The organism is Desulfotomaculum sp. 1211_IL3151 (assembly GCF_036763075.1).
GTDB lineage: Bacteria > Bacillota > Desulfotomaculia > Desulfotomaculales > Desulfotomaculaceae > Desulfotomaculum.
Genome location: NZ_JBAIYV010000024.1, coordinates 1 through 55,510 on the forward strand (window position 1 = coordinate 1; position 55,510 = coordinate 55,510).

Consider the following 55,510-nt stretch of genomic DNA (forward strand, 5'->3'; position numbering starts at 1 on the left):
CTAACCATGAAGGCGTCCCCTTTGCATTGTTTCCGTACCTTCTTTTCAAACCATAGGTCAATGACGTAGTGCAAATATATGTTCGACAAGATTGGGGAGGCTAGGCCACCTTGCGGAGTGCCTTCTGTTGTCTCGTATCGTTTTCCCTCTTCCATAATCCCTGCTTTGAGAAATCGTTTGACTAACCGGATAATGTTAGGGTCACTGATACGATGTTCTAGAAATTTGATTAGCCATTCGTGGTTTACGTGGTCAAAAAATCCTTTAATATCTACATCGACAATGTAGTTAATGTTTCTTTTGATGACAATTTCATTGAGAACTCTGAGGGCATCGTGACATCCTCTGTTAGGTCTGAAGCCAAAGGAGCTGTTTAAGAATTCTTGCTCGTAGATAGCAGACAGAATTTCAGCAAGTGCAGCCTGTACTAGTTTATCTTCGTATGCAGGGATACCCAGTGGCCTCTTTTTATCCGAACCCGGTTTGGGTATATAGGTTCGCCGTGTTGGCTGAGGCCGATATGCTTGCCTTTTCATTCGAGAAACTAAATCTTGCAGATTTTCGTCCAGATTACTTTCGTATTCCTCTTTTGTAACTTGGTCAACGCCGCTGGCTTTGTTACCTTTCATTTCAAAGTGGCACTGCATCAGCGTTTCTACGTTGATCAGGTGGGCTAAGGACGTGAACTTTTCATGGGGTCTTTCCTTGGCTACTTTTGCTATTCCAGCCAGTTTTGTTTCCACAATTCTTTCTACCTCCGTTTGTGTAGATTGTGTGTCCTTGGTAGGAACGATAGTATGTGACAGCCTTTCCTCCACGGGAATTACTCCGCTTCATGGGTACTATACCGTCATCCGACTACTCATCTGCCATTTGGCTTCCTTGCTTTATTATCGCTTGTGGACCATACTCCCCGGTTAGGGAAGGACAGGTGAGTTCTCCCAAGTTGACGTATCATAACAATATCTAGCATGCCAGGTTCTACGACCCCGGGGAAGCCTACCTGCTCTTGCCGTGACGATCAGGTAGATGTTGCCTTCCGCACAGTCCACCGCGTCGGCCTTCCCGGATTAAGGATATCGGGGCTCAATCACTTCAGCTTTCGCTTCCGGCCTACTAGTTAGCTGTCTACGCTTGAAGACGCACGTCACCGTGCGCCAACCAAGACTCGCTATAGAATGGTTTGGCTAAACCTTTTCCAGTGGGAATCCCACCCACTATATGACACGCCCTTTGCTTGGCGCACGGACTGTCCCCACATGTCCCTACATGCGTTACCAACTTAATGAATTAAAGTATTCTGTCGCCTATTGCATTAGCTGGGAAGTTGAATTATAAAAAACCGCCTAGTGTTGGCGGTTCTCATTCATAAAAGGCGATGTTTCAAGGCTAACGCCACTACACCTGCTTCAGCATTATCCTGCGCTTTAAAGGCTTCCCCAATAATACTTTACGCCTATTCCAGTTTTTCCCCCAAGAGGCGTTTAGGTAATCTATCAAATTTCCAGGTTGGTAAACCATTTACTTTCTCATGCAGCCCCTGGGAATCAAAACCCAACCTTGCTTCTAAAGTAATCTTGATTACATACCTTGCCTTTTGAATATAAAAAGAAAAAGGAATCACCTCAATTGAACGTTTCGGTCAATCTATCCGGTAATGGAGAAAGAGGTATCCCTTAATGATGATGTATATTAGTAGCAAGGTCTATCAGGACGACGGAAACAATCTCTTCATGTCTCATTCGTACAGTTTGATTAACTGATACGGGCTGTTATTATTCAGTACCCAAAGCTCTAAAGTCATAAGGCACCACAATTTTCAAGTCCTTATGTGGAACAAATTTGAAGTCGGCAGGATTCCTGGTGTAGAGCGGGAGCTTATAGTGAATATCAAGAATAACTTGTTTCATTCTCTTACCTGTCAAAGAAAGATGTATCTTTATTTTCCCACATTCCCAGTAGGCCCATGGCTGCCTTCATGCGTCGCTTCATCCTAGCGGCCTTAATGGGTGATTTCACCCAAAGTTGGATACTTGGTCCCGCAGCTACTTTTACTTTATCCGAAGCATCAGCGATTTCTGATGCATTATTATCCCGTATTCTAAATTTCTTAGCTATTAACACCAACCTCCTTATTTAGTTACCTTCCGCTAGATTTAAAGATGATATCGTAGTTGTAATGGCAAATAACTAAATCTTCCTTTGTCAAGGTTTTTTCTTCTAGATCTATTATATCATACTGTGTTTCTTCGGTTATCTTTCTTTTCTGAAAGACATTTCACTCTAAATTGATTAAATATTGCGCATACACCAACCTACGCATACCCATCCACCTGAACCCCTCTGGCATCTTCCAGTTGTGCGGCCAGTTTGTCCAATTCCTCATATTCAATCTCCCGCTCCTGACCTGTCCGCTTATCCTTCAATACCACCTTAAGCCTCGGCGGTGGTTCTTTAATTACTATTTGAACAGGGTAGTTCAATGCATGGGCTAAGTGGTTGAGACGTTCTACGGCTCGGTTTAGTTCTTTTCTTAGTTGGTTTTGATCCCGTCCCTGGGCTTGCAGGAGGGTTTCTGCTATTCCAGCCTTGGGCCTTACGGATGGATCAAGGGAACGCATCATGTCGCTCATGATGATGGATTGGAGGCCACCGGCACCTATTCTCATTTGGATCACCTCTATTCGACAGGTTTGTCGGTGCCAGACACACAAGGAAACGCTTCTCCTGTGTGTCACTTGCTGCACCCGGAATAAAACAACGTTCAGGACGCTTTTTTGATGCAGTGCCTGAACGTTGTGGTTGGTTTATTTTAAGTAATTTAACAGTGAAGTCTTGAGCAGATCCGTGGCTGTCATTAGGGAAGCATTATGGACGAGCTGGTTCTGGGCTATTTCAACGGTTAATTTGGCTATGTCAACCCCTTGAAGCTCTACCAGAATGCCTTTCAATTTAATCTCTTGGTCGTCCAATTGATCCTGTACCGACTGAAGGTGGCGGGTACGAGCACCTACGCCCACCCGGTGCTTGAGTACATCATCATGGGCAATTTCCAGGTTCTTGATCGCGTCATCAAGTTGTTGCATGGGATTTGAGGTGCCGGACGACTTTTCAAAGACTCCCGTACGTTCCCCACCAAATAAAGCGTTATGTCCATTACCAGGCGGCGTACCGCTGGCTAATACTTTAAAATTAGTGACATTATTATTGGCTGTTAACCTGAGATGACCTTCACCATCATCGTCAACCGTGATCGCTAAATTATCAGGCTGCAAGGCATCATTCACGGCCTTCCGCAGGGCAACTTTAACCTCCTCCATTGTCTTAAACCCAGGGGAAAATGAACCCGCGAAAAGATCGTCTGTCAAATCAATTGTCTTTCTCACTTCCTTAGGAGGGTCATTCAAGACTACGTCAAAGATCAAATCATCCGCGGTTTTGAATTCTACTTTATTATCCGGATGATACTTACTGCCGGTAATGTAATTATACGCTACTCCTGCGGCACTCGGATTGGGCAACTTGCCAGGGATTCCCTTATGTACCCCGCCAGATACCCCGCCAAATAAAACGTTATATCCGGTATTCGTACCATCGGCTGACACCGTAAAATTAGTGACATTCCCATTGGCTATTAACAGGATATTCCCTTTGCCATCATCGTCAACACTGATGCTAGACCCAAATTTATCCGTTAAGGCCTGCTGCATGACAGATTTGATATCATCAAATGACATAGTCACCGGTAGAGTGCCAGTGGGAAGATAGCCCTTCAAATCAATTTTCACAGGAGATCCATCCAAGGCCACTTCAAACTTCAATTCATCATCCGTGTTAAAGGTTTTGCCTCCACTCATATCCGCACTGCCGGTAAGGTAACTACACGGCACTCCTGCAGCGCTATCCTGGACTTCACCATTTCTTAAAGCAGCTACTAAGTCTCCAAGCACCTTAAAGGGACCACCTAGGACCCTGGTCATTGGGTGCCCGGGGTTCAGTGGATCACTGATTTGGTTGGAAGGATTTGAGGGACTGGCCAATTTGCCAAAGACCCCGTCAACAACAGTCCGTTCACCGCCAAATAAAGTGGTATGCCCGGTACTACCGGCGCTGGCTAACACTTTAAAGTCGGCGGCATCATTATTGGCTTTTAAGATGATATGACCTTTCGCATCATCATCAACGGCAATTGTTCCAGCCCCAAAAGCAGTATCTAATGCCTGCTGCATGGCCTTTTTAATATCTTCAAACTTATTTAAACCCGGATGTAGGGGTGGCGTACAGGAACCTAAATCAATCTCCTGAACGTTATTCTCATCCAAGGCTACCCTAAACTTCAAATCCTTATCTGTGAGCAGTACGCCCTGACTCAGATCCACCGTGCTGGTAATGTAATTATCCGCTACCCCTGCAGCGACCACCTCGTAGCTATAGCCAAAGATAATTTCCCGGCTGACCAAATTGGTATCGCCTCGGTAGTAGACCTCACCACTGGCAGGATCACGGTAAAAGGGTGGCTGAGCATTTTTGCGACCAGAGAATAAATATTTCCCCCCCAGTGAACTATTGGCTAAGTCCACTAAGGCATCGATTTGCTTATCTATCTGTAAGGCAATCGCTTCCCTATCTTGCTGTGACTTCGTTCCGTTGGCAGCATCCAGGGCCAGTATTTTGGCATCCTGCAAGGCCTTGCCCAATGTATTCAGAGCAGAGTCACTTTGGTTGAGGTAGGCCAAACCATCCTCAATGTTGCGGCTATATTGTTCGTTTCTGGTCAGGGTGCCATTTACAGACATCAGATAGCTAATTTGAGCGGGGTCGTCCGAGGGTCTGTTGATGGTCTTGCCAGTGGCAGCTTGCTCTTGATATTTAGCGGCCCTCTGTAAATTGTTTTGAATATAATTGCGTAGGTTGTTACCCAAAAGGCTGGTGGAAATTCGCAGCATTTCATCTCACCTCTCTAGCGGATACGATTGATCAAGTAATCCAGCATTTCATCCTGCATGGAGAGCATCCGGGCGCAGGCTTGGTAGCCGTACTGGTACTGAATTACTTTGGTTAATTCTTCGTCAAGGTTAACACCGGAGACAGACTGCCTCAGGGCCTCGATCTGTTGGCCAATGGCCTGCTGGTTTTCCAGCATATGGTCATGGTGCTTCGAACTGGCACCTACCTGGGCTACGAGTCCCTGAAAATAGTTTTCAAAGGTATCCCCCAGAACCGTTATGCTCTTTGGCTCACCAAAGAGAAATGCCAGCCCCTCTTTATCCGAACCAACACCATCTACTTTCAGGATACCATCCCCTTTATTGAGAGTGAAAGCAAGATGCCCTAAGCCGTCATCGCCAACACTCACTTCACCCTTGCCAAATTTATGATCCAAGGCTTTTTGGATGGCTGCTTTTATTTCACCAAAGGTCCTCTCTCCCAGGGCCAATCCCCCATCAAGATACAGGTCAATTTCCTGCTTATTGCCGTTGGGCAACTCTACAGTAAACCTGGTTTGGGACAACTCATCAAATTTTCTGCCATTTCTTAGATCTGCACTTCCTGTCAGGGTTCGAATAGGGGTATTGCCCAGTTGAGCCACGGACAGTGCATTTTCACCGATGATTACTTGAGGATTATTTTTTACCTCTTCACCAAGAGAAATATCGGCAGCTCCATTTCCTGTAAAAAAGCTGAATGGTTTGGTGAGTTCTGCCGGTCCGGGCAACCCGGACCTCTCATTCACTCTCTCAATAATAGACTTGGCTAACAAGTCCAACTGATTAATCACAGCAAGGTTCTCTAACCTTGCTGATTCCTGCGCCAAAATACTTCCTTTGCCGGCTCCTTCCGGGGCTTTGTTGAAGTATTCCGCCATGACGGTAAGGTTGGTAACGGCTTTGCCATTCACGGCCAGGTAGTTCTCATTACCATCCTTTCCGGCGTTGGTAATTAAGGATAGCTTGGAAGTGATCGCTTTGCCATTGGCATCACTTTTGACCAGCAAGCAAGGGGACTCAATAAATCGGACTTCGATCCCGCCATTGTCCTGCAGGTTCACCGTAATCTGTCCGAATGTTGCCAGTTCGTCAAGGAGCAGATCCCGTTGATCCATGAGATCGTTTGGTTGGCCTCCGTTACCCTTGACGTTAATGATTGTATTCGACAAATCTGCTATGCGGGAAGTAATAAGGTTAACCTGATCCACTTGATACTGCAGTGAACCGGGAACGGATTTGTCAATATTAGACAGTTGCGCGTACATCTGTCTGAAGATGGTGGCCAACTCATCACCGGTCTCCTTGACGGCTTTCTTAACGCCGGGGTCCTGGGGCGAATTATTTAAGTTTTGCCAATCGTTAAAGAACTCCAGCAGGGTTTTCTGCAGTCCTCTGCCGTCCGGCTCTAGAAAAACGGCTTCTGTCTGTTTAGCCAGCTCTAGTTTTTTTGCCCAGTAGCCTCCAAAGCTATTTGAATCACGCATCTGTACATCCAGATAGTAATCACGGATACGTCTAACTTCTTTGACATCCGAACCGGTACCCAATTGGCCCGGTGTCATACTGGTTAGATAATCCGGGCGTGTAAAGGGGTCGGAGGGAGAAATTACTGCTTCCTGTCTGGAGTAGCCCGGAGTATTGGTGTTGCTAATATTGTGGCCGGTGACATCCATGGCTTTGCGGTAGACCTGGGTGCCACGTTTTGCAATTTCTAAGCCGAACCATGTGCTGGTCATTGTAAAACCACCTTTTTAACTCATTCGACGGTGCCAGACACCTGGCTAGTCTTTTTAGATCGTTTTATTTAAAATCGACGTTGCGGGAGTATTATCGGTAGTTTGACCGGTCGGGTTGTAGGTCGATTTTATTGGTTTTATTGTTTTTAACAGTACTTCGTTAAAATTCATAGCTTGTTTCGTAAGTATTGCATTTATTTCTACCAAATTCTGAATGGTTGCTGTTATTTCCCTTAGGCTTTCGGCAGCTCTATTTAAATCCTGCACCAGGTGTTGCGGTGCATGGGCTATGGTCCTCGTTAAAGTCGTTCCCTTGGGAAGTTTTAACCCTTCTTCCAGGGCAGTTTGGACTGTCTCCCTTTGAGCATCCAGGATCTTGATCTGACGGGAAACCAACGCCAGTTCCTTGAGAATCTCCTTAATGGCATCCAGATCATTGGCCCGGAGGGCTTGGTTGTGTTGCTCCGTTGCTTGGAGCATTTTATTGAGTTCATTATTTAGTTCTCTAAGAAGGTCTTTTAGGTTAAAAAATAAAGACTCCATCTGCACCATCCTTTAAATCTCTTTGTCCAGGAGCCTCTCTCGTAATATTCCATCTGCAATTTTATGGGCATCGGGCTTATAGGTCCCGGCCTGAATTTCATTTTTAAATTTATCAACCAAATCTTGCCGTACTTCTGGCAGCTCTTTGAGGGCATTTTCAATTTCTTTTTTGAATTTGGCCTCTTGGGAAAGCTGCACGGAATCACCTGCAGACGGATTTGCTTTATTGGTCTTGCTTTTATCCACTTTATTTTGCTGATAGGCCTTGAATATTTCACCAGTCGGTTTGAAACCGTTGATTTTCATAGCAATCACCCTGTTTCTTCCTCTAACTTATCTATTCTATATATTCGGCAGTTCAAGGCCTTAACTTTATATTAAATTTTAAAATTGTGCTTGAATTTCTTGGGCAATTTGTGGTAATGGAATCATTTTGCGGGCTGCCCCTAAATCCGCGGCGGCTTTGGGCATACCGTAGACCACGCAGGTGCTTTGATGTTCGGCAAGGGTGGGACCACCCTTTTCTTTGATGGCCAGCATACCCTGGGCACCGTCCCGGCCCATGCCTGTGAGCAATACACCCAGGGCGCGACAGCCATAAACCTCGGCGGCAGATTTCATGACCCAGTCCACCGAGGGGCGAAAACCACCTGGTTTGAGGCCGGCACCAAAATTACTAAGGCTAATGGAAGCACCATTGCCCCTAGCGATAAAGTTTAAATCGTAGCCCGCCGGTGCCACCAGTACCTGACCGGCTTTTATTACATCGCCTTCTTCGGCATGGCGTACGGTAATTTGACTTTTCCTGTCCAAATGCTCCGCCATGGACTTGGAGAAACCCACGGGAATATGCTGCACGATGACTACCCCGGCAGGCAGCTGGGCGGGCAAGTAAGGGATGATCTGCTGCAGGGCTGCCGGTCCGCCGGTGGAGCAGCCAATGACCACCAGGTCGATCTGACCGCAGCGTAATTTACTGGGCGCCGGGGCAGCGGATCGCTGGGTAGGGGATGCAGTGGGCTTAGGCTTTGCCAGAGGAGTGGTTAAATTGGGCCGCACCCGGCGCAGGGATACTCTGGCGGCTACCTTTATTTTGGCTTTTAACTCCTCCACCATCTTAGGCAATTCCGTTGAGGTAGTAGGCTTAGCAACAAAGTCCACCGCTCCGGCGGACAAGGCATCCATGGTGGCCCTGGCCCCTTCGTGGGTGTGGGCACTGAGCATGACCGTCGGTGTGGGACGCTCCAGCATCATGCGCCGCAGGGTGGCTATGCCGTCCAGCTTGGGCATTTCGACATCCAGGGTTACCACATCGGGCCGTAGGGATTTGATTTGCTGCAGGGCCTCCAGGCCATCGGCAGCACTGCCAATGACTTGGATTTCCTTGTCTTCCCCCAGCAAGCGGCTGATCAGCCGCCTCATTAAAGAGGAATCATCTACTACCAGGACTTTAACCGGCAGCATAGGCTACCTCCTCAGTTCCCAATGTTTTTACCAGACCCCGAACATCAACAATGAGGGCTACTTTGCCATCTCCCAGGATGCAGGCACCGGAAAGTCCTTGGATCTGACCCAGGTAGTCTCCCATGGACTTAATAACGATTTCCTGTTCTCCCAGAAGTTTATCCACCACCATAGCCACTCGCCGATCACCGGAACCTAGAATAACCACATACATCTTGTTGGATTCTTCGTAGTCGGCGGCATTAAAGAGCCTTCCCATCCGGGCCAGAGGCAGAATTTTATCCCGCACCACAATGACTTCGTTGTTGCCGATGCAACGAATTTCTTCTTCGTTGATACGCATGGTTTCTGACACATTGGTTAAAGGAAAAGCATAAACCTGCTGCCCCAGGGTTACCATCAGGGCACGAATAATCGCTAAAGTCAAGGGTAAGCGAATGGTGGTGGTGGTACCGGCACCTAGCTTGGTATCCAACTCCACGATGCCGTTAATTTGCTCAATGGCCGTGTTGACCACATCCATACCCACGCCACGGCCGGACAGGTCGCTAACTTCGTTATTTTTAGTGGAAAGGCCCGCTCTAAAGATTAACTGCAAGGCCTCCCGGTCACTCATGCGCTCGGCGGTTTCCTCATCCACAAAGCCCATCTCCACTGCCTTGTTACGAATTTTGTTTACATCCATGCCCCGGCCATCGTCCTTGACCGTGATCACGATATGACTTTCTGCATAGGAAGCCTTTAGCAATAGGGTACCCATGGCTGGTTTCCCCGCAGCCTGCCTCTCTGCCGGGGATTCAATACCATGGTCAATGGAGTTGCGAATCAAGTGAATCAGAGGATCGCCAATGACCTCGATAACATTACGATCCAGTTCGGTTTCTTTGCCTTCCATGACAAAGTTGATTTCTTTGCCTAGCTTTTGGGCAGTATCCCTGACCATGCGGGGGAAGCGGTTGAATAACTGTTCCACCGGCAGCATGCGGGCCTTCATGATTTGTTCCTGTAAATCTCCGGTAACCTGGCCTAGATGATTGGAAATTTCGTTAATGACCTCCACCATTTCGTCAGAGCCAAAGCGTGACTCGAAAATCTCGGCAAAACGATTGAGGCGGGTACGATCAATAACCAGCTCACCCACCAGGTTCATTAAATTATCTAATTTGGTTACATCTACCCGAACTGTTTTTATGGCTTTAATGTGTTCCGGTTTTACCGCATTACTTTCCGGACTAGCCGGGTGGTTTGAAGTCAGTTTTTCCTTAATTTCTGCTTGTTCCACCTGGACTTCGACTTCGTTACTATTTAATACTACTGACTGAATCTCCACTTGGCTTACTTCAGAAATGGTCATAACCAAATTTTTAATATGGTCTGCTTCTTCCTTGGCCACCAACAATACCTGGAAGCCAAGGTCATACTTACCCTCTTGAATATCTTCCGCAGAGGGTTCGCTTTTAATGATTTCCCCTTCTTGCTGTAGGGTCTCAAAGACAAGAAAGGCCCGGACGTTTTTCATTTGACAATCCCGGTCAATGTCTACGGCAACCCGATAGCATTGAAAACCCCGAAGCTCTGCTTCACGAATTACATTCTCTTCCACATCCGTGATGGCCAGCCATTGTCTGTCTATGGCCGCAGGATCAGCGGTGACAGGCTGTACAGGTGCAGCTTCGGAGGTAGTATTGGGTACCGCAGCTTTGGCTGTGGTGCTGCTTACTTCAACAAAGACCTTTATTTTCTCAACCACGGCTGTGATATCTGCCCCAGAACCATCCCCTGTGACCTCATCTCGCAAGACCTTGAGGGTATCCAGGGCTTCAAAGAGTACATTGACCATTTCAGAGGTAACATGAATTTCTCCATGGCGAATTTTATCAAAAAGATTTTCCATCTCGTGGGTTAGGCTGGTCATATTCTGATAGCCCATAATTCCTGATGAGCCCTTGATGGTGTGGGCAGCCCGAAAAATCTCTTGGATGATGTCTTGGTTGCTTTCATCTCGCTCCAGTGCCAGCAAACCATCATTGATAACTTGTATTTTTTCTTCCAGTTCATCGATAAATACACCGATCTCCAGATCTGAAAACACACCTACCCCCCCTATACCTAGCTTGCAGTAATATTTGCCTGCAGCAGCTGATCTTTTTCTTCCTCCATGAGGATTTTATTTTGATCTAACAGAATAACCAATCTCTCTTCTAAAATGGCAATACCCCTAATATATGCTGCTTCAATGCCATTCACCACTGGCGGCGGGGGTTCGATGCCGTTAATCGGTATGCGGAGTACCTCTTGTACTAAATCAACGATAACCCCGATGGTTTGGCCGGAAACTTCAACAATAATAATTCGACTGTTTTGGGTTTGCTCATTTTGACCCAACCCAAAGCGTTTGGCCAAATCAATCACTGGTATAATATGACCTCGTAGGTTGATCACTCCTTCAACAAAGTGAGGAGCCCGGGGGATTTTGGTGATGCTTTCCATGCGAATAATTTCAAAGACGGCATTAATATCCACACCGTACACCTGGCCCATCAATTGAAAAACAACGGTCTGCTCTTCCTGGCTGATTTGGTTAAAATTAGTCATCTGGGATCACTCCTTATTTTGGCTGCTAGGAAGGATATTTTCCTCCTTGTTAGCCTCTGGTTCCACTTCCTGATACTTGGACCGAATCACAATAATATCTACTCGGCGGTTCTCTTGGCGGTGAACGTCTGAATCATTGGGTTTCCTTGGCCTGTATTCACCATAGCCACTGGCTGAAAGTCGTCCCGGCGGGATTTTACTATCATTAATCAAGCGATGCACTACACTGGCGGAGCGGGCTAGGGAAAGTTCCCAGTTGGATGGAAATTTACTGGTTCTAATGGGCAAATTATCCGTATGGCCCTCTACCCGAATGTAGTTTGTAGTTTGGTTGAGAATACCTCCCACCTTATCTACAATTTCTCTGGAGTTGTTGGTTATCTCCGCACTGCCTAAGGGAAACAACACAACGTCCTGAAAGCTAATGACCACTCCTCTTTCTTCAATGTCCACAGAAACTTTGCCAGCCAGGCCGTTTTCTTTAACATATTGGTCAATCTGCTGGCGAATTTTTTCCAATTGTTGTTGTTCTATTTCTTCAATGGCAGTGGACAATTCTTTATTTTCACTTACACCTGGCACCATGGACGGACCAGCGCTTTCCATAATACTGGAGCTGCCCCCCATGGTCTTGGCCAGGGAAGAGGCAATGGCATGGTACTTGTTGGCATCAATCTTACTGAGGGTGTACATAACTACAAAAAAGATTAACAGCAGGGTAATTAAATCTGCGTAAGTAATTAGCCATCTTTCACTCGTTTCCTTCTCCGATTCTTGTCGTCTTCTTTTCATTACTTATCACCTTCATCATCCTGGGCTCGCTTGCTTTCTCCTGGTTTGATAAAGGCATTGAGCCTTTCGCGGATAATGGTGGGGTTGTAGCCGGCCTGAAGGGCTAGGATGCCCTCAATCACCATTTCCCGTAAAACCAGTTCCTTTTTGCTCAGGTTCTTTAGCTTGCCGCCAATGGGCAGCCAAAAGACGTTGGCCGCTCCAACCCCATAAAGGGTGGCAATGAAGGCCATGGCAATGGCCGGACCCAAACTGTCGGGATCCGACAGGTTTCCTAAGACGTGGACCAAACCCATAACTGTACCAATAATACCCATGGTAGGGGAATAGCCACCGGCCGCTTCAAAGATATGAACACCTACTTGATCTCTATCGTAGGATGAATAAATCTCTGTTTCTAAAATGCTGCGTACCATTTCCGGGTCTGTGCCGTCCACCACCAATTGCATCGCTTTACGAAGGAACGGGTCGTCAATGGTATCCAACTGGCTATCGAGGTACAGAAGTCCTTCTCGGCGAGCCTTTTCTGATAGCTCTATAATTAGGTTAATGGTTTCGGAAAAGTCCGGTACTTTTTTAGTCATGGCTGTTTTAATTAATGTGGGCACTGAAAATACTTCTTTGGTTGAAAAGGCAACCACCGTTGCACCAATGGTTCCACCCACCACAATAATAAAAGCGGCGGGGGCTAACAAAGCACCAACATGCCCCCCTTCTAAAAGGAAGCCTGAAATCAGGCAGACGGTGGCAAATATTATCCCCGCAGGGGCCATTATTTCCAACAAATTCACATCCCTATGTAATTATCTAAATTTACGACTAAACCATGGTAAAATCCTGCATTAAATAGTTAGTTAAGAAATTTGTAGTATATTTTTAGTGAAAAAGCAAATCGCTAATCGGCTCCCAGGCCGTTAACGGCACCATCAAAGAATAAAATCTGCGTGCTTCATACACAACCATTGCTCATGGCCCATGACCGTTGTTTTCAGGGTATAAAACTTGAATTCCTCCTTTGTTAGTATAATATAATAATATAAAACTCCGGACACAATTGACAAGGAAAGAGATGGTATAATGAGAATTTATCTGGTACCCACCGTAAGGAATCTAGAAAAGGATCTCCTCCTTAATAAATCGGTTGTTATGTTTGATATCTTAAGAGCTAGCAGCACAATTTCGACAGCCTTAGCCAATGGCTGCCGAAAAGTCATTCCTGTGGCAGAGGTGGCAGAGGCCTTTGAAGCAGCCCGCCAATTACCTGAGAATACTTTTGTTCTAGGTGGCGAAAGGGGTGCCGTAAAGCTACCTGGTTTTCACCTGGGCAATTCACCCCTGGAGTATCAGACGGAAGTTGTCAAGCAGAAAACGGTTATCTTAACCACCACCAACGGCACCCAAACAATTTGCAGGTCTGCCGAGGGCAGTGGTACCGTGCTTATTGGCAGTTTGCTCAATGCTTCGGCTGTGGCTCACAGTCTGTTAGCCCGGCAACAGGATGTGGTATTGGTCTGTGCCGGCACCAGGGGGAAATTTTCTTTAGAGGATACCTTGGCAGCCGGCCTGGTGATACGGGAAATTGCCAAGGTGGTAGGGACAGAAAAGTCCTTTAATAACAGCAAAGCGGCCTCTCACGAGGAAGTATATTTAGATGAGGTTCCCCTGCTGAACAAGGACTCACTGGTGCTGGAAGACGCTGCCGTGGCCGCCCTACGGCTGGCAGAGTACTATGGTAATCAGACACTGCATGCTCTATATGATTCCTTACACGGGCAAAAACTGGCTCAAATGGGTCTGGCGGCGGACCTTGCTTACTGCGCCCAGATTGATTTATTTGATGTGGTACCGGAGTATAACGAAGGGGAGATTCGATTATCGAAAGCCTTTTGCCCTTAGCTCTATCTACTCTGAAAAAATTACCAGCCATTCGACGGTGCCAGACACTTAGGTTATTGGAAGGCGAATCGCTAAAGACGAATGGCTACACGGCATTGAATATTCTTCAATAATTCGCTATTATATAAACAAGGCTCAGTATTTTGGGGCAGGCTTCGGTACAACCGTAAGCCTGTTTTTATTGGCAAACTCGGGCTGACACCATACCCTAAAGGGCACTTAAAGACTCTCGGGCCCTTTAAGGTATGGCGCCAGCCAAGTTTTCCTAAGCTATGAATGAGGTGATTACCTTGAAAACTTGGTATGTTGAAGATGCTGGCGGGGGCTGCCAGGCCTTTGGTGAAGTGGTTGTATTGGTATGTGAGGAAACGGGGGAAATTTTTTCCGCCAGGGTTCCTGTTACCTGGACCAATAAGATGGGCTGGGAGGAACTGGTCTGCAATCTCATGCGGGAATTGATGGAACAGGCTGGGGCCACGAAAGAGGATGAATACTTGGTCTGCTCCGGCAATATTTTCCACACCTATCACAAGTGGTTAACCGAGCAGGAATATAACTGGCAAACTCACAAAATGGATGGACTGGCCCACCATGCTGCGGAAAATGAATTTCACCGGATGGTGGTTGAAACTGGTTTTCCGATGGATATTAAGCTGGAAGACCGGGACTACCGTACTTATTATAGTGCCATCGAAAAATGGGTTTCCAGTAGCCCTGAGAGGAAAAAAAAGTACTGGAAGGATCGGGAAGTTCGTAAAAAACCCGCCGTACCCAGGTATGTATTAAAGAGCACCATGAACCGGGCACGTACCTGTCAGCACTGCAATAAGACCATCCCTCCCTTTAGCCCAACGGTTGAATTAAAGCATCGGATAGATGGACGCAAAATACGCTACTTCTACCATCCGGACTGTAGTCCCGTGGAACCGCTGAAATCTCAACTGAATCAATTGGAGGTATCTTGGCGAGGTGGCAAACTAACCGGCGTGATGGTTCCCTGTCCAGAAGCTGTTCACTGCAGCATCTGTGGAAAACCGGTGGAACCAGGTCAACGCACCTTTTATGCCTATGAGAATGAACAGTTAGTCTGCTGTCACCCTGCCTGTTTTGACACACCTTGTTCGAATGGCGAGGGCTGTTAAAAAGGCCGTGGACCATAAGCTATTCGTCATTAGCAGTTAGCCATTGGCAAAAAGCTAACGACGAATAGCTAAAAGCACGAAACGACACTGCCTCCGGTGTCGTTTCGTGCTTTTAATGGTAGGTTATATTTTGGGCTTTGGTTCCCTCTAAGATTAACTTTAATCTTGCTAATTCCTCGATGTCCTGGTTGACCTCCACCAACTCTTTTACATGGTTGTAAAGCTTTACCAGCCCACCGGAAACGTTCCGAACCAGTAAAGCGAAGGGCTTGTATTCTTCGCTAAAAATTATAGAGGCCCCTTCTGCCAGTTCGTTAACATCCCCTAAAATAACCAGGTTGCCCTTTTCGGCAATGAGGTTGATAAACTCCCACATCTCCGTTGTAAAGGCAAGGATCAGGCCTTCACCCTGATCCCAGTTAATTTCCAGGACCACTAGGTATTCCGCGGTGTTGGTCACCATCAGGTCCCAGGAGAACCAATAATCAATTTCTTCTCCGCCGTGAAACCTCTCAAACAATTCTGCCATATCCTCCTTTAATGAAGGGACGATGACAACCACCGCTATTTCAGATTCCCCGATAAACTCGGGGAATATCACTTGTTTCAGCAAACCGATCTCCCCTTTTAGGCATAGCTACTTTTATCAACATACAAGACAAACACACAAGACATATATACCACAATCCTATTGTATTGTATAGGAAATATAACAAAAAAATTGGCCATCAGACGTTAGCTCAAGATTCAACGGTGCCAGGCACCTGGGTTACCGTTCTACAAGGGGGTCAGACCCCTTAGCAGCATAAGGCTGATGGCTATCGATTCTTTCTTTGCAGCTTTTTTACCACCGGCACATCGGCTGCGGTAAAGGGGTAGTTGTCCATTTCCTCCGGGGTGACCCAGTGAAAATCCTGACAGTCCTTGGTGGTTGGCTTTTGTCCAAGGTAGCGGCAAAGGTAACATAATAGCAAAATATGTCTTTCCCCATAGCAGTGGGAAATCACTTCAAAAATATCCCCAACCTCTATTTCCATATCGAGTTCTTCTATAATCTCCCTGCGAAGGCCTTCCTTAGGATCTTCAGCATAGTTTAGTTTACCGCCGGGAAATTCCCATTGCAGCCCATGATCGGCATTGCTTTTTCGTTGGGTAATTAAGATTTTATCTTCTCGCTGAATAATGGCGGCTGTGACAACAAGGGTATGCATGACTTCTCCTCTGATTCATTTTACTTTCTATCTTATTTTATCACTTTTGATTTATCTTACCCCAATCCATTATTATTGGTACCAGTGTTTTGCTATGGCAGAGGCTAAAATTGCTAAAGCACCTGGATCATTGAAATAGGCTAAGTGCCCCTTTACCGGGTTGTATTTCTCCAGTTCCCATTGAACATTGCTGTCAGCCCCACAGGTGCAATAACCTACCAAATGGGGACAGGCCACATCCATTCGGCCAGCTAGGTTGGTCCAATGGGCTTCCGTGGGGCGTTGGGACAAAACAGCCCTACTGGCCAGCCACTTGTGGAACCAAAAGATCGGGCTTCCCAGGGTTATAAAGTGCTTTACCTGGTAAACTAGCTCGGGTCTTTGTTGTAAAGCACAGAAGGAAACCATGGACCCTAAACTATAAGCAACCAAAGTAACCGGCGCACTCACCTTTTGCAATGTATGATAAAAGCGACTATTTACCCTCTGATAGGTCTGGTCATCCAACATATAGGAAAAAATATCACCAAAATTATCTGCCACTAGATTGACTATCGTCTCCAGTGGCCCTCGCCCCAGGAACGGATCGATGTAATCTACTCGAAGCAACTTCTCATGTAGATTCTGTTGTAACTGCTCCATTACGCCCCTTTTAAAAATGGCAGAAAACTTCTGCCAACCCTCTCTAGGCTGCGGCACTAAATCGTAATAATATATACCATTAAAACTTAACTGGTCTGGGTCAAGGCCTTTTTTGAATAAGTATGGTTGCAGGTTTTTTTCCCAGGACCGCCAATACTCCCGGTTGTGGTTATGGCCCATGCCGTGGATAAAAAGAATAGTACCCATGCTTCACACCTACTTTCTGTGCTAATCATAGGTTATGTTTTTTCTTTCTATAAGTGACCTTTTGTTGGATCTCTATGATCCATGGGCTTCCCCGGGATTTACATGTTTCGTTTTTAGCAGGCTAATTCTTCTGATAAACCAATCTTGTTTAGCACAAAAAGTAAACAGCTTGAGAAACACTTCCGACGACCAACCAATGGTCAAACAAAAGGCCAGGGTCCCTGCCCCCACCGGGCCACCCAGAAAATAACCGATCGTAACAGCAGCTATTTCTATAATGGTACGAACCACACCAATTCGCCAGCCTGTTAATTTGTAAAGACCCATCATTAAACTATCCCTGGGTCCTGTGCCCATGTTTGCGGTCATATAGACTCCCGTCCCCAAGCCACAGCCCAAAATCCCTATAAGCAAATAAAGGGAGCGAACCAAATAAGCATCCTGGGGCGGCACCCAGCCTGCAGCCATAATCAGGTCAGTAAAAATACCGACAAATATCATATTTAAGATGGTAGCTTGACTTGGTTTAACACCCAGGGGTATGGAACCCACAACGCAAACCAAACCAGTACCAATCATGATCTGCCCAAAGGTAAAGGGCAGGTAATTCGTTAGTCCAAGATGAAGTACATCCCAGGGACTTACGCCCAGTCTTGCCTCTACCAAAAAGTTAATGGCAAAGCCAAAAATAAAAAGGCCTAGCATTAACCAGGACAATCGTAGTAAGTGGAATATAACTCTTTTCATTTTATGATTCCTCACTTAACAGTTAGCTGTTCGTTTTTGGCGACCTTGAAAAATGGCCATCAGCCTTCCGCCTTAAGATTTTTTTGCTGTCCTCAGGATGACACAGGTTTTTTATCTTCTGCTGGTGCCTCTGGCGGAATGGAAGTCTTTTAGCTTATTGCCTTTAATATCGAATGGTTTAATTAAATTCTAGTACCTAGGTGACAAAAAGTAAATAGAAAACGGCCTGTCCCAAGGCCGTTTTCTATTTATCCTCTAAAACACCGATTAAATCCTCCCATTGATGCAGCAAGTGATCCGGTTCAAACCGCAGGAGTTTAGATGCCTCTGCCATCCCCCAACTGACACCGATGGCAGTTACCCCGGCAGCTTTGGCGGACATAAGGTCAAAGGGACTGTCTCCGATGTAGGCAGCACCTGCCTGGGGGACTTGCATTTGCTGCAGAGCCGTTAGGATGGGGTCTGGTTGTGGTTTATGTCGGGTCACATCATCCGCACCTATCAATACTTCTATATATCGGTCAAAACCTAAAAAACGGGTACTGCGCAGAGCCACATGATTGGATTTGGAGGTGACAACGCCCATTCTCACACCCCTTTGACGCAGGTTTTCCAGCATGGACAAAGTACCAGGGTAGGCTTTGGTCTTGGCATCATGTTCAATGGCATAATGCTGCTGGTATAAACGAAAGAAATCTCTGTGCCTTTCCTCCCCGGCAAACTTCTTGCCAATTTCAACCAGCGGTAAACCAATACATTTCATAACTTCGCCGTTGTACCAGGGTATCTCCATTTCCTGAAAAACCTTTTCATAGGTGCTTTGAATCAAAGGCAGTGAGTCAATTAATGTACCGTCTAAATCGAATAGTATTGTTTTGATTTTCATTTGTGACGCCTCCCTTTCGTATCATGTGTATTGTACTACGAATAAGAGACAAAAAGAAAGCTGTCAGCCTTCCGTCATCAGCAGCTTTAAAGGCCCTGGAAGATAGGCACAATATTTTTTCTAAAGTTATCATTACACCGATAAGCTCATGTATGATCTTCCCTTTTCTGGATATAATAACTCCGGATAGGGGGTGAGCTAAATGCCAAGTATCAAATGCAATGTAACCGAGTGTGCCTATAACTCCAATGTTATGTGTGATGCTCCAATGATTCAAGTAAACCATAGCGGTAGCGAGCAGCCCAGCACCTCTGAAGAAACACAATGTGATACCTTCAAACCTAGATAGTAAATTGGTAAATTTTTATACCGCACAAAGCCAGTCAATTTTTTGACTGGCTTTAATTTTTTGGAACCATTTAACATTTGATGCAATACTATATAGCAAGCTTAATATAGGAGGTTTGATATACAATGGCTGACAATTTAGAGGTCCAAGAGATGCAGATGCTGAGTCATCATATGCCTACGCCGATGGCTCCAACTTTTATGCAGCGTCTTTGCCAGTTGCTTAATCAGCGTGTTAATGTTTTCCTGAATTGCGAAGGAGCCTCTGCTCCTTTAACCGGCACTTTGCATGCCGTGGGTCAGGATTACATTGAGCTAACTAGCGGTACCAACGCTCAAACCCAAGTAACCCTGGTTCCCTTATGGAATATTTGCTCTGTCAATGCTGCCGGCGCAATGAATGATGTATGCCCACCACCCACAACCCCCTGGCCTACACAACCACCTATCTGTCCACCTACCTGTCCACCCGGACCAAAGCCTGGTTGCCCGATGCCGCCCGGTCCGGGACATTGCCCCTCTGGCATGGTCGGTGGTATGCCCGGCATGATGCCTGGAATGCCCGGAATGCCTGGAATGCCTGGAATGCCTGGTTTTATGGATGTTAAGAAGGAAGAAGAAGAAGAAAAATAAGTACCCATATGAAAACCAGCCGTCTAGGAACGGCTGGTTTTTGAGTTTATTCTACTTTTTCAAATTCTTCCCTGCCCACACCACAAACGGGGCAGGCCTCTGGAGGTTCACTACCTTCATGGGTATATTCACAAACCTTGCATCGCCAGGTAGTAACATTCTTTACTCTATCGCCCTTAGACGGTTGATTTTTTAATTGATGATATTGGGCATAGGTCATGGGTTCCCCGTTATCTCTTGCACGGCCACAAAGAACTTCTCCCACAAACAAAGTATGGGTGCCTAAATCGATACTCCCCACCACTTTACATTCCAAACTGGCCAGGCAATCATTTATCCGAGGTAACCCTTCACTGCCCAGCTCATAGTCCACTTCCGCAAACTTGTCCACTTCCCTCCCTGAGCGAAAGCCAAAGTTTTTGACTAAGGGCATCCCATCCTGTCTTAAAATGTTTACAGAAAAGACGCCGCTTTCTGAAATGTATTCATGTGTAAGGTTATTTTTGTTAATACCCACAGCTATTTGCACCGGGTCAGAGGTAATCTGAAACACCGTGTTGGCGCATTGGCCGTTTAGTTTATCTCCCTTGCGGGATGAAACAATGTAAAGTCCGTAAGAAATAGCCCTCAGTGCTTTATTAACATCAGCCAGACAGTCATTAGCCGACTCTTTTTCCTCTGTTTTTTCAAAAAGAGATGCATCTACCCCGCAAATGGGACATGACTCAGGTGGTTCTTTTCCTTCACTGATATAGCCGCATACTGTACAACGCCATTTGCTCATTTGTTCACCCTCCATTCTTATTTATTCCCATCCTACCATGAACTATGAACAAATCTATGGCAGCAGTATTAAAAAAACCTTACAAAAAGGAACCCCCTAAAAAACATTACTATGAAAACCTTTTCTTTTTCCAGCGGCGTACAGAATGAAAGGCAGAGCAATGGCCAAAACCAGAATTTTCCAGAGAGCATCCTACCATTGCTTTTAATATCTGCCAACATCATGGTATAATTTACTTTATCCTATGGTAAATAGTGGAACTAACAAAAGATCCAGGCTCATGGCCGCTATCTTTTAGGATAGTATTGTTAACAACATAAAGTCTATTAGAAATGAGGACACCAAATGAATCAAGCTGCTAATTTAAAGGAAATTACCATGTACACGGACGGTGCCTGTTCGGGCAACCCAGGTCCCGGTGGCTATGGTGTGGTCATGCTTTACAAAGGGCATCGCAAGGAATTGTCCGCCGGTTATCGGAATACCACCAACAACCGCATGGAAATGTTGGCTGTTATCATTGGCTTGGAAACACTAAAGGAAAAATGTAACGTCACCCTTTATACCGACTCACAGTATGTTGTCAATGCCATTGAAAAGGGTTGGGCTAAAAAGTGGCGGGCCAACGGTTGGATGCGCAATAAAAAAGAACCCGCCCTCAATGCGGATTTATGGGAAAGAATGCTGGGGCTCTGCAATTTCCATCAAGTTAAATTCATCTGGGTCAAGGGACATGCGGGGAATCCCGAAAATGAGCGCTGCGATCAATTGGCTGTGGAAGCTTCTAAACAGCCAAACCTCCCTGAGGACGTAAGATAAGACCATAAAAAATACGGTTGAAAATATAAGTAACCGGCATAAAATAATACAAACTCTTAGTGAGCATGGAATGGAGGATTCGTAATGAATAGCAATATTAAAAACCGGGATGAAATAGAAGAACAGTTTAAATGGGACTTACGTGTCATGTACAAAAGTACAGAGGAAGTTAAACAAGATCTGCTTAAAATCAAAACGCAGCTCGAACAGTTTAAACAGTATCAAGGCAAGCTTACTAACAAGGAAACCATTTGGGAGGCATTGGTATTACTGGATCAGCTGGATCAAGTAATGGAAAAAAGCTATTCCTACTCCCATATGAAATTGGACGAGGATAATGCCAACACCCAGTCCCTGGCCCTTTTTGATCAGGTAAAAAGCCTCTATGTACTCTATCGTGAAACCACCAGCTTCTTTGTGCCAGAACTGATGAAACTTGATTTGCAACAGCTCAATCGTTTTGCCGAAGATGACCGTTTTACCGATTACCGTCATTTCATTAAAGAAATTGGCAGAAACAAAGAACATATTCTATCCGATACCGAGGAAAAACTGCTTTCCTCCTTTGGCGAAATCGCCGGAGCACCGAAAAGTATTTTTCAGACCTTAAACAATGCCGATCTTAAATTTGGTCAGGTGAAAAATGAAAATAATGAGTCGGTTGAGCTAACCCATGGCCGTTATTTAAGTTTAATCCAAAGCAATAATCGAGATGTGCGTAAATCGGCTTACAACGAATTGTATCGGGTTTACAGATCCTTTAAAAATACCATTGCCCAAACCTTTATTAATTCTGTCAAGAAGGATTGCCTCTATGCCCGTCTGCGTAAATACAATAGTGCCCTGGAAGCCAGCACCTTCGCAGATAATGTTGATGTTTCGGTTTGCAACAACCTGATTGACTCTATTCGCAATAATGTCTCGCTGCTCCATCAATATATTGAATTCCGTAAAGAGGTAATGCAGCTCCCGGAACTAGCCATGTACGATCTATATGTGCCCCTGGTAACAGAACATAATAAAAAATACTCTTACGAAGAAGCAGTCGACATGATCCTCAAGGGTATGCATAAGTTAGGGCAGCAATATGTCTCCGACCTAAGTCAAGGTCTAGCGGAGGGATGGGTGGATGTTTATGAAAACAAAGGGAAAACTTCAGGGGCCTACTCCACCGGAGCCTATGGTTACCATCCTTATATTCTTTTAAATTATAACGGCACCATCAATGATGTGTTCACCTTGGCCCATGAGGCTGGTCACGCCATGCATACCTTCTATTCCCATAAAAACCAGCCCTATCGCAACGCCAGCTACACCATTTTCGTAGCTGAAGTGGCTTCGACCCTGAATGAAAACCTGTTAATGAAATATCTTCTGGGTGAAACCAAGGATAAAAAGGAAAAGCTATTCCTTCTCAATTATAATTTAGAGCAGGTACGCACCACGGTATTCCGCCAAACCATGTTTGCCGAATTTGAAAAGATTACCCACGACAAGGTGGAGCAAGGGGAAAGTCTAACCCCGGAAAGTCTGTGCGAAATCTACTATGATTTAAACAAATTCTACTATCAAGGTGTGCAAATGGATGACGAAATAGCCATGGAATGGGCACGTATCCCTCATTTTTACAATGCCTTTTATGTCTATAAGTACGCCACTGGTTTCAGCGCGGCTGTAGCCCTGGCCAACGGCATCCTACAGGGCGGCCAGGTCGAATTGCAAAAATACCTTGATTTCCTGGCCAGCGGCGGCAAGGATTATCCCATTGCGTTACTTAAAAGGGCCGGTGTAGATATGGCCACCCCTGAACCAGTGGAAGCTTGCTTGCAATCCTTTGCCGAAAATATCAAACTGGCTTCTGCGTTAATCTAGTGCAGCTATTCCAGGATAATAGGATCCCAAAATAAGAGTCGGCCGCAATGGCTGCAGTTAATTACGTCCCTTTCATATTTTAGCTCCTTGATTTTCTCGATGGAAATACCCAAATGGCAACCGGAGCAAGCACTCCTGGTTACTCGTCCCACTGGATCAGGATATTTTGTTTTTAACTGCTGGTATTGTTGATATAAATCTTTATCCAAACTGACAATTAATTCTTCCATTTTGCGGGCCGTCGCAGCGGCCTGCTCTTTTATTTCTTCTTTTTCCTTGACATACTGCCCATGCAATTCCCTATATTTTGCTGTTAACACATCTAAGGCGGCCTTTTCCTTTTGCCATTCCTGTTTTATATCTTCCTTCAGCTGCATTTTTTCCAGTTCCAAATCCTCCAATTGCTGAATATCCTGCTGCAGCCTTCGCACCATTTGTTGACTGCCTTCTATTTCCTTGAGATGCAGGGAACCATCATAGATTTTGGCACTGATTTGCTCACTTTTTGCTTGAAGTACTTGGTTCCTTTGAGACAATTCAAGATTTTGTTCCTTGGCCTTCTGGTGGTTGACCTTTAATTTTTTAAGGGTGTCTTGGCCTAATTCAATTTCTTTTTTTAACTGCCTCAGCTGCTGCACCCTTTGATCACCCGATTGTTTAGCAGCAATACCTTTCTGGTATTTTTCCAGCAGTTGTAACTCCCATAGTTTACTAAGTTGTGTCATAAAAGATCCCCCTTTAACGATTATAAGAAAAATAAAAGGATAAGGGACATAAGCCCCCTACCCTATAACACCATAAACGGGTCAGATTGACGTTTGGTAAGCATAACTTCGACGGCCAGATTTTTCTCGCCTGTTACTTGAACCAGTTTTTTTTGCAGTTCGGGCAAAATAATATGTTCGGTGGCAAAATGACCCGCATCAATAAAGCTCAGCCCCGCTGCCAGCATATCCTGGGCAGTATGATACTTGATATCGCCCGTAATATAGACCTCTGCCCCCTTGGCAGCAGCTAAGGGCCATAATTCTGCTCCGGAGCCACCACAGACAGCTACTTTATTCACGTTCTGCCACAGGCTGCCCCCCACCTTAACCGAAGCCAAGCCCAGGGCTTCTTTTACTGTAATAATAAAATCAGCAAAGACTTTAGCCTCCATTAATTGGCCCATTCTGCCTAAGCCAACGGTGGTGGGCTGATTTTCCAGGGGATACAGGTCATAGGCCACCTCCTCATAGGGGTGTGCCTGTAGCATGGACTTGACCACCTTTTTAACCTTACTATTGGCTACAATGGTTTCTAAACGTATTTCTTCCACCTGTTCCAATTGTCCCTGCTCTCCAATAAAGGGGTTGCTCCCTGTCAGCGGTCGGAAGGTGCCGGTGCCCCGGACACCAAAGGTACAGTCACTGTAGTTGCCGATCCAGCCGGCACCAGCCTGGGAAATGGCCTGGTGCACAGCCGTTATCTCTTGTATCGGTACAAAAACGACTAATTTATAATATTTTTCTCCCTTGGCAGGATGTAATATTTCAATATTTTGCAGCCCCAACTGCCGGGCCAACTGCTGGTTGACACCACCTGCAGCACTATCCAGATTGGTATGGGCAGCATAAACTCCAATATTATTAGTAATTAACTGGGAAATCATTGCCCCCCTGGGTTGATCCAGGCGAATGCTTTTGATGCCTTTCATAAACAGCGGATGGTGAGAGATAATCAGGTCTACTTCTTTTTCCACCGCTTCCTGTACAACAACAGCATCCACATCCAGGGCCAGCAGTACTTTGCTTACCTCCGCCCTCGGGTCACCCACCTGCCAACCACTATTATCCCATTCCTCGGCCAGGTGGCCAGGGGCGATGTTCTCTATGATGGATACGATATCTTTGGCTGTTGCCACTGTAAACACCTCCGATTAGCTGTTAGCTTTCCAACTTTCCAACTAATTCCCTAAGCTGCTCAATCTTTTTCTCAATGAATACGGCCTTGGTTTGGGCTGTGGGACGGGAGCTTTTTTGTAGGCCGTCTAAGACTCGCTGGTATTTTTCTTCTAATTTATGTATATATCGCTTTAAAAGTGGGTGTTTCTTTTCTACCAGCCTTGGACCCACCTCTAAAAGGATCGGGTCACCTACATCCTCCTGACCCCTTTCTGCCACAAGTACCGGATATAGTCGGTCATCCTCCACCAGCATTTCTTCATCCTTGAGTCTCCAACCATGCTGCAGCAAATATTCCCGTAGGTCTCTCTCATCCGCCATGGGCTGTAGTATTAACCGGGACACCTGGGCAGCAACCTGCGGTGAGGCTGCTACGATATCCCTTATGGTGCCGCCACCCATGCCAGCAATGACAATAACATCTGCCTCACCTGGCTCTAGTACCTGTAACCCATTGCCCAAGCGAAGGTCAATTTTATCTTGGACACCCCTTTGTTGTACATTGGAACGGGCAGCCTCCAAGGGACCCCTATTAATGTCCACAGCAATCACTTTGGGGCAGATATCTTGAAGCACTAAATAAACCGGCAAATAACCATGATCGGTACCAATATCAGCAGCAACACTTCCCTGCGGTACATATTGTGCCAGGCATTTAAGTCTTTTGCTTAAATTAATCAATGTATCTTTCCTCATACTAGTTATTTCTCTGACTAAAGGGGTAAATCCTTTATTACTAATGAGTATACCCTAAAATAGTAAAAAAAAGGTACTGGCGAGGCCAGTACCTTTTGGATTAACGCTTAAGCGGAACGATAAAGCTTGGTTAGAACGAATTCTTTATGACCCAGGGTCTCGGCGTTCGTGTTACGTCCGTTCAGGGTGCGAATCATCATTTCCATTAACTTATCTGCAGCACCGTCCAGATCCATTTCACCGCGCAGGATACCAGTAAGTTCTACGTCAATGTGCTCAGACATGGTTTCTACGGTGATGGGGTTAGCAGATACCTTAATTACAGGAACGATGGGGTTACCCACAATGTTGCCCTGGCCGGTTGGAAAGAAGTGCAGTACGGAACCAGCAGCAGCCATCAGGGTTACACACTCAGCAGCAGCTGAGGAAGTATCCATGAAATGCAGACCTTTGCCCTGGGGAGCTTCAGCTGGAGTCAGTACGCTTTGTACTTTGGCTACTTTACCGATCTTTTGGATGTTGCCAAGGGCTTTTTCTTCGATGGTGGTTAAGCCGCCGGCGATGTTGCCCTGGGTGGGCTGGGTGCCGCACAGGTCTACACCTTGGCTCTTAATGAACTCATCATAAGCGGTCCAAGTCTGCATAAACTTTTCTCTTACTTCTGGGGTAGCGCAACGCTCTGCTACTAAGTGTTCACCACCGGTTAACTCGGAGGTTTCACCAAAGAACAGGGTCAGACCCATGGGGTCCAGGCGGTCATACAGACGACCGATGGAGGGGTTAGCAGCTAAACCAGAGGTGGTGTCAGACTCACCACATTTGGTGGAAACGGTTAGTTCATTTAGTTTGCATTCAGTTCTTTGCAGTTCAGTGGCGTACTGAACGAATTCTTTGGCTTTCCAGGAAGCCATTTCCACGGTTTTGAAGTCACCATGACGCTCAATGTAGAAACCAGCAACTGGTTTACCAGTCTTAGCAATACCTTCAACAACCAGATTGGTCCAGTTGGGTTCGATACCAATAACAACTACAGCAGCAACGTTGGGGTTGCAGCCAGTACCGATAAGGGTACGGAAGTGCAGATCCAAATCTTCACCAAACTGCAGGCGGCCATAGGGGTGAGGTAAAGCCATGGTGCCTTGTACATGTTTGGCAACTGCTTCGCAGGCTGCGTTGGAAATATCATCTACTGGTAAAATAATTACGTGGTTACGGCAACCAACTGCACCGTTTTCACGGCGATAACCCATAAAAGTTGGGATGTTCATAATGTTTACCACCTTTCCGTTTTCAAGTTGTGAGTATGTACGTGTTCACCTTTTTTGATGTCAGCTACGGTTTTACCAACGGGGATATGGTACTTGATCATTCTTTCACCATTGGCAATGTCTTTCAGGGCAATTTTGTGGCCCAGAGGAATGTTGCTAACTGCTTTAATTTCGATGGTTTGGTCAGAGTCTTGAATTTTACCGGTTACAGTTTCACCAGCTTCGATGTCAGCCACTGCTACCCCAACCATATCTTCGGGGTCGTGTACCAAGAATTTAATCACGGAAACTCCTCCTCATTATTATGTATTGTCTATAGAACTTTCACAGAGGGTTACTATACGCTAACCTTCCGTAAGCTCAAATCTATATTGGTATGTGGTATTACCTTGATATAACTGTAACACTGTTATTTTTGCAAGTCAACTAACAAACCTGCGAAATATAGTCTTGTCTCGCCATATTTTCTATTTGACTCCACATTTCCCGTTTTTCCAGCTTTTTTCACCTGTTCTTCTGTAGCAGAAAATTGCCATAGGAATCGGCACAACTAGGAACATAGAAATGTTCTGATACTGTCCGCTGCAAAGACTGTGGCAGCGCCAAAGTGATAAAGGGGTCAGGCTCGCACGAGTGCAAGCCTGACCCCAACCTAATGACAAGGGTTAATTATAGTGTTTAGAACAGGATTCCTGCGGGAGTTGGCACATCAAGGAACAACGAGAAAGTTCCATATACTGCTGCGATCAAAATCACAGCAAAGACAGTAGAGACTCCTAGAGACTTAATCGTTAAGCCTTTATCACTGAGGTACCAGGACACCAATACCAAAAATGCAAAACTAGTTACGTAGAAACCAATAAATTTAATACCTATAAGGTACAAAGCAGTGGCCACAACAATCACCGCACCACGTGTATAGTTAATATCCGTTTTGTCTTTGGCCTCTCCACTATTGTCACGAACACCTCTGACAATCATATAAATACCGGTAATCACCAGAAAGATCTCCATAGTCATTGGGTAAATATTACTTTCAAATGCCAGCTCGGTACCCTGTACATAAAAAGCCAATGCAACCAGAATACTAACCAGTCCTGTTAAAATATCTGCAACTTTATTAGTCATTGGAAGCACCTCCCTCAGCTGCTATGGACTTGGCGGCACGTCTTTTAAGCATTGCCGGAGTAAATACGGAAGCTAGGGTCAAGAGAATCAATACCAGAGAAATGGGGTTAGTAAAGAAGACAGTCCAAAGAGAGCCTTCTGCACCGGCAAGGGACAGTGATTTACTCAGGTTTTCTTCGACGATGGGGCCAAGGATAATACCCAGGGCCATGGCACCGGTATCGAGACCAATACGACCGCCAAAGTGACCAATTAAACCAAAGACGATCATCATGACAACATCCGTCATGCTGTTACGGATGGCATAGGAGCCAATTACAGAAAGTACAACCACACCAACACCTACATAAGTGGTCGGTACGTTTAGAATTCGCGCAGTACCTTTAATTAAGAACATACCGATAATAAACATCAAGATGTTAGCTACAATTAAGGACATAATGAAGGTATAAGCTACATCACCGTTTTCACTGAAAATCTTAAAGCCAGGAGCGATACCGTGAGCCAGCAGCCCACCCATGATGATTGCTGCCACAGCACTACCAGGGATACCCAGTGTCAGCATGGGAATCAGTGAACCACCAATAACTGCGTTGTTAGCACTCTCAGAGGCCACAACACCCTCAATGGCACCTTTACCAAATTTTTGGGGGTTTTTATCCCAACGCTTGGTTTCGTTATAGGTAATAATAGAAGCAATTTCACCACCGGCACCGGGCAAAATACCAACAAAGGTACCGACAATCGAAGAACGCATAATATTGGTTTTGCAATCTTTCCAAATCTTTCTTAATACTATTCCTAATACACCTTTTCTCTGTTTATAATCGGCAATAAAATTGTCTTTACTACCAATCAGTGCAATTACCTGGGAGAATGAAAACAAACCAATCATCGCTGGAATTACATCAATACCTGCTACTAATGAATCCGTGCCAAAGGTAAAACGAGGAGTACCAGCCGTGGGGTCTAAACCGATACCTGCAATCAGCAGACCAAGAGCACCGGACATAAGCCCTTTCAATACGTTATCCATGGACATGGCTGCAATGGTACTTAAACCAAAGATACACAGCCAGAAGAACTCCGGGGCACCAAACTTTAACGCAGCGGTAGCCAAGGGTACTGCCAAAAACATCAGAGCAATCGTACCAACGATACCACCGAAGGCAGAGGAAAACAAGGAAGCAACCAATGCTTCATCCGCCCTACCCTGGCGGCAAAGGGGCCAGCCATCAAAGGTTGTGGCCACTGCTGAAGGTGTTCCGGGCGTATTAATCAAGATAGCTGAGTTACTGCCACCATAAATAGCACCGGAATAAATGGCACCTAACAAAACAAGACCAGTTGAGGGATCCATGGCAAAGGTTAGGGGAACCATCAGAGCCACACCCATGGTAGCTGTAAGACCGGGGAGAGCACCGATAATAATACCTCCTGCCACACCAAGAGAAGCAACTAATAAGTTAATTGGAGTCAATGCATTTAGCAAACCTGCTAGCATTTGTTCAAACAAAGGTATCCACCCTCTTTCATTAGGATATGGTGATATTTGGTAGGAAACCACAAGAAATCATTTGCTGAGGACGATCCCAGTAACTAATATAACAAATATGGTTCCTTTATGCACTAGTTCAGTGGCTTACACATTTGTACATGTATTCATTTGGTTGGTTAGCATAGAAAATATTAGTTAAAATATCATTATTTCTTGCCTAATATATTCCTGAGGTGTTCCTTAGTCCCATTACGGGCAATTATTTTATAATACTCATCTTCATAAATTTGCAAGCTATTATTTAATCATTAAACAATCGTTCTTGATCATCTCTTCTTTAAGGGGTAGGGGATTCATTCCCTACCCCTTATCAATCGTTGTTACTTTTTGAGCAGGTCGTATTTGGTTAGCAGTTCTTTTGCTCTTTCATTCTCTCCCATAACAAATTTCTCAAATTCACTACCATTCATATATTCATGAGGCTGTCCGGCCTTTTCCATATCCTTGATATAATCAGGATCGGTGCAAATCTTTTCGAAAGTATCCCGCAGGAATGTCAAACTTGCTTCAGGAATGCCTTTGGGTGCCACAAAACCACGACGAATATCGGATACGACATTGACTCCCAGTTCCTTTAGAGTCGGTACATCAGGCAGTGGCTCGTACTTTTCCTCGGTAGCAATACCCAGAATGGTCATGGAATCCAAACTACGCATTACATCGTTGTAGTTACCAACCATGGCATCCAACTCACCGCCCAGCAGGGCTGCGTTTTGGTCAGCGGCACCCTTATAAGCAATCTGGGCAACCTGAATACCGGTCTTATCTTGCAGGTCCAATAAGGTCAGGTGGTGACCAGTGAAGGTACCAACAATACCCATTTTAAATTTTCCGGGATTAGCCTTGGCATAATCAATAATTTCTTGAACAGATTTATATTTGCTGTCTTTTCTAACTACGATAACCTGAGGATCATTTACAACCTGAGCAATGTAGTCAAACTGATCAACACTAAACTGTGCACCTTGTCCCAGGGGCTGCAGGTTCATGTGAGGAACGTTTACACCACCAATGGTATAGCCATCGGCCTTGGCCTTGGCAATTTCAGTGAACCCAATGGCCCCACCGGCACCAGGCTTATAAACAAAGACCCAGGGTTGATTTGGTACATATTTGTTCCAGTATTTTTGCATAATCCGGGCCTGTATGTCACTGGAACCACCAGCTGTGAAAGCGATAACCATATTAACTGGCTTTTCAGGGTACTTAGAGGCAGCGTCACCACCCTTATCACCTTCTTTTTTACCAGCACATCCGGTTACCAAGCCAAGGGTCATGACTAAAGTTAAAACAATTGCTAGTAACTTAATTTTGCGCACCAAAAGACCTCCCTCCAATTTTTGAGCTAACATCTGTGTTTTCACATAGCCAGAACCAAACCACGAGAGCATTAATTCTGAATATTTTACCAATTTAGAACAAATTGATTAGTCTTATTTTTCTGCTTACTTCACTCTAATTAACAAAGATTCTATTATTGGTAAAGGTACTGACCTTCAGTCAGTACCTTTACCTTTCAGTAAATTACCTACTGAATTAAGCGGAACGATAAAGCTTGGTTAGAACGAATTCTTTATGACCCAGGGTCTCGGCGTTCGTGTTACGTCCGTTCAGGGTGCGGATCATCATTTCCATTAACTTATCTGCAGCACCGTCCAGATCCATTTCACCGCGCAGGATACCAGTAAGTTCTACGTCAATGTGCTCAGACATGGTTTCTACGGTGATGGGGTTAGCAGATACTTTAATTACAGGAACGATGGGGTTACCTACAATGTTGCCCTGGCCGGTTGGGAAGAAGTGCAGTACGGAACCAGCGGCAGCCATCAGGGTTACACACTCAGCAGCAGCTGAGGAAGTATCCATGAAATGCAGACCTTTGCCCTGGGGAGCTTCAGCTGGAGTCAGTACGCTTTGTACTTTGGCTACTTTACCGATCTTTTGGATGTTGCCAAGGGCTTTTTCTTCGATGGTGGTTAAGCCGCCGGCGATGTTGCCCTGGGTGGGCTGGGTGCCGCACAGGTCTACACCTTGGCTCTTAATGAACTCATCATAAGCGGTCCAAGTCTGCATAAACTTTTCTCTTACTTCTGGGGTAGCGCAACGCTCTGCTACTAAGTGTTCACCACCGGTTAACTCGGAGGTTTCACCAAAGAACAAGGTCAGACCCATGGGGTCTAGGCGGTCATACAGACGACCAATGGAGGGGTTAGCAGCTAAACCAGAGGTGGTGTCAGACTCACCACATTTGGTGGAAACGGTTAGTTCATTTAGTTTGCATTCAGTTCTTTGCAGTTCAGTGGCGTACTGAACGAATTCTTTGGCTTTCCAGGAAGCCATTTCCACGGTTTTGAAGTCACCATGACGCTCAATGTAGAAACCAGCAACTGGCTTACCAGTCTTAGCAATACCTTCAACGATCAGGTTGGTCCAGTTGGGTTCGATACCAATAACAACTACAGCAGCAACGTTGGGGTTGCAGCCAGTACCGATAAGGGTACGGAAGTGCAGTTCTAAGTCTTCACCAAACTGCAGGCGGCCATAGGGGTGAGGTAAAGCCATGGTGCCTTGTACGTGTGAGGCCACTGCTTCGCAAGCTGCGTTAGAGATATCATCTACCGGCAATATAATTACGTGGTTACGACAACCAACAGTACCGTTTTCACGGCGATAGCCCATAAAAGTCGGAATGTTCATTTGGATTACCACCTTTCAGTTTTTAGGTTATGGGTATGTACGTGTTCACCTTTTTTGATGTCAGCAACGGTTTTGCCAACAGGAATGTGGTACTTGATCATTCTTTCACCATTGGCAATGTCTTTCAGGGCAATTTTGTGGCCCAGAGGAATATTGCTAACTGCTTTAATTTCGATGGTTTGGTCAGAGTCTTGAATTTTACCGGTTACAGTTTCACCAGCTTCGATGTCAGCCACTGCTACCCCAACCATGTCTTCGGGGTCGTGCACTAAGAACTTAATCAATCGAAACTCCTCCTTTTTATATAGGTTATATAACCTCTTACAGGTGTTCGGGTAGCATCTCCGACTCCTGCAAAATTATTTTCTTAGCCTAAAGTTGGTACACCCACAGATTCAGCCAATTGATTTAACTCATTTAGTAATTGCTCCGGTACAGGAACACCTTCCTGTTTACGGGCATTGGCTTTGACGGTTCTGCGTTCGCCGGGAATAAAGATCTCTGTTACTCCCTCAGCCTTTGGTGTATCCTTAATCGCCTTTATCATTTGCTGCATTCTATCTTTAAATACATCAAGAGGCATAAATTTTGAAACATCTAATGCAATAAAAGAGTGTCCGATATCCACTGGTTCGGTGCTTTCATCGTAAATCCAGCCAACTTCTTTGCCTACGGCGGAGCCACTTAAAACACCGGCCATAATTTCTACCGCCAGGGCCATGGCATAACCCTTGGGACCTGCCATTGGCAGTACCGCACCAGCTAAGGCAGCTTTGGCATCCGTCGTGGGTTTACCATCCTTATCGATGGCCCAACCTTCGGGAATGTCTTTGTCCTGCTTAGCTGCCAGAATAATATTTCCCCTGGCCACGATACTAGAGGACATATCTACCACCACCGGCTGTTCTTCACCAGGGAAACCAAAGGCAATGGGGTTGGTACCAAAGTAGGATTCCCGTCCACCCCAGGGTGGAATACCAGAAGGTGTATTGGTAAAGGCCAAGCCAATCATACCGGCGGCCGCAGCCTGCTTACAGAAGTAAGCCGAAGCACCATAGTGGTTGCTGTGTTTTACTGTTACACCGCCCATGCCAGCTTCTTTCGCCAGGTTGATGGCCACTTCCATGGCTTTAACGCCAACCAATTGTCCCAGGCCGTTGTCTCCATCAAGCACAGCCACTGCCGGAGCAGTTTTATCTACTTTGATGTTGGCTTGAGGATTGATCCGGCCATTTTGGATACGGGTGGTGTAGATGGGAAGTCTGCTAATGCCGTGGGTATCTAAACCTTCCAGGCTGGTATCCACCAAAACATCTGCCACAATATCAGCATCCGCCTTGGGAACTCCCACCCCTTGTAACAGATTTGAGCAAAAGGTCAGTAATTTTTCCGAACTAAAATTCATTTGTAACCCTCCGGTTCCTAGTTTTATCTAACTACACATAATGAGCCTTGACCGCGAATAATTTTGGTGCATTCACGGGCCACCAGCTCGGAAGTGCGAACCTGTGCTTCTTCAGTAAGGCCAGCAATGTGAGGTGTAATAATAATGTTGTCCAGTTCCAGAAGTTTATTGCCAGTTGGAGGTTCCTTAGCCAAAACATCCAGAGCAGCACCGGCGATGGTTTTGGACTTAAGTGCCTCATAAAGGTCATCTTCATTGATCACGCCGCCACGTGCGGTATTGATGATATAGGATGTCTTTTTCATGGTGCCCAGGCTATCTTTATTAATTAAGTTTCTGGTTTTATCATTTAAGGGTACATGCAGGCTCACATAGTCTGATTTGGCTAATACTTCCTCCAGGGAGGTCATGCAAACACCAATGTCGGTGCAGGCCAGTTCATAGGGGGGTAAAAATGGGTCATACCCAAGTACTGTCATACCCATCGCTCTGGCTCTGGAGGCCAATCTTGCACCAATTTCACCTACACCGACAAGCCCCAGGGTCTTGCCATAGATTTCTTCCCTGGTCCAGAGTTTGCGGTTCCAGTTACCCTGCTTGACATCCTGGTTCGCCTTTTCCAGTGGACGTGAGAAGGCAAACATGGCAGAAAAGACATACTCAGCTACGGAAATAGCGTTGGCATTACGGGCAAAGACAACCGGGATGCCTTTTGCTTTGGCTGCTGCCACATTGATATTATCCAAGCCTACACCCAAACGGCCAACAACCTTTAAATTAGGGGCCTGGGTCATTAACTCTTCGGTTACCTTGGTTTGGTTCCTCACGATTAGAACATCGCAATCTTTGACGACTTCGGCTAAATTGTCACTTTTCCATAGATTTTGGTCATAGACAACTTCGCCCAATTCCCTGAGGATCTCCAGACCCTCTTCCCAGATTAGTTCGGTTACAACGGTTTTCATTTTTTCACCTCAAATTTATTATGAGAATCCCTCTGCTACTAGCAGTCAGTTTGAGTTAGAAAAGGTCTTGTACCAAAAAAGCATGAGTCTTTGGCTTTTGTGCCCTTTTCTGTAACACTTAGCTTCTTATTATTCTGGTCTTTTTCAGCAAAAATAATTATTGAATTTAGTTTCTTTCTAAGTAAAAATAATATTTGTTATGAGGAATGTTGCAAGGTATGTATTATTAGGTATGTGGTAATACCAGTCTTAAAAAGATAATACAATTATTCACTTGATTAGTCAATTATTTTTTGTCAAGAATACGACTTTGTTCGACATTGATAGTCATTTCACTACTATTTTCAAGCAAATTTGCCTTATTTTGCAATTGTTTTGCCTTGGTTGTCGAAATGTTTTCTGCTTCTGCTTTGACCTTATATTTTTTAATATATCTTGAGACATAATGTGAAATATAGTATATTTAGAACACTAGAGGTATTACCTTTATCGGTATGCCCAATTTTTTAGAGGTGAGAAATGTTTAATAATCGCATTGGACGTAGTGAAAGCCTTCGCACTGAGGTTGCCGATTATATAAGAAACCTTATAGCCACAGGACAATTAAAACCTGGGGATCGTCTGCCTACTGAAAGAGACATGGCCGAAAACTTTGGTGTAAGTCGTACTGTAATCCGGGATGCTGTAAAAACCTTGGCAGGTATCGGACTGCTGGATGTTAAGCACGGTGTTGGTATCTTTGTGGCTACCCCGGATGGCAGTGTGGTGGGACAGCACCTATCCCAACTTCTGCAGTATCATTTGGAGACGTTGGAGCATATTTATGAGGTTCGTATTCTTTTAGAGAAGGCTGCTGCCTTTTGGGCCGCCCAGCGTTGTACCCCTGAGGACTATATTAAACTAAAAAATCTATTAGAAGAAGCCCATAATGTTGATGAGGCTGATTACCCTGACCGATTTGCGGAATTAAACCGCAACTTCCACATCCTGGTGGCAGAGGCCTCTCAAAACCCAGTGGTTGCTATTATGACGGAAAATATTTTAGATATGCTTGAGCATACCACTGTCGAAACCCACCGTATTCCAGGTCGCGCCGTCCGTTCGATTGACGAACATGAGCGTGTATTAACTGCTATTATTGAACACAAAGCAGAAGAAGCCAAGAAGGTCATGGAAGAACACTTAAGCAGTGTGTTGGAGACTCACCGAAAGGAAAAGAAGGAAAAAAGGAATTAGCCGTAGGCTTCAAACCATCCTCCATCTATGTCATCCCAAGCAGCACGAGGGGACGGTTCTTTTGTGTTGTTCTATAGAACAACACAAAAGAACCGTCCCCTCGTGCTACTTGCCTGTGCCGTTAACGACATAAAAAAACAAAACCCTTACCGATTTGGTAAGGGTTTTCTGGTGGGCGATGACGGGATCGAACCGCCGACATCCTGCTTGTAAGGCAGGCGCTCTCCCAGCTGAGCTAATCGCCCATATTTATTTGGTGACCCCTACGGGATTCGAACCCGTGTTACCGCCGTGAAAGGGCGGTGTCTTAGACCACTTGACCAAGGGGCCCTCTTAACATAGAGGTGAGATGTGAGAAGTTAGAGGTGGGATTCTTTTGCGAGAGGTTTTCTCACTTCCAACCTCTCACATCCCACTTCTCAATTGGTGGGCCCACCAGGACTCGAACCTGGAACCAGCCGGTTATGAGCCGGATGCTCCACCATTGAGCTATAGGCCCTTATATTTGGCTCCCCGAGTAGGACTCGAACCTACAACCTACCGGTTAACAGCCGGTTGCTCTACCATTGAGCTATCGAGGAGCATCATCACGAAAGTTATTATACTAGAACAACTCTGTGAGGTCAACCCATATTTTATTTTTTTATTATTTTAGTCCAGATAATCCTTTAATTTCTTGCTGCGGCTAGGATGACGCAATTTACGCAATGTCTTTGCTTCAATCTGACGAATACGTTCCCGGGTAACGCCAAATTTTTGTCCCACTTCTTCCAGTGTTCTAGCACGACCGTCATCTAAACCAAAACGCAAGCGTAGTACCTTTTGCTCCCGATCGGTTAATGTCTTAAGAACTTCGTCCAGTTGTTCGCGGAGGAGTGTAAAGGAAGCTTCTTCTGCTGGTGCCCTGGCATCCGCATCCTCAATGAAGTCACCTAAATGCGAATCTTCTTCTTCACCAATGGGAGTTTCCAGTGAAACAGGTTCCTGGGCAATCTTCATAATTTCACGGACTTTATCGCCGGAAATATCCATTTCCTTAGCGATTTCCTCAGGCGATGGTTCCCTGCCCAATTCTTGGAGTAATTGTCTGGAAACCCGAATTAATTTATTGATGGTTTCTACCATGTGTACGGGTATACGAATGGTACGAGCTTGGTCTGCAATGGCCCTGGTAATGGCCTGGCGAATCCACCAAGTTGCATAGGTGCTAAATTTAAAGCCTTTACGAAAATCAAATTTTTCTACGGCTTTTATCAAACCTAAATTACCTTCTTGAATTAAATCCAGGAATAACATTCCTCTGCCCACATAACGCTTGGCAATGCTTACAACTAGACGTAAGTTAGCCTCAGCAAGACGACGTTTAGCCTCTTCATCCCCTTGCTCCATACGTTTGGCCAGTTCGATTTCTTCCTCGGGGGTGAGAAGTGGTACCCGACCAATTTCCTTTAAGTACATACGAACTGGATCGTCAATACCAATACCCTCGGGAATACTTAAATCTACTTCTACTTCTACCTCTTCCTCGGGTGTATTGTCCACTGAGTCATCTACTTCCAGAGGCTCCAAATCACTGGCTAAAGGGACAACTTCAATACCCATGGCAGAAATTTTTTCATAAATGTCATCAATTTGATCTGGCGACAATTCGGTACCCTGAAGGGTATCCATAATTTCGTTGTATGTTAGTACCCCGCGTTTTTTGCCCTTTTCAATTAATTCTTTAACTTGTTCTACTTTCATTTCGTCCCTCATGTTGCCACTCCCCTTTCGGGCCCCTCGGATTTCATGATAAGATTAATCTTGCGACTCAGCTGGATTACTCCTTCGGTATCTCCGCTTTTCTCCGCCGCTGCCAACTTTATTAATAATTCATCAAGTTTTGCTTTTTCTCTTGCTCTTTTTATGGTATTAATTAAATCAGAAAGTATTTGATCTACATTTTCCCCCGGAACTTCTTGGACCAGTAAACTGCTTACAACTCCTTGGGATATTTCATCTAATTCATCCAATAATACAGAAGTCGAGTTTTGACCCTTTTCGAGATATATATCAAATATTTTCTGGTAAACACTATTTTGAAAAAAATCTTTACCTAAGTTTTGGAGGATCGGTTCTAGAGATTCTTTATTTTCTATGGCAAATCTTAATATACCTGCTTCAGCAACTGACCTTTTATCCTTTAATGGCGGAGGCAAAAAATTCCTCACACTCGGTATATTATGACTATTTTTTGTAAAATTATCCTGAATTGTAGGTTTTTTTCTTAAGCTTTTTTTGTAATTTTTAATTTCCTCCAGCACGGTCTCCCAGTTCACCTGCAAAACTGTGGCCGTTTGCTTAACTGTTTCTTCAAATTCAATGGCACTGGCCACAGAAGCCAAATTGGGTAACACCTCCTGTAGGATTCTTTGTTTAGCGCCTGGATTTTGTATACCGTATTTTTTTGCCGCTTGTAATAACTTATATTGAACCATTGGCATGGCATGCTCAATTACACTTTGCCAGCCAGATAATCCATGGGCTTGAATATATTCATCCGGGTCCTTTGCTCCAACAATGGTAGCAATTCTAACTCGGCAGCCTAATTCCTGCAGGATATCTGCCGACCTAATTGCTGCCTTGATCCCAGCGGCATCGGAATCATAGGCTATCACAACATCGTGGGTATAACTCATAAGCAAATTTCCCTGCTCCCGGGTGAAGGCTGTTCCCAGGGATGCTACGGCATTGGTCACACCATGTTGGTAGGTGGCTACCACATCCATATAGCCCTCCATTAACGCCGCATAACCAAGCTCTCTAATACCTTTGCGGGCTATGTGCAAACCGTAGAGAAGCTGCCCTTTTTTGAAAAACTCCCCTTCTGGTGAGTTTAGGTACTTAGGAGTATCGTCTCCCATGGTTCTGCCACCGAAGCCCACAACCCGCCCCTGGCTATCCCAAATAGGAAACATTACCCGGTGGCGAAACCTATCGTAATATCCCCCGGCTTCCTTTTTATGCACCAAGCCCAAATTCGTTAGTTCTTCGCCAGAAATACCTTTAGATGTCAAGAACTTTGTTAAGGCATCCCAGCCCGGTGGTGCATAGCCCAGCTCAAAACTTTCCCTGGTGCTGCCGGTAAGGTTACGGGTCTCTATATATTTTATTGCTGCTGAGCCAACATCTTTGGTTAAAAGAAAGCGGTAAAAGTCCCTCACTAAGCCATATATTTTAAAAGCCCTGTCTTTCTTGGCTTGCTGAATATTGTCCTTTGGTGAGGCCTCTTCCGGAACATCTATTCCTATTCTAGCCCCCTGGGTTCTGACCGCCTCGGGGAAAGAAAGACCCTCCACCATCATTAAAAACTTAAAGACATTCCCCCCAACGCCGCAACCAAAGCAATGAAATATCTGCCTCTCCTGGTTTATGTTAAAGGAAGGTGTCTTTTCCTGGTGAAAGGGACATAGGGCCAGATAATTCTTGCCGCGTTTTTCTAAAGCCACATAACGGGAAATGACTTCCACAATGTCCGATCTTTGCCTAATCTCTTCAATTACAGAATCCGGAATCCGCCCAGCCATCTATTCACCCCTTTGCTACCTTTCCTTACTTTTTTGCTATGGACAGGGGTTTTTCCCGTTTTTGGAATGCGCCCGGAATCCGAACTACAGTTTAAAGATTATTCGCTGCGATTAAAAAATCTCCTGCAACACTTCGACAATTTTTCTCATGGTACAGCTTTATTATTACCAATATTTGCATTGAATATAAACATTGAGCTATTCTAAGGGAAATCCTTTGGGGATGAATATTTTTTTGTATTGGGCCACAGCATAACGATCGGTCATGCCGGCAATATAATCCACCACGACCCTGGAAATTTCCTCATGTTCTATCCTTTGACGCATATCAATAGGTAAATGATGGTAGTTTTCAATATAATAAAGATATAATGCCCTTACTAAATACCTTGCCTTATCTTCTTCCTTTTTTGCCTCAGAACCAATATATACATGTTCAAACATAAAAGTTCTTAAGTTGTTCATGGCCCCTTGAATTTCTTTGCTCATACCTATTTCTGCTTTGCCCTTGCTGAATTGTATAAGATCAAAAACCATTGTATGAATCCGTTGACTATGTCTTACTCCTAATGCACTTAAACAATCCCAAGGAATATCCTGAATGTTAATGATCCCAGCCCTTAAGGCATCATCAATATCGTGATTGATATAGGCTATGCGATCCGCTATTTTTACGATTTGCCCCTCCAGCGTGATCGGTTTATTGGGTCCGGTATGATTAAGAATGCCATCCAAAACCTCATAGGTAAGGTTTAATCCCTGATCACCCTCCAAATGCTTTACAACCCGGATACTCTGCTCATTATGCCTAAAACCTAGATCATAGAGACTGGCAAGGACATCTTCACCTGCATGACCAAAGGGAGTGTGACCCAAATCGTGGCCCAGTGCGATGGCTTCGGTTAGGTCTTCATTCAGCCCTAACGCCTTGGCACAGGTTCTGGCAATTTGGGCTACCTCCAGGGTGTGGGTCAGACGGGTACGGTAATGGTCTCCCTCAGGGATAATAAATACCTGGGTTTTTAGTTTAAGCCGCCGAAAGGCCTTGGAATGAATAATCCTATCGCGATCCCTCTGAAATTCTGTTCTTACCGGACATGGTTCTTCCATTCTTTCCCTGCCCTTTGTATTCTTACTCAGGCAAGCAAAGGGTGATAAAATTTTTGCTTCTAGTTCCTCGGTTTGTCGGCGAATTTCCATCTTTCGATCTATCCTTTTTTCCTATTCCTTAAGGAACGAGTGGCTTGGGCCACTTCTGTCACACGGCGGCCTATGATCCTGCTGCGATTAGCAGCCAACGGATCGTCCTGGGCCGGTTTTTGGGCACAGGCACCGTGATGTCCGGGGTCATTCTCATAGGCTCCATCCCCAACGATGGTCATACCGTGTACCAACATAATGTCATGCAAAGCACGCACCGTAAGTTCTTGCCCCCCAAAACGAGAAGCACCTACCGTAACTGCGGCACCCACCACATCCACCAAGGCCTTTTCCTTGCGCAGGGCCCTGGTTTTATCCCAGAAAAGTTTCATTGGTGAAGCGATGGTACCAAAATACACCGGACTACCTAGAATGATGCCATCCGCAGCTTTTATAAGTTCCAACACATCGCCCAGAGGGGTATCCCGATAGCAGGCTCCCACACAGGGGTTGGTACAGGCATCACAAAACAGTGGATCTGCCGTTAACACGCATTCCGCCAGCTGAATCAGTTTTGTTTCTGCCCCCAGTTCACTGGCTCCTGCCAGTGCTTTGTTGAGCATAAATGCAGTATTACCATCGGCACGGGGACTGCCATTTAAACCCAGTATAATCATAATAAGCCTCCTCGTTTTTAAAAAATTGAGAGGGTATCATGATGCAAATAAATATGATATATTAGATAGCCTATAAAACTCTATGCCAGATCTTTTTTGATTAGACCGTTCCTTTCGCCTTTAGCTGTTCGCTTTTGGCTTCTAATGGCTAAGGGCTAATTCAACCGTTTTTAACGGTTTATAAATCGGTCCGCTGGGTGTGAGTGTGCTTTGGATCAAGTGAATGTTTGTGACTTGCCATTGGCCGAATTTTTCCTGCTTGTGTTTGGTAATCGCTGTCACCAACCTATCCGTATCGCTGAAATCTTTCATTCTTCCGAGGGTTAGGTGGGGAGAATATTTTCGATGTTCCGCAGGGAAATTTAAATTGGCTAATTTTTTATCTAAGGAGTGCTGTAGCCCTAGCAATCTATCTTTATCTCCATGTACCCCAGTCCAGAGCACCTTGGGATTCCCTTTGCCGGGAAAGGTGCCTAATCCCTGCAATGACAGTGTAAAAGCTGAAAATTGCTGACAGCTTTGCTGTATTGCTTCACCTATATCGTTGCACTTGTTTTCCGGAGTATCGCCGAGAAATTTTAGTGTCAAATGAAAATTATCTTGACTAACCCATTTAACCCCCGTTGTATACTCCCTTAGGGATTGCTGAACCTTATTTAGCCTCTCTTTTAAAACCAGAGGTATTTCAATGGCGATAAATAATCTTAAATTTTTCATCTAGCCTACCCTTTTCTATTGAGTTATTCGACAGCAAATAAGTAAATCCTCTTTGTGATTTTCGTTTTACTAAGATTTACCCCATGTGCCTGAAGTATGCTGAGTAAAGGGGTCTAAATTTGTCAAATCATATGGTTTTCGGCCTTGACTGCACGATTAACCATTTAGCCGTTACAGTTCGAATGTGAGTGGCACGACCCCCGTGCTTCTAAATTTATTTGAAACTTTTAAATAAAATTTGATTGGAGCCTTCCTGAATATGGACCCAAAAATTCCGAAAAGGAAACTGATCTGAAAAATATGTTTCAACTTTCGTCCCATAACTGCCATTTAATACTTTTTCCGTCTCGAAAACAGGTCCTTGTGCTAGGTAACGTCGTTCCTCTTTCGAAAAGGTTTTATCCGGTAGGATTAGATGAAATATAAACATAGCAAGTATAAATAAAAATGGCAGCATACACAGGATATTCTGGATAATAGCAAAATTATTTTTGTTCTTTATTAGCGATCACTCCTCCCGGTTAAAATCGAAAATAGATAAAGGGATTGTAAGTTGAGCCAACCATATATGCCGTTGAAAAAAACATTAGTATACAATAATACACGTTTACTGCTAAATTATAAATATTGCAATGGGTTCCTTTAAGTAATACCGCCAGTTTCTTCGGCCAAGGTGAAGCAGCAATGATACAAACAATATATAAGAGGGCATAAGCTTTTAGCTTCACAACTGCTTGGTCGCCAACAAGTGTGTTGCCGCCCACGCCAAACATGCTCAGCAGAAAATTCAACACATCCGTCAGGTTGGTAAATTCAAAAAACACCCAACCTATCGCTACAAACAGCAATACGTATAGATTACGAACAGCCTTTGGCCATCGTATCATGCTTTTCTGCAAAAACAGTTTTTCTACGATGATTAAAATCCCAAAATAAAGCCCCCATAAAACAAAATTCCAGCTTGCACCATGCCAGAGCCCTGTGAGAAACCATACGATGAGCAGGTTTCGTATCATTTTCCACTTTCCGACACGGCTCCCGCCAAGAGGAATATATACGTATTCCTTAAACCAGGACCCGAGGGAGATATGCCATCTCCGCCAGAATTCTGAGACACTTTGTGAACTATATGGATACCGAAAGTTTTCCTTAAAATAAAATCCAAACATTTTTCCCAATCCGCTGGCCATGTCCGAATAGCCGCTGAAATCAAAATATATCTGCAATGCAAAGGCAATCACTCCGGCCCATGCCATGAGCACTGAAATTTCTGCACCGGGCATGGCTTTTACTTCAGACCATAGCAGGCCTATCGGATTGGCAAGAAGTACTTTTTTTGCCAATCCGCACAGGAAGCGCTGCATCCCGGCGTAAAATTCTTCGAAATTTATGCTTCTGTCTGCTAACTGTGATTCAATGTCTGCATAGGTCACAATGGGCCCGGCCACCAACTGCGGGAACATCGTAATATAAAGAGCAAAAGAAATCAGGCTTTTCTGCGGCTTTATTTTTCCCCTATACACATCCATCACGTAGGATAGGGCCTGAAAGGTGTAAAACGAAATTCCTAGGGGCAGTGCCGGTGTTCCTACATTCAAATGCCAACTGCCAATGGAAGCTATTGTACTTATGATCATGCCGAAATATTTATAATAAGCAAGACAGCCTAAATTGAACACCAGACTGATGATTAAAAAAAGAGTCCTTTTCCGGCTGCTGGCAGCATCGCTACGTAAGAGAGTGCCTAGCCAGTAATTAATCATTATGGAACCGCACATCAATAACACATAGACAGGTTCTCCCCAGGCATAGAACAACAAGCTTGCAGTAAGCAGGACCACATTCCTCAAATGCTTTGCTGCCAAATAATAAAGAATTACTGTGAGCGGCAAAAAAGCAAAGGTAAAAAACAGGCTGCTAAAAACCATATGTCCCTCACTATAATGATTGGGAAAGTTTCTTCAGCCACAGCCGGTAAAATTCCTTCTTGAAATGAACACCATCTTCGGCGAATAAATCCGGATTTTCCTTTGCCAATGCCCCTATGTCTATATAATTAACGGATAACTTGCCCGCTAACGCCTGCAATAGCTCGTTGTATTCCTCTATTCTTCCATAGCGGGGCTCTTGTCTTAATGCCTCCTCTGTCACCGGTGTAATAGACTGGAGGTGTATTCTACTGTGGGGCAGCTCTTCCTTTATCTTGTTAACTAGTTTTGTTAAATCCTTTCTGAATAATTCTTTTGGATCAGCCACCGGCATGAGCATGTCATCGGACCCCAACATGATAAAAACGTTATCCGGTTTTTTTTCAACCAGAGTACCAATGTCATCATAAGTAAAACCGGCCGTTGCTCCCGCCCCGGCTATTACACCTTGCTTCGGCAGGATTTCATTAACTGTAAAACCTTCGGTAATGGAATCTCCCATCAACACACTGTTCTCAAACTTAGCAGCAACATCTTCTTCTACCGTTGTATTCCCGCAGGCAGTCAGGCCAATTAAAAGGATACCTGCCAGGAAACACCTTATTCGTTTTTTCATAAATAAATACCTCTTTTCTTTATTTGATACACCGATCTTACAGCAGCAAAATGCAGATCAGGTGCAGATCAAATAAAACAGCCATGAAGTATCCTTCATAGCTGTTCCGCGGGTAACCTATTAAATGATTGGGCTAAGCGTAAAACAATGCTTTAGGGCTGTACCGGCAATGCAAAGAAAAAGCGGACGCCGTCTGACGTATTTGCCACACCATAAACCGCTTGATGAAGTTCCAGGATTTCCTTCGCTATAGAGAGCCCCAGACCCGTACCGGCCTTGGCTGTCCTGGCCTCCGCACGGTAGAATTGGTCCCATATCCTTTTCCTGTCTTCCTCTGATATTGGCTTCCCCTGATTTTCTATGCTAATTTCCGCCGTTTGTCCCTTGTCTCTTACCGTAATTATGATGGCCTGTCCCTGCTCCGTGTGCTGGATGGCATTACTGAGAAAATTAGTAATCACGCGACTGATCAGCCCTTTATGCCCCACTACCATTTGAGGACAAAGTTTTAATGTAAGGGAGAGGGTTTTCTCCTGTATCTGCTCAGCCAGTGATCTGCATACTTCGGTGATCGCCTTATCGATTTCAAAAGGAGCCATTTCAGGCCGATAGGTACCGGATTTAAACTTAGCCAGATCTAGCATATTAACAACCAGCAAATCCATCCGCTGTATTTCATCGTCCATCGCCTGTACATAATGTTCCCTTTTTTTAACTGCAATGCCGTCTTTTAAAATGGATAGACAACTTTTCATAACAGCAAGCGGCGTTTTTAATTCATGAGATACCCCGGCAATAAATTCCTTCCGTGTATTTTCCAACTGTTTCTCTTTATCAAGATCCTGTTTCAGCTGATCAATATGCGTTTCGATCCGGCTCGACAAGTCATTGATATTTTGAGATAACTGACCAATTTCATCCTCGGAACGCACCGGCAACTTTTCCCTAAAATCCAGGTTTGCTATTTGCCCTGTAATGCGGTTGATCGATATCAGCGGTTTGGCTAGCCACTTCGAAAAAACAAATGCCAAAACGATCACATACAAAAAAATAAATCCGAAATAGTAAGGATAGAATTGTCGCATGACCGCTATGGCCTCATCTACCGGCTGAAGGGAGGTCATAGCAAAAATATATCCCGTTGCCCCATTTTCAATAACTGGTTTAATGATTACCTTATATTCCGCAAAATTTTCTATTGCCCTACGTTCTTCTGTATGCTGAAGAGGTTTCGAGGTATTCGCCAGCAGACCCACTTGAAATTCCTTTAACTGTTTCAAAAAGAAAGGTTCATGGTAAGGAAACGAAATATACTCTGCTCGTTCCGGAAATACAGTTTTTGTTACGGTTCCTCTGTATAGGCCCGTGCTCAGGTGATCATAGGCTTTATCGGCATGAGGGCCATGCAGCCTGTTTGCAATGTTTAAATTTACGACTCCCGTTGAATTAGTCTGTATATGATACGGTATTCTTTCATTTACTATATTAACAGTATCAATAACCACCTCATCGCCGACCTTGAGTGAAAAGAGTACATCGGAGGAGAATTCCCCTTCAAAGGAGTACATCGGTATTCGTAAATTACCCTGGGATTCATTCTTCAATTTCACTTCAATATAGTAATTATCTACATCCCAAATACGTCCATATTCATCCAATTTTGTAATCCAAATATGGTTATCCTTATATAGTTTCTCGGATGCTGCTTCTGCCCCTTTTTTCGCTGCCAGGCCTAAGTACTCGTTCATATGCATTTTGAGGATATCGGATTTTTTATTAATATAATATCTCTCAAAAAAGTAATTTTGCGTGATGCCAATAAATAAAAACATCAAAGAGAATAATAGCGTTGTCAGCACAAACCATTTAAAAACAATACTTTTTTTCATAGCTATTCCTTTGCGAATTTATATCCTGAACGGATAACCGTAACAATACGGCTGCCTTTGCTGCCTAGCTTGGCACGCAGGTTTCGGATATGACTGTTTACTGTCTTTTCATCACCGTAAAAGTCATAACCCCATATCTTGGAAATGAGTTGCTCTCTGGTAATTACAATTCCTTCATTTTGCATTAAGTAAGCAAGAATTTCAAATTCCGTATGAGTCAAATTAATTGTATTACTCTCTACAGTAACAAGTCTTGCTCCCATATTTATCACAACACCGCCACTGGATAGCAGCATTCCATCCATCGTATCCGCGTGTTTTTCAAGAAATCGTTTCACTTTTGCCATTAAAACACGGGGACTATATGGTTTGATGAGATAATCATCCGCTCCCAGCTCATAGCCCAGAAGAGAGTCATCCTCATCGGAACGAGCAGTTAAAATGATGATCGGGACACTGGAATTTTTTCGTATTCTCCGGCATACGGACCAGCCGTCAACCTTCGGCAAAACAATGTCTAATATAACTAAATCAACAGAATTTGATTGAAATAGCTCTAATGCTTTTTCTCCATCCGCTGCCTCTAATACCTGATAGCCATCCTCGATTAGATAGTCCATGATCACTTCACGTAAAATATCCTCATCTTCAACAACCATTACTTTATTCATCCCATATCTCCATCTGTATTCTTACAAATTTAATTATAATTGTTAACGAGAAGGTGCTCAGCCAGGAAACCAGTCACTCCTTAACGAATATCGTAAACTTGCCTCTAGGCAGCATTCATATATGCTTATCATGCTACCACTGAATCAACACGCAAATTACATACGTTGCCTTAACTCCTTCAGTTCTCGTGCTTTTCTCATATACTCTTCATTAAGGCCTTTCTTCTCCTCCTCACTTAACCGATCATTCAATTTTCCACCAATGCATGCTAAGTCACATTCAAGTTGCAAGATACGGTTGCGAATTGTTATTAAATCCAATTGGCCATTATTTTGTGTACATTGATTTTTTCTCTTGCGTAGGTAATACTCATAATTTCCTTCATAGCATTTCAGTGAGCCATCCTCAAGAAGCAAGACTTTAGTGGCAATCCTTTGTACAAAATAGATATCATGTGAAACAAATAAAATACCGCCCGCATATTTCTCTAAGACTTCTTCGATTTTTTCCTTAGCAGCGATATCTAAATAGTTGGTAGGTTCATCCAGAACAAGAAAATTGGCGCCTGATAAAATCAGCCTGGCAAATGTAACTCTGCTTTTTTCTCCCATGCTCAACCCTTTAATCTTCTTGAAAACATCGTTTTTCCTAAAAAGCAGGCAGGCAAGCAGGGTTCGGATATCTTCTATTGATTTATTTGAAGCCATAACGTTATCAAGGATATTTTTATCAGCGTTAAGCTCTTCAAATTCTTGAGAGAAGTAGCCTATTTTAAGGTTCGGATCTAAAGATAATTGACCTTGAAAATAACGGTCAACACCACATAGTATTTTTAAGAGCGTGGTTTTACCCGCTCCGTTATCCCCCAACAGGGCTATCTTTTCACCTCTGCCAATCGTAAATGACAGGTCTTGGAACACAACATGATCTCCAAAAGCCCTGGATATTTGGTTCGCCCGTACAACAACAGGGGATAGCTTGTTGCTTTGAATATGCAGTTTGTTGATAAAATCAAAAGCCGGCAGCGAAACGTGCAACGGTTTTTCCATTCTATTACTTACTAAGCGGGCAAGTTCTTTTTCCTTTGCCTTTATAGCGCTAGCCTGCGTTTTGGCGGCATTTTTATAGTCAGAACTTTTTTGCGCGCTTGCCAGCCAGTTTCTTCTATGTCGGATGGCCTGTTTTAATTGTTTAATTCGCAATTGCTGTTTTTTATATTCTCTGGCAGTATGTTTGTCTTCGTTTTCCTTTTGTATTTTATACGCTGAATAATTGCCTTTATAGGTCTTTAAACCAGTGGCGGTTAATTCCCAGATGCGGTCTGCCACACGATCCAGCAAATATCTGTTGTGCGATATAATTAAAACCGATTGTTTGATTCGCTTGATAATCCTTTCCAAGGACGCTGCGCTAGATCCATCCAAATGATTCGTAGGTTCATCAAGTATCAACAAATCAAAATCCCTTGTAAGGACTTTGCAAAGCATGAGCTTTGTTTTTTCGCCGCCGCTTAAACTTGTACCCTCCTGACCCCATAAAGATTCATGGATTTCCATATGATGCAACGATTTTTTCACGATCGTATCAATTGATTCATACCCATCCCAATTTTTGCTAACCTCTTTATACACCTCTTCGTACACGGAAGCACCCGGGTCAAATGCCGGGTATTGTTGCAGATAAACGATGCGTGTATTCTGTGGAGCATACTCAATGCTCCCCGTATCCGGGTTTTCCAAACCAGCTAAAATTCTGGAAAGTGCTGTCTTCCCTATGCCGTTTTTACCAATAAAGCCAATTTTGTCGCCATCACCAATTCTACCGCTAATGTTTGCCAGTACCATCTTGTCATGGTAACTCTTGAATATTCCCTCAAATAATATATTCATTTAGCCCCTTCTCCTTTTTCAATTATTTGCGGAGAAGGGCACAAAAAAAGACGACGGAGTACATCCTCGCCTTTGTTTCTTAACTGTATTTACAGAATTTACAGAACAACAAAATAAAAACAGTCAGCAATAAAGATGTGCCTTCTCCTGAATTACTCGATTAAATTTGTGGTTAATCAAAATTAATTCGGCTTTACACATCTTTTCTGCACCTCCTGTTTTTAGAGATAAGTTAATAATACCATATTAAACTTTAAATGCAAATATAGTAAAAACAATTAATCGAACAACCAGCAAAAAATAAGTCCTGCTACTTGCACAACAAAGATTTTAACCTAAAATAAAACGCTCATAAGCAATCTTTTTTCCCGTACTTGTTTTAAAATTATCATCTATACATTTTTTTATTTCTTGCTGTTGCTTTTGTATATCCATTACTGTTAAATTTTCTAACAAATCCGCTTCCCATTGTATTTGAAAATCGATTCCATCAATTTTGGAAGGTGTATGATGATTACCGATTATAAAGCATATCCTATCAATATTTTTGTCAAAGCCTACCTTTTTCAATATCTCTCGTGCCACCCCTGGTCCCTCTTTCTCTTGATAAACACCCTCTATTGAAGCATACTTTCTTTGTGCTTCAACGGCACCAATATCATGTAGTATTGCTACCATACGGATTAATTCTTTTTCTTCTTCTCCAATATTTTCATCTTTCATTATTTCTTCTGCATTTTGCAATACTTTAAGAGTATGCTCCACCCCGAAAGGAATTTCTTTGAAGACTTCCTTCATCTCTCGAATAATTTTCTCTTTAAACATAGATTACCTCCACAGAATCAAAGCTAAAATTTTTGTTAAATTATCAACGCTTATTTCTTTTCGATTGTTTTCTCAACATTTTCTATTCAAATTGTTTCAATGGCACCTGTTAATATATTAAGTTTTTTAAGGACAGGAAGTGCTTCTTTGTCTGATGAATGGAATAACAACCACTCTCCTACATGAGTAAACCCCTCAAGATGGTAAGTGTCTGAAACAAGCGCCCGATCTGAACCATCTAACTCCATTCGGTAAACTCCCTCTCCTGGGTAGCCTACATCTTTAGAATGAAGGGAATAAAATATACCATTATCAGTAATTATATAAGATGAAACCTTTTCATCTACCAAAATCTGTTTTTGAGCGTTCTTGTCTACTTTAATCCGATTCAATCTAAAATCTTCCCCAATAAAATAGCAATAATCCTCCCTTATGGTCAAGTCTTTGGCAAAGACTTGACACTCAACTCTTCTATCGTTTCCATCAAGTCCTATGCTTTCAACATAACCATTGCCATCCCCTTCATGACTGAAGAACAGTCTGTCGCCATATAAGGCAATATCTGAAGCCTGAATCCTTAAGAATCTCTCAAGGTTTCTACCGTTAATATCCATTCTATATACATTAAAAACATCAAAAGGGTTAATAAAATAAATCCAATTTTCTTTCATATGTATATCGGAAAGATAGCTCAATTTGTATATTGTTTGATTGTCCGTTCCATCAATCTTAATCCTGTTAAGTGTTTTACCACTACTATAGAAAATCCAATCGCCTGCTATATTAAGTCTGCTTATACCTGTTCCACTTGCTTTCTGGATTAGATAGTTTTTATCTTGAAAATCTTTACTTGCTCTTATAAGATTAAGATGGTCTTCTACATAGAACACATACTCTTCATTTTCAACTCCAAATCCATAATTGTTTGTATTCTCATTCGTATTGCCAAGTACCCCTTGAGGTTTAATTTCAATTATTTCAACATCTTTCACCTGTGAATTGTGGTAACTCAGTCTCAAACTCCAAAGAACCCCTTCGTCAAACAAAAATGGTATGGCTACTAAAACAATGACCAGTACGAATGCTCCAATACTTGTAACTCCCTTTGTCCATATACTACTTTTTCCCCTAATATCATTTACAAGAGCATTAACATAGTACCAGGGTCCTTCAATAATAGCAGTTTTATCAGAATACTGTATTTGTACCGTGTCTTTAATTAACATTCTAAAAGGAAAGTCAAACTCGGGTTTTATCAATAAACTGTTTTCCTTCTGCTCAAGAAGTTTCCACCTGCCTTTTTTAAGGATGGTTTCCAAATATTCAAAATCCACAACCTTTTCCTTCACTAATCTGTGTATGTAATTCTTGGTCCAAACACCTATACTAACTGCATATAAAATGATTCCATTCCAGGATAAGTTTATATCCCTTCCCAAAATAACCTCGCAGATAATAAAAAGCAGCAAAATTACGGGCAGATAAATATATATAGATCCTTTGATAACAAGGGTTAAAATGTTTTGTATTTTCTTCATCCTTTAGCTCCTTTTTATTTCGCAAACCCTGCTAATGTTCATTATAACATATTTTTCCATTGATAAATCTAAGACCTGATCAATAACAAAAACAGGGTACAGTCTTTTAAATTAATAGACCATACCCTTGTTCCAATTTTTTACTATGATGGAACCCTTCCACGCAAGCACATAATTTTTTAAATCAATAACGATGTCCCCAGGCAATCGTTCCATTCCTTCAGGACCTATCCATATAGGTTTATAAGGGCTGCCTTGCGGCTATTTTTTACCCGGATCTGCCATCTCCGCGCTTCCACAAGCTATTTCAACCCGATTCTTACCGCATTGTTTGGCCAAATAGAGTGCTTTATCCGCAAGGTAATAATAATCTTCTAAACTTTCACTTTTAATATCGCTTAGTAAAGATACACCAAAGCTGGAAGTAATTCGTAATTTAATCGACCCTATGATAAATCTTTCTTCCATAATTAATTTTCTTAGTCTTTCGGCAAAGGCATATCCTTCTTCCAAAGAAGTTTCGGGCATAAGGATAACAAATTCTTCTCCACCAAACCGGGATACAGTATTTGATTCTCTAACGTTGTTTGCCAAAAGAATGGCCAGTTGCCTAAGTATATTGTCACCTACCGGATGACCGTATGTATCATTAACGTTTTTAAAGTTATCAATGTCTAAAATTATAATAACCGATTCATGACCCTGGCGTTGCATTGAAGAAAATTCTTGTTTAATCAATTTGTCAAAAAAGCGCCTATTCGGTAAACTAGTAAGTGGGTCATAATATGCCATTTGTTCCAATTGTTTTTGTTGCCTTTCAATGCGCCACCTTTGGGTTATATTGGTGTAATTATAATGCCATAGAATAATGCTAAGCAAGAAACCAAGCCCAACGGCAGTAATTCCGTTGACTCGATTCGAAAGCAACACCTGCTGGTTAGTTATCGTTAACGCTATTAAATAATAATACGCCACATACGAGGTTAAATATATTATAAAGGAAATTAATGGTTTAATTAAAAAAACAACTCCGCTGATAAGGCAAATTAATAAAAAAGGTGTGATATTAGTCGTTACCAGTTGATCAAGCGTGACGATAGCAATACCAGAAGCCATAATAACAATCACCGCAATGTATTGCAATACGAACATGGTTGTATTTGGTTCTTTTCTGTTTTTCAGTTTACGGGTTGTTAAAAAAAAACCAATCATAAAAATAAGCAGTATAAAATGAGAGGCAATAATCCCTTGGCTCCACGTCTTCAAAACCAGTGTGTCATGGGATACCGTTAACGTAAATAAAAAAATATTGATAATACGTAACGGGATGGCAATAATTGATAAATAATAAATCCTGTTGGTATTAATAAGTGCACATTCACCTAACACGCTATTATTAGCATGAAACATTTTTAAAATTTCTTCCTTTATGACTGGAAATCTCCAGTTTTTTTGGGGAGTGCTTTTTATATGTTTCACCACCAATCTAATATTTCAATAGCTTATCGTGTGCCATACGGTGTTTGAGAATAATTCTTTGTTTTTGTTTCTTAGTAGCTACAACTTTCTTTCGGTCTTCTTTCCGTTTAGATTATCATAAACACCCCGTTATGTCATCCTAGATTATCTCAACGTCTATAACCTTGCAATACACGTGCGCCATTAAGAATTTATTATAATTGGTATCCAATTGTTCCAAGCCAATCTGTGACCTCTTTCGGTGTAACCGTACCGTTTACAGCAATGCCAGGCAGAATGATGGATTTTGAGCACGCTTTAGCTATATCATTTTCAATTTGGCAAAATCCACCACCCCCATGAGTACAAAAGGGAATTACTATTTTGCCTGTAAAATCGTGTTGCCTAATGAAGCTCATTACTGGCGGGGCTAGTGTTTTAAACCAGTTAGGAGTACCTATGAATATTGTCCGGTAATCATCTATTGACTCATTTCCAGATATTAGCTTAGGGCAAAATCCTCGAGAAATTTCATTTCTTACTTCTTTAGCTGCCGTATTATAATTAAAGGAATAATTCTTATCAGGAATTAATTCTCTTAAAGTACCACCCGTCTGTTTTGCTATTTCTAATGCTAAATTTTTTGTGTTTTGGAAAAGCGAATAATAAACAATCAGTGTATGGTTCAATATGTATCTCCTTTAGTAAACTTCCGATTTATCGAATTGTTTATAAAAATTCGTGTCACATTACTAAGAACAATACGAAAGGCTACAGAGATTTATAGCCTTTCGTTATAAGTAATACTATATTTGAGATTCTACATGTTTTTCTATCTTATCTATTAACTCATTAAAATTCGTAATGTTATATTTTGACTTTAAGATATGGATATTATTCTTACTTTCCTTCAGTAAATTTTTATATGAAGATAAAATGGACGATGGTTCTAAGCTTGCTGTGCATTTGCTGTATGCTTCATAAGCAGAAACTGAGATTTCCTTCTCCAAACTTTTAAATGGATTTACCCAATGTTCTGTTTTATTCTCGAGTAACCTTATTAGTTGTAAATAATATTTTTGAGAATAATATAAACATTCTAAGGAACGAGCCCATTCACCTCTTTTAAACACATTTATGCCAAATAGAATTGCATTTAGTAGGTTATTGAATACAAATTCAACATTCTCTGCCGTCTGTCTTTCTACTTTACAATCTTGCAAAGCCCGTAGTGATTTTCGAAGGCTACCATTTTTATCACAGAGACACATCGAATTGATATCTGGAAAGTACCCCACACTTGCAAAGGATTCGATAATTGTCATCTCACTACGAGGTAAAAAATGAAATTCACCACGGATCAAGTTAGTAAATATCACCACTTCTGAGCCATACTCATTAAAAAAATGAGTATATATTGGATATGCAGATGAAATCCACTTTTCAGTATCAAATTCTTCATAGTAAATATCATCCACAAAAATATAAAATTCTATATCTGAAAATCTATCTCCCGAACTCTGGGTAAAAGAACCATACATCAATATAGAATCGATTCTTTCATCTTTTATCCCTTTATCTCGTATCATTAAAATCATTTCTTCTTGTTTTAGCATACTTTCTTTTCTCTCCTTAAATTTCGATATTTCTTTTTAAAGAGAATTTGTCATATCAAAAACATAGAGGTATGTCAGCATTACATGAGCTTAATGTTTTTTCTATTTCTTTTCTTAACATTAATGTCTTTGCAAGCTTCTTTCCTGCTTTTGCTGCTTGCTCTAATATTCTTTCGTCATTTAAGGCATCTCCTGGCTTAAATAACCCTAAAGCTTTAACTGTATCTATTATCCTGTAACCTAAAGCCTCTAATGATTTTGCCATCGTTTCGGCAGTATGTCCCATATCTGCTTCTGAATATTGTTCGCATACAGCTATAACAACCGCATATTTACCCCCAAGCACCTCATTGATTCCCATCCAGACAGAACGATCATCTTCTGCAAATACTTCAAAACAATAACACCTGTCAATGAAGGCTTTTACATAAGCCGATACATTGTAAAAATATGTAGGGGAACCTATTATAACGGCATCTGCTTCAAGCAGCCGTGGATATATTTTCTGCATATCATCATTAATAACGCATTTATAAGTATTTTTGCAACCTTCACAACCAGTACAATCTGCTATAGTATAATCGCCAAGAAAAATCACCTCCGTTTCGATGCCTCCCTCTCCAGCTGTTTCTATAGCCTTTTGAACAAGTAATGCTGCTAGAATAAAAATAGGACAACCAAAATAGAGATTTTTCCTAGCTTAGTGTAAAATTAAAACTAACTAGGAGGAACTGTTTAATGGGAAAGCATAAGAAACAATACAGTGCTGAATTCAAGC

General features: G+C 43.4%; 54 protein-coding genes and 4 tRNA genes. 7 read left to right on the top strand and 51 right to left on the bottom strand.

Translation table 11 applies throughout. The features are described 5' to 3' along the window. The 12 genes from V6C11_RS04605 to V6C11_RS04660 form a co-directional block, all read right to left on the bottom strand. Positions 1 to 818: reverse transcriptase domain-containing protein (locus V6C11_RS04605; RefSeq protein WP_333529916.1), on the bottom strand; the 818-nt coding region annotated here is incomplete at its 3' end. A gap of 1,096 nt (positions 819 to 1,914) precedes the next feature. Then, a complete protein-coding gene (locus tag V6C11_RS04610) occupies positions 1,915 to 2,124 on the bottom strand; it encodes a hypothetical protein (protein WP_333529917.1) in 210 nt (69 codons plus the stop codon). A gap of 191 nt (positions 2,125 to 2,315) precedes the next feature. Further along, positions 2,316 to 2,669 carry a flagellar protein FlaG gene (locus V6C11_RS04615; protein WP_333529918.1) on the bottom strand — a complete coding sequence of 118 codons (354 nt, stop codon included), beginning with the start codon at positions 2,667 to 2,669 and terminating at the stop codon, positions 2,316 to 2,318. A gap of 138 nt (positions 2,670 to 2,807) precedes the next feature. Further along, positions 2,808 to 4,946 (bottom strand): flagellar hook-associated protein FlgL, encoded by a 2,139-nt coding sequence (gene flgL / locus V6C11_RS04620; RefSeq protein ID WP_333529919.1) that lies wholly within the window; start codon positions 4,944 to 4,946, stop codon positions 2,808 to 2,810. 14 nt (positions 4,947 to 4,960) lie between these two features. Continuing rightward, positions 4,961 to 6,724, bottom strand: coding sequence for a flagellar hook-associated protein FlgK (gene flgK, locus V6C11_RS04625; protein WP_333529920.1), 1,764 nt, complete (start codon positions 6,722 to 6,724; stop codon positions 4,961 to 4,963). A gap of 54 nt (positions 6,725 to 6,778) precedes the next feature. Next, complete coding sequence (locus tag V6C11_RS04630; protein ID WP_333529921.1) at positions 6,779 to 7,267, bottom strand: flagellar protein FlgN; 489 nt, start codon at positions 7,265 to 7,267, stop codon at positions 6,779 to 6,781. A gap of 12 nt (positions 7,268 to 7,279) precedes the next feature. Next, complete coding sequence (flgM, locus tag V6C11_RS04635) at positions 7,280 to 7,573, bottom strand: flagellar biosynthesis anti-sigma factor FlgM (RefSeq protein ID WP_333529922.1); 294 nt, start codon at positions 7,571 to 7,573, stop codon at positions 7,280 to 7,282. A 78-nt stretch (positions 7,574 to 7,651) separates the two neighbouring features. After that, positions 7,652 to 8,731, bottom strand: a complete 1,080-nt coding sequence (locus V6C11_RS04640; protein WP_333529923.1) for a protein-glutamate methylesterase/protein-glutamine glutaminase — start codon at positions 8,729 to 8,731, stop codon at positions 7,652 to 7,654. Then, positions 8,718 to 10,823, bottom strand: a complete 2,106-nt coding sequence (locus V6C11_RS04645) for a chemotaxis protein CheA (RefSeq protein WP_333529924.1) — start codon at positions 10,821 to 10,823, stop codon at positions 8,718 to 8,720. The genes V6C11_RS04640 and V6C11_RS04645 overlap by 14 nt, the downstream gene beginning before the upstream one ends. Before the next feature lie 17 nt (positions 10,824 to 10,840). Beyond that, on the bottom strand, positions 10,841 to 11,326 hold the full coding sequence (locus tag V6C11_RS04650) for a chemotaxis protein CheW (RefSeq protein ID WP_333529925.1): 486 nt from the start codon (positions 11,324 to 11,326) through the stop codon (positions 10,841 to 10,843). A gap of 6 nt (positions 11,327 to 11,332) precedes the next feature. Beyond that, complete coding sequence (locus V6C11_RS04655; RefSeq protein WP_333529926.1) at positions 11,333 to 12,118, bottom strand: flagellar motor protein MotB; 786 nt, start codon at positions 12,116 to 12,118, stop codon at positions 11,333 to 11,335. Then, positions 12,118 to 12,900, bottom strand: a complete 783-nt coding sequence (locus V6C11_RS04660) for a flagellar motor protein (protein WP_333529927.1) — start codon at positions 12,898 to 12,900, stop codon at positions 12,118 to 12,120. The genes V6C11_RS04655 and V6C11_RS04660 overlap by 1 nt, the downstream gene beginning before the upstream one ends. A gap of 295 nt (positions 12,901 to 13,195) precedes the next feature. On the opposite strand from V6C11_RS04660, the gene V6C11_RS04665 reads away from it, so the two are divergent. Both V6C11_RS04665 and V6C11_RS04670 read left to right on the top strand, forming a co-directional pair. Continuing rightward, positions 13,196 to 14,014 carry a 2-phosphosulfolactate phosphatase gene (locus V6C11_RS04665; protein ID WP_333529928.1) on the top strand — a complete coding sequence of 273 codons (819 nt, stop codon included), beginning with the start codon at positions 13,196 to 13,198 and terminating at the stop codon, positions 14,012 to 14,014. A 281-nt stretch (positions 14,015 to 14,295) separates the two neighbouring features. After that, positions 14,296 to 15,156, top strand: a complete 861-nt coding sequence (locus tag V6C11_RS04670) for a hypothetical protein (RefSeq protein ID WP_333529968.1) — start codon at positions 14,296 to 14,298, stop codon at positions 15,154 to 15,156. A gap of 112 nt (positions 15,157 to 15,268) precedes the next feature. On the opposite strand, the gene V6C11_RS04675 is transcribed toward V6C11_RS04670, so the two are convergent. The 5 genes from V6C11_RS04675 to V6C11_RS04695 form a co-directional block, all read right to left on the bottom strand. Then, positions 15,269 to 15,769: a hypothetical protein gene (locus V6C11_RS04675; protein WP_333529929.1), complete on the bottom strand. Its 501-nt coding sequence runs from the start codon at positions 15,767 to 15,769 to the stop codon at positions 15,269 to 15,271. 205 nt (positions 15,770 to 15,974) lie between these two features. Continuing rightward, positions 15,975 to 16,367, bottom strand: a complete 393-nt coding sequence (locus tag V6C11_RS04680; protein ID WP_333529930.1) for a (deoxy)nucleoside triphosphate pyrophosphohydrolase — start codon at positions 16,365 to 16,367, stop codon at positions 15,975 to 15,977. A gap of 72 nt (positions 16,368 to 16,439) precedes the next feature. Beyond that, positions 16,440 to 17,216, bottom strand: coding sequence for a hypothetical protein (locus tag V6C11_RS04685; RefSeq protein ID WP_333529931.1), 777 nt, complete (start codon positions 17,214 to 17,216; stop codon positions 16,440 to 16,442). A gap of 72 nt (positions 17,217 to 17,288) precedes the next feature. Continuing rightward, on the bottom strand, positions 17,289 to 17,963 hold the full coding sequence (locus tag V6C11_RS04690) for a YczE/YyaS/YitT family protein (RefSeq protein WP_333529932.1): 675 nt from the start codon (positions 17,961 to 17,963) through the stop codon (positions 17,289 to 17,291). Between the two features lie 244 nt (positions 17,964 to 18,207). Next, positions 18,208 to 18,849: an HAD-IA family hydrolase gene (locus V6C11_RS04695; protein WP_333529933.1), complete on the bottom strand. Its 642-nt coding sequence runs from the start codon at positions 18,847 to 18,849 to the stop codon at positions 18,208 to 18,210. A 202-nt stretch (positions 18,850 to 19,051) separates the two neighbouring features. Between V6C11_RS04695 and V6C11_RS04700 the strand changes: the two genes are divergently transcribed. Next, positions 19,052 to 19,198 (top strand): DUF1540 domain-containing protein, encoded by a 147-nt coding sequence (locus V6C11_RS04700; RefSeq protein WP_333529934.1) that lies wholly within the window; start codon positions 19,052 to 19,054, stop codon positions 19,196 to 19,198. Between the two features lie 125 nt (positions 19,199 to 19,323). Continuing rightward, positions 19,324 to 19,830: a hypothetical protein gene (locus V6C11_RS04705; RefSeq protein WP_333529935.1), complete on the top strand. Its 507-nt coding sequence runs from the start codon at positions 19,324 to 19,326 to the stop codon at positions 19,828 to 19,830. Positions 19,831 to 19,876: 46 nt separating this feature from the next. On the opposite strand, the gene V6C11_RS04710 is transcribed toward V6C11_RS04705, so the two are convergent. Next, positions 19,877 to 20,614 carry a flavin reductase gene (locus V6C11_RS04710; RefSeq protein WP_333529936.1) on the bottom strand — a complete coding sequence of 246 codons (738 nt, stop codon included), beginning with the start codon at positions 20,612 to 20,614 and terminating at the stop codon, positions 19,877 to 19,879. A gap of 345 nt (positions 20,615 to 20,959) precedes the next feature. Here V6C11_RS04710 and rnhA point away from each other — a divergent pair, with 345 nt between their 5' ends. Then, entirely contained in the window at positions 20,960 to 21,433 is a 474-nt protein-coding gene (gene rnhA / locus V6C11_RS04715; protein ID WP_333529937.1) for a ribonuclease HI, read from the top strand. A gap of 84 nt (positions 21,434 to 21,517) precedes the next feature. Next, on the top strand, positions 21,518 to 23,305 hold the full coding sequence (gene pepF, locus V6C11_RS04720) for an oligoendopeptidase F (protein ID WP_333529938.1): 1,788 nt from the start codon (positions 21,518 to 21,520) through the stop codon (positions 23,303 to 23,305). Between the two features lie 5 nt (positions 23,306 to 23,310). Here the strand turns inward: pepF and V6C11_RS04725 are convergent, their stop codons facing one another. The 12 genes from V6C11_RS04725 to V6C11_RS04780 all read right to left on the bottom strand — a co-directional run bounded on the left by V6C11_RS04725 (position 23,311) and on the right by V6C11_RS04780 (position 34,965). Further along, positions 23,311 to 24,030 (bottom strand): zinc ribbon domain-containing protein, encoded by a 720-nt coding sequence (locus tag V6C11_RS04725; protein ID WP_333529939.1) that lies wholly within the window; start codon positions 24,028 to 24,030, stop codon positions 23,311 to 23,313. Positions 24,031 to 24,092: 62 nt separating this feature from the next. Then, positions 24,093 to 25,208, bottom strand: a complete 1,116-nt coding sequence (locus V6C11_RS04730; protein ID WP_333529940.1) for a Nif3-like dinuclear metal center hexameric protein — start codon at positions 25,206 to 25,208, stop codon at positions 24,093 to 24,095. 22 nt (positions 25,209 to 25,230) lie between these two features. Next, on the bottom strand, positions 25,231 to 25,929 hold the full coding sequence (locus tag V6C11_RS04735) for a tRNA (adenine(22)-N(1))-methyltransferase (protein ID WP_333529941.1): 699 nt from the start codon (positions 25,927 to 25,929) through the stop codon (positions 25,231 to 25,233). A gap of 122 nt (positions 25,930 to 26,051) precedes the next feature. After that, a complete protein-coding gene (locus tag V6C11_RS04740; protein WP_333529942.1) occupies positions 26,052 to 27,212 on the bottom strand; it encodes a UxaA family hydrolase in 1,161 nt (386 codons plus the stop codon). Between the two features lie 5 nt (positions 27,213 to 27,217). Further along, complete coding sequence (locus V6C11_RS04745) at positions 27,218 to 27,496, bottom strand: UxaA family hydrolase (RefSeq protein ID WP_333529943.1); 279 nt, start codon at positions 27,494 to 27,496, stop codon at positions 27,218 to 27,220. 394 nt (positions 27,497 to 27,890) lie between these two features. Beyond that, on the bottom strand, positions 27,891 to 28,340 hold the full coding sequence (locus V6C11_RS04750; protein ID WP_333529945.1) for a tripartite tricarboxylate transporter TctB family protein: 450 nt from the start codon (positions 28,338 to 28,340) through the stop codon (positions 27,891 to 27,893). Beyond that, positions 28,333 to 29,856: a tripartite tricarboxylate transporter permease gene (locus V6C11_RS04755; protein WP_333529946.1), complete on the bottom strand. Its 1,524-nt coding sequence runs from the start codon at positions 29,854 to 29,856 to the stop codon at positions 28,333 to 28,335. The genes V6C11_RS04750 and V6C11_RS04755 overlap by 8 nt, the downstream gene beginning before the upstream one ends. Before the next feature lie 362 nt (positions 29,857 to 30,218). Further along, on the bottom strand, positions 30,219 to 31,217 hold the full coding sequence (locus V6C11_RS04760; protein WP_333529947.1) for a tripartite tricarboxylate transporter substrate binding protein: 999 nt from the start codon (positions 31,215 to 31,217) through the stop codon (positions 30,219 to 30,221). 217 nt (positions 31,218 to 31,434) lie between these two features. After that, entirely contained in the window at positions 31,435 to 32,595 is a 1,161-nt protein-coding gene (locus tag V6C11_RS04765) for a UxaA family hydrolase (protein WP_333529948.1), read from the bottom strand. A gap of 5 nt (positions 32,596 to 32,600) precedes the next feature. Then, on the bottom strand, positions 32,601 to 32,879 hold the full coding sequence (locus tag V6C11_RS04770; RefSeq protein WP_333529943.1) for a UxaA family hydrolase: 279 nt from the start codon (positions 32,877 to 32,879) through the stop codon (positions 32,601 to 32,603). A gap of 83 nt (positions 32,880 to 32,962) precedes the next feature. After that, a complete protein-coding gene (locus V6C11_RS04775; RefSeq protein WP_333529949.1) occupies positions 32,963 to 34,000 on the bottom strand; it encodes an Ldh family oxidoreductase in 1,038 nt (345 codons plus the stop codon). Positions 34,001 to 34,023: 23 nt separating this feature from the next. Continuing rightward, the gene (locus V6C11_RS04780) at positions 34,024 to 34,965 is read right to left on the bottom strand and encodes a hydroxyacid dehydrogenase (protein ID WP_333529950.1); all 942 of its coding nucleotides are present in this window, start codon (positions 34,963 to 34,965) and stop codon (positions 34,024 to 34,026) included. Positions 34,966 to 35,484: 519 nt separating this feature from the next. On the opposite strand from V6C11_RS04780, the gene V6C11_RS04785 reads away from it, so the two are divergent. Further along, positions 35,485 to 36,201 carry a FadR/GntR family transcriptional regulator gene (locus tag V6C11_RS04785; RefSeq protein WP_333529951.1) on the top strand — a complete coding sequence of 239 codons (717 nt, stop codon included), beginning with the start codon at positions 35,485 to 35,487 and terminating at the stop codon, positions 36,199 to 36,201. Positions 36,202 to 36,370: 169 nt separating this feature from the next. On the opposite strand, the gene V6C11_RS04790 is transcribed toward V6C11_RS04785, so the two are convergent. The 21 genes from V6C11_RS04790 to V6C11_RS04890 all read right to left on the bottom strand — a co-directional run bounded on the left by V6C11_RS04790 (position 36,371) and on the right by V6C11_RS04890 (position 55,402). Further along, positions 36,371 to 36,446, bottom strand: a tRNA-Val gene (locus V6C11_RS04790). A gap of 9 nt (positions 36,447 to 36,455) precedes the next feature. Beyond that, positions 36,456 to 36,531, bottom strand: a tRNA-Glu gene (locus V6C11_RS04795). Positions 36,532 to 36,625: 94 nt separating this feature from the next. Further along, a tRNA-Ile gene (locus tag V6C11_RS04800) sits at positions 36,626 to 36,700 on the bottom strand. 7 nt (positions 36,701 to 36,707) lie between these two features. Next, a tRNA-Asn gene (locus tag V6C11_RS04805) sits at positions 36,708 to 36,782 on the bottom strand. A 70-nt stretch (positions 36,783 to 36,852) separates the two neighbouring features. Beyond that, positions 36,853 to 37,956, bottom strand: a complete 1,104-nt coding sequence (gene rpoD, locus V6C11_RS04810; protein WP_333529952.1) for an RNA polymerase sigma factor RpoD — start codon at positions 37,954 to 37,956, stop codon at positions 36,853 to 36,855. Then, on the bottom strand, positions 37,953 to 39,767 hold the full coding sequence (dnaG, locus tag V6C11_RS04815) for a DNA primase (RefSeq protein WP_333529953.1): 1,815 nt from the start codon (positions 39,765 to 39,767) through the stop codon (positions 37,953 to 37,955). Before dnaG ends, rpoD begins: the two co-directional genes overlap by 4 nt. Positions 39,768 to 39,965: 198 nt before the next feature. Beyond that, the gene (locus V6C11_RS04820) at positions 39,966 to 40,967 is read right to left on the bottom strand and encodes a deoxyguanosinetriphosphate triphosphohydrolase (RefSeq protein ID WP_333529954.1); all 1,002 of its coding nucleotides are present in this window, start codon (positions 40,965 to 40,967) and stop codon (positions 39,966 to 39,968) included. A gap of 8 nt (positions 40,968 to 40,975) precedes the next feature. Beyond that, a complete protein-coding gene (locus tag V6C11_RS04825; protein ID WP_333529955.1) occupies positions 40,976 to 41,584 on the bottom strand; it encodes a flavodoxin family protein in 609 nt (202 codons plus the stop codon). A gap of 141 nt (positions 41,585 to 41,725) precedes the next feature. Next, positions 41,726 to 42,301 carry an RNA 2',3'-cyclic phosphodiesterase gene (thpR, locus tag V6C11_RS04830; RefSeq protein WP_333529956.1) on the bottom strand — a complete coding sequence of 192 codons (576 nt, stop codon included), beginning with the start codon at positions 42,299 to 42,301 and terminating at the stop codon, positions 41,726 to 41,728. 214 nt (positions 42,302 to 42,515) lie between these two features. Continuing rightward, positions 42,516 to 42,758 carry a DHHW family protein gene (locus V6C11_RS04835; RefSeq protein WP_333529957.1) on the bottom strand — a complete coding sequence of 81 codons (243 nt, stop codon included), beginning with the start codon at positions 42,756 to 42,758 and terminating at the stop codon, positions 42,516 to 42,518. A 64-nt stretch (positions 42,759 to 42,822) separates the two neighbouring features. After that, positions 42,823 to 44,229: an MBOAT family O-acyltransferase gene (locus tag V6C11_RS04840; protein WP_333529958.1), complete on the bottom strand. Its 1,407-nt coding sequence runs from the start codon at positions 44,227 to 44,229 to the stop codon at positions 42,823 to 42,825. A 10-nt stretch (positions 44,230 to 44,239) separates the two neighbouring features. Beyond that, on the bottom strand, positions 44,240 to 44,845 hold the full coding sequence (locus V6C11_RS04845; RefSeq protein ID WP_333529959.1) for an SGNH/GDSL hydrolase family protein: 606 nt from the start codon (positions 44,843 to 44,845) through the stop codon (positions 44,240 to 44,242). Between the two features lie 152 nt (positions 44,846 to 44,997). Beyond that, on the bottom strand, positions 44,998 to 46,734 hold the full coding sequence (locus V6C11_RS04850; protein WP_333529960.1) for a sensor histidine kinase: 1,737 nt from the start codon (positions 46,732 to 46,734) through the stop codon (positions 44,998 to 45,000). A gap of 2 nt (positions 46,735 to 46,736) precedes the next feature. After that, entirely contained in the window at positions 46,737 to 47,405 is a 669-nt protein-coding gene (locus tag V6C11_RS04855; RefSeq protein WP_333529961.1) for a response regulator transcription factor, read from the bottom strand. Positions 47,406 to 47,561: 156 nt separating this feature from the next. Then, the gene (gene abc-f, locus V6C11_RS04860) at positions 47,562 to 49,295 is read right to left on the bottom strand and encodes a ribosomal protection-like ABC-F family protein (protein WP_333529962.1); all 1,734 of its coding nucleotides are present in this window, start codon (positions 49,293 to 49,295) and stop codon (positions 47,562 to 47,564) included. Positions 49,296 to 49,625: 330 nt separating this feature from the next. Then, complete coding sequence (locus tag V6C11_RS04865) at positions 49,626 to 50,120, bottom strand: HD domain-containing protein (protein ID WP_333529963.1); 495 nt, start codon at positions 50,118 to 50,120, stop codon at positions 49,626 to 49,628. Positions 50,121 to 50,206: 86 nt separating this feature from the next. After that, entirely contained in the window at positions 50,207 to 51,658 is a 1,452-nt protein-coding gene (locus tag V6C11_RS04870; protein WP_333529964.1) for a DUF5050 domain-containing protein, read from the bottom strand. 261 nt (positions 51,659 to 51,919) lie between these two features. After that, a complete protein-coding gene (locus V6C11_RS04875; RefSeq protein ID WP_333529965.1) occupies positions 51,920 to 53,068 on the bottom strand; it encodes a GGDEF domain-containing protein in 1,149 nt (382 codons plus the stop codon). A gap of 263 nt (positions 53,069 to 53,331) precedes the next feature. Further along, complete coding sequence (locus tag V6C11_RS04880; protein ID WP_333529966.1) at positions 53,332 to 53,805, bottom strand: flavodoxin; 474 nt, start codon at positions 53,803 to 53,805, stop codon at positions 53,332 to 53,334. Positions 53,806 to 53,922: 117 nt separating this feature from the next. Further along, the gene (locus V6C11_RS04885) at positions 53,923 to 54,732 is read right to left on the bottom strand and encodes a lincosamide nucleotidyltransferase Lnu(B) (protein WP_333529967.1); all 810 of its coding nucleotides are present in this window, start codon (positions 54,730 to 54,732) and stop codon (positions 53,923 to 53,925) included. A gap of 55 nt (positions 54,733 to 54,787) precedes the next feature. Beyond that, on the bottom strand, positions 54,788 to 55,402 hold the full coding sequence (locus V6C11_RS04890) for a flavodoxin family protein (RefSeq protein ID WP_333529969.1): 615 nt from the start codon (positions 55,400 to 55,402) through the stop codon (positions 54,788 to 54,790). Positions 55,403 to 55,510 lie beyond the last annotated feature (108 nt).

Bases quoted from the DNA above. Each gene is read 5' to 3' on its own strand.
- V6C11_RS04615 (WP_333529918.1), bottom strand. From the start codon at position 2,669: ATGAGAATAGGTGCCGGTGGCCTCCAATCCATCATCATGAGCGACATG.
- flgL (WP_333529919.1), bottom strand. From the start codon at position 4,946: ATGCTGCGAATTTCCACCAGCCTTTTGGGTAACAACCTACGCAATTAT.
- flgK (WP_333529920.1), bottom strand. From the start codon at position 6,724: ATGACCAGCACATGGTTCGGCTTAGAAATTGCAAAACGTGGCACCCAG.
- V6C11_RS04630 (WP_333529921.1), bottom strand. From the start codon at position 7,267: ATGGAGTCTTTATTTTTTAACCTAAAAGACCTTCTTAGAGAACTAAAT.
- flgM (WP_333529922.1), bottom strand. From the start codon at position 7,573: ATGAAAATCAACGGTTTCAAACCGACTGGTGAAATATTCAAGGCCTAT.
- V6C11_RS04640 (WP_333529923.1), bottom strand. From the start codon at position 8,731: ATGCTGCCGGTTAAAGTCCTGGTAGTAGATGATTCCTCTTTAATGAGG.
- V6C11_RS04650 (WP_333529925.1), bottom strand. From the start codon at position 11,326: ATGACTAATTTTAACCAAATCAGCCAGGAAGAGCAGACCGTTGTTTTT.
- V6C11_RS04655 (WP_333529926.1), bottom strand. From the start codon at position 12,118: ATGAAAAGAAGACGACAAGAATCGGAGAAGGAAACGAGTGAAAGATGG.
- V6C11_RS04665 (WP_333529928.1), top strand. From the start codon at position 13,196: ATGAGAATTTATCTGGTACCCACCGTAAGGAATCTAGAAAAGGATCTC.
- V6C11_RS04680 (WP_333529930.1), bottom strand. From the start codon at position 16,367: ATGCATACCCTTGTTGTCACAGCCGCCATTATTCAGCGAGAAGATAAA.
- V6C11_RS04685 (WP_333529931.1), bottom strand. From the start codon at position 17,216: ATGGGTACTATTCTTTTTATCCACGGCATGGGCCATAACCACAACCGG.
- V6C11_RS04690 (WP_333529932.1), bottom strand. From the start codon at position 17,963: ATGAAAAGAGTTATATTCCACTTACTACGATTGTCCTGGTTAATGCTA.
- V6C11_RS04695 (WP_333529933.1), bottom strand. From the start codon at position 18,849: ATGAAAATCAAAACAATACTATTCGATTTAGACGGTACATTAATTGAC.
- V6C11_RS04700 (WP_333529934.1), top strand. From the start codon at position 19,052: ATGCCAAGTATCAAATGCAATGTAACCGAGTGTGCCTATAACTCCAAT.
- V6C11_RS04705 (WP_333529935.1), top strand. From the start codon at position 19,324: ATGGCTGACAATTTAGAGGTCCAAGAGATGCAGATGCTGAGTCATCAT.
- V6C11_RS04710 (WP_333529936.1), bottom strand. From the start codon at position 20,614: ATGAGCAAATGGCGTTGTACAGTATGCGGCTATATCAGTGAAGGAAAA.
- rnhA (WP_333529937.1), top strand. From the start codon at position 20,960: ATGAATCAAGCTGCTAATTTAAAGGAAATTACCATGTACACGGACGGT.
- pepF (WP_333529938.1), top strand. From the start codon at position 21,518: ATGAATAGCAATATTAAAAACCGGGATGAAATAGAAGAACAGTTTAAA.
- V6C11_RS04725 (WP_333529939.1), bottom strand. From the start codon at position 24,030: ATGACACAACTTAGTAAACTATGGGAGTTACAACTGCTGGAAAAATAC.
- V6C11_RS04740 (WP_333529942.1), bottom strand. From the start codon at position 27,212: ATGAACATCCCAACTTTTATGGGTTATCGCCGTGAAAACGGTGCAGTT.
- V6C11_RS04750 (WP_333529945.1), bottom strand. From the start codon at position 28,340: ATGACTAATAAAGTTGCAGATATTTTAACAGGACTGGTTAGTATTCTG.
- V6C11_RS04765 (WP_333529948.1), bottom strand. From the start codon at position 32,595: ATGAACATTCCGACTTTTATGGGCTATCGCCGTGAAAACGGTACTGTT.
- V6C11_RS04775 (WP_333529949.1), bottom strand. From the start codon at position 34,000: ATGAATTTTAGTTCGGAAAAATTACTGACCTTTTGCTCAAATCTGTTA.
- V6C11_RS04780 (WP_333529950.1), bottom strand. From the start codon at position 34,965: ATGAAAACCGTTGTAACCGAACTAATCTGGGAAGAGGGTCTGGAGATC.
- V6C11_RS04785 (WP_333529951.1), top strand. From the start codon at position 35,485: ATGTTTAATAATCGCATTGGACGTAGTGAAAGCCTTCGCACTGAGGTT.
- rpoD (WP_333529952.1), bottom strand. From the start codon at position 37,956: ATGAGGGACGAAATGAAAGTAGAACAAGTTAAAGAATTAATTGAAAAG.
- dnaG (WP_333529953.1), bottom strand. From the start codon at position 39,767: ATGGCTGGGCGGATTCCGGATTCTGTAATTGAAGAGATTAGGCAAAGA.
- V6C11_RS04820 (WP_333529954.1), bottom strand. From the start codon at position 40,967: ATGGAAATTCGCCGACAAACCGAGGAACTAGAAGCAAAAATTTTATCA.
- V6C11_RS04825 (WP_333529955.1), bottom strand. From the start codon at position 41,584: ATGATTATACTGGGTTTAAATGGCAGTCCCCGTGCCGATGGTAATACT.
- thpR (WP_333529956.1), bottom strand. From the start codon at position 42,301: ATGAAAAATTTAAGATTATTTATCGCCATTGAAATACCTCTGGTTTTA.
- V6C11_RS04835 (WP_333529957.1), bottom strand. From the start codon at position 42,758: ATGCTGCCATTTTTATTTATACTTGCTATGTTTATATTTCATCTAATC.
- V6C11_RS04840 (WP_333529958.1), bottom strand. From the start codon at position 44,229: ATGGTTTTTAGCAGCCTGTTTTTTACCTTTGCTTTTTTGCCGCTCACA.
- V6C11_RS04845 (WP_333529959.1), bottom strand. From the start codon at position 44,845: ATGAAAAAACGAATAAGGTGTTTCCTGGCAGGTATCCTTTTAATTGGC.
- V6C11_RS04850 (WP_333529960.1), bottom strand. From the start codon at position 46,734: ATGAAAAAAAGTATTGTTTTTAAATGGTTTGTGCTGACAACGCTATTA.
- V6C11_RS04855 (WP_333529961.1), bottom strand. From the start codon at position 47,405: ATGAATAAAGTAATGGTTGTTGAAGATGAGGATATTTTACGTGAAGTG.
- abc-f (WP_333529962.1), bottom strand. From the start codon at position 49,295: ATGAATATATTATTTGAGGGAATATTCAAGAGTTACCATGACAAGATG.
- V6C11_RS04865 (WP_333529963.1), bottom strand. From the start codon at position 50,120: ATGTTTAAAGAGAAAATTATTCGAGAGATGAAGGAAGTCTTCAAAGAA.
- V6C11_RS04870 (WP_333529964.1), bottom strand. From the start codon at position 51,658: ATGAAGAAAATACAAAACATTTTAACCCTTGTTATCAAAGGATCTATA.
- V6C11_RS04875 (WP_333529965.1), bottom strand. From the start codon at position 53,068: ATGTTTCATGCTAATAATAGCGTGTTAGGTGAATGTGCACTTATTAAT.
- V6C11_RS04885 (WP_333529967.1), bottom strand. From the start codon at position 54,732: ATGCTAAAACAAGAAGAAATGATTTTAATGATACGAGATAAAGGGATA.